Consider the following 57,671-nt stretch of genomic DNA (forward strand, 5'->3'; position numbering starts at 1 on the left):
GCTCCGCCCAGCGGACCCGGTCGCCGCGGACCACCGGGCCCTCCGTGCAGGCGCGGACCTCCCGGGCCACACCGTCCTCGCCGACCACCGGCAGCGGGCACCCGCGGCACAGCCCGGTCGCGCACGGCTGCGGGACGGCGACGGCCGTCTGGCTCCAGGCGCCCTGCCCCTCGGCCGCCGCGGCGACCGCGTGCAGGGTGTCGACCGGCCCGGCGGCGTACACGACCTCGGCCGCCGCGCGGGCGAAGGTGTCGACGAGGACGTCGGCCGCACGACCGCGGATGCCGACCGAGCCGTCGGCGGTGACGACGGTGACCGCCCGGGCCGAGCGCCGCGCCTCGAGCGCGGAGAGCAGGTGTGCCTCGTCGCGGGCGGCCACGACCAGCGTGACCGCGCACCCCCGCTCGCGCAGCCGCTCGGCCAGCGGGAACAGCGGCGCGGCGGCCCAGTCCTCCCCCACCAGCACGCAGCTGACCGGCTCCTTCGGGAGCGCGAACGGCCGTCCGAGCGGCCCGGTCAGCTCCAGCTTCGCGCCGACCGGGAGCCCGGCGAGCCAGGAGCCTCCGGTGCCCGCGGGCTCGACGACGAGCTGGAGGGCGGCGCCGTAGCCGCCCACCGTCCGGACCCGGTGGATCCAGTACGACCGGCGCGCCAGGTGGGCCGAGTCCGCCAGCGAGACGGCGACGAAGGTGCCCGGCCGGAACCGCTCGGGGACGCCGGGTGCCACGACGGTCAGGTGCCGGTAGGCCCCGACCCGCTTCGAGTCGAGCACCTCCCCCGTGACGTGCACCGTCATCCTCGGGCGTCCTGGACGCCGCGCACGATCCGTCGCGGCCACAGCGGGCCCTCGTAGACGAGGGCGGTGTAGCCCTGCAGGAGCGTCGCCCCCGCGTCGAGCCTGGCCCGGGCGTCCTCGACGGTCGTGATGCCGCCGACGCCGATCAGCGTGAGGTCCGGTCCGACCCGCTCGCGCAGCAGCCGCACCACCTCGAGTGCCCGCGCGGTCAGCGGCGCACCGGACAGGCCGCCGGCACCGACCTCCGCGACCCGGGCGGCGGGCGTGCGCAGGCCCTCGCGGGAGATCGTGGTGTTGGTGGCGATGATGCCGTCCAGGCCGACCGCGAGCGCGAGGTCCGCGACGCCGAGGACGTCGTCGTCGGCCAGGTCGGGGGCGATCTTCACGAGCAGGGGCACGCCCTCGGCCACCCGCTGGACGGCGGTCAGGATCGGCTCGAGCTTCTCGACGGCCTGGAGGTCGCGCAGGCCTGGCGTGTTCGGAGAGCTGACGTTGACCACCAGGTAGTCGGCGTACGGCGCCAGCAACCGCGCGGACTTCTCGTAGTCGCGGACCGCCTCCTCCTCGGGGACGACCTTGCTCTTGCCGATGTTGACACCCAGGACGGGCGCTCCGTCCGCCGTCGAGCGCCGGCCGCGGGCCCGGAGCCGGTCGGCCACCACCTCGGCCCCGTCGTTGTTGAAGCCCATCCGGTTGACGACCGCGCGGTCATCGGGGAGCCGGAACAGGCGCGGCTGCGGGTTGCCGGGCTGCGCCTCACCGGTGACGGTGCCGACCTCGACGTGCCCGAAGCCGAGCGCGGCGAGGCCGTCGATGCCGACCGCGTTCTTGTCGAACCCCGCCGCCAGCCCCAGGACGTTGGGGAAGGTCAGCCCCAGCGCCTGCACGGGGCGTCCCGGCACCCGCCGCCGGGCGGTCACCGGCCGAGCCGCCCGGATCGCCCGGAACGCGGAGTGGTGCGCCCGCTCCGGGTCGGTCCGGGTGAGGACGTGGTCGAAGAGGGCGCGGTAGATCACGTGGTGGTCTTCCGCGCCGTCTCCCGGTCCCGGGCCCAGTCCTGCAGGGACCGGACCCCGATGTCCCCGCGCTCGAGCGCCTCGATCCCCTGCACCGCGGCACCGAGCCCCTGCACGGTGGTGATGCACGGGATGTTCGCCATCACCGCGGCCGTGCGGATCTCGTAGCCGTCGACGCGCACCGAGCCGCCGGTGCCGGTGCCGTGCGGGGTGTTGATGACCAGGTCGATCTCGCCGTCGAGGATCAGCTGGACGGTCGTCTTCTCGCCGTTCGGCCCCTCGCCCTCCCAGTGCTTGCGGACCACCGTGGCGCGCACGCCGTTGCGCCGCAGCGCCTCGGCCGTGCCCTGGGTCGCGAGGATCTCGAAGCCGTGGTCGGCGAGCACCTTGATCGGGAAGATCATGGTGCGCTTGTCGCGGTTGGCCATCGACACGAACACCCGGCTGCCGCCCGGCTTGGTCGGCAGCGGGAGCGGGCCGAACGCGCCCGCCTGCGCCTTGGCGAAGGCGGTCCCGAAGTCGGCGTCGAGGCCCATCACCTCGCCGGTCGACTTCATCTCCGGGCCCAGCACGGTGTCGACCTGGCGGCCGTCGGGAGTGCGGAACCGGTTGAACGGCATCACCGCCTCCTTGACCGCGATCGGCTGGTCCGGCGGCAGCGTGCCGCCGTCGCCCTCGGCGGGCAGCAGGCCCTCCGCGCGCAGCGCGGCGACCGTCTCCCCCATCATCACCCGGGCGGCGGCCTTCGCCAGCGGCGTCGCCGTCGCCTTCGAGACGAAGGGGACCGTGCGGCTCGCCCGCGGGTTCGCCTCGAGCACGTAGAGGACGTCGGACCCGAGCGCGAACTGGATGTTGAGCAGGCCCCGGACACCCACCCCCCGGGCAATCGCCTCGGTGGCGTCACGGATCCGCTCGATCTCGGCGTCGCCGAGCGTGATCGGCGGGAGCGCGCACGAGGAGTCACCGGAGTGGATGCCGGCCTCCTCGATGTGCTCCATCACGCCGCCGAGGAAGAGCTCCTCGCCGTCGTACAGGGCGTCGACGTCGATCTCGACGGCGTCGTCGATGAACCGGTCGACCAGCACCGGGTGCTCCGGGCTGATCTCGGTGGCCCGCTCGATGTAGCCCTCCAGCGCCTCGTCGTCGTAGACGATCTCCATCCCGCGGCCGCCCAGCACGTAGGACGGCCGCACCAGCACGGGGTAGCCGATCTCGGCGGCGATCTCCTGGGCGTCCGCGAACGAGGTGGCCGTGCCGTGCTTGGGCGCCGGCAGCCCCGCCTCGTGCAGCAGCCGGCCGAACGCACCGCGCTCCTCGGCGAGGTGGATCGCCTCGGGCGAGGTGCCGACGATCGGCACGCCGTTGTCCTTCAGCGCCTGGGCCAGGCCCAGCGGGGTCTGCCCGCCGAGCTGGCAGATGACGCCTGCGACCGGTCCGGCCCGCCGCTCGGCGTCGACCACCTCGAGCACATCCTCGAGCGTCAGCGGCTCGAAGTAGAGGCGGTCGGAGGTGTCGTAGTCGGTCGAGACGGTCTCCGGGTTGCAGTTGACCATCACGGTCTCGTAGCCGGCCTCGGAGAGCGCGAGCGAGGCGTGCACGCACGAGTAGTCGAACTCGATGCCCTGACCGATCCGGTTCGGACCCGAGCCGAGGATGATGACCGCCGTCCGCTCCCGGGGCTCCACCTCGGTCTCCTCGTCGTAGGACGAGTAGTGGTAGGGCGTGGCCGCCGCGAACTCAGCCGCACACGTGTCGACGGTCTTGTAGACCGGCCGGATCCCCAGGGCGTGCCGGACGCCGCGGACGACGTCGGCGGTCATGCCCCGGATCTTGCCGATCTGGGCGTCGGAGAAGCCGTGCCGCTTGGCCTTCCGCAGCAGGCCGGGCGTGAGCTCCGGGGCTGCGGTCACCTCGGCCGCCACCTCGTTGATCAGCATCAGCTGGTCGACGAACCACGGATCGATGCCGGTGGCCTCGAAGACCTCCTCGGGCGTGGCGCCGGCGCGGATCGCGTCCATGACCTTCTTCAGCCGGCCGTCGTGGGGCGTCCGGATCTCGCCGAGCAGCGCGTCCTTGTCGAGGTCGACCCAGTGCTTCTCCCAGTCGAAGACCGCGTCCTTCTTCTCGAGGGACCGCAGGGCCTTCTGGAGCGCCTCGGTGAAGCTGCGGCCGATCGCCATCGCCTCGCCGACCGACTTCATGTGCGTGGTCAGGGTCGGGTCGGCGCCGGGGAACTTCTCGAAGGCGAACCGCGGCACCTTGACGACCACGTAGTCGAGCGTCGGCTCGAACGCGGCCGGGGTGCTGGACCCGTCGGCGCGCACGGTGATGTCGTTGGGGATCTCGTCGAGGGTGTAGCCGATCGCGACCTTGGCGGCGATCTTCGCGATCGGGAAGCCCGTGGCCTTCGACGCGAGCGCCGAGCTGCGGGACACCCGGGGGTTCATCTCGATGACGATGACGCGCCCGTCGGCCGGGTTGACGGCGTACTGGATGTTGCAGCCGCCGGTGTCGACGCCGACCTCGCGGATGATGCCGATGGCCAGGTCGCGCAGGCGCTGGTACTCGCGGTCGGTCAGCGTCATCGCCGGGGCGACGGTGATCGAGTCGCCGGTGTGCACGCCCATCGGGTCGAAGTTCTCGATCGAGCAGATGATGACGACGTTGTCGGCCTGGTCGCGCATCACCTCCAGCTCGTACTCCTTCCAGCCGATGATCGACTCCTCGATGAGGACCTCGGTCGTCGGGCTGGCGGCCAGGCCGGCGCCCGCGATGCGGGCCAGGTCGGTCTCGCTGTAGGCGATGCCGGACCCGGTGCCGCCCATCGTGAACGACGGCCGCACCACGACCGGGTAGCCGAGCTCGGCCACGGCCTTCTCGCAGTCGTCCAGGGAGTGGCAGACGAAGCTGCGGGCGACCTCGCCGCCGACCTTCTCGACGATCGCGTTGAAGAGCTCGCGGTTCTCGCCGCGGTGGATCGCCTCGAAGCTGGCGCCGATCATCTCGACGCCGTACTTCTCGAGCACGCCGTTCTCGTGGAGCGCGATCGCCGCGTTGAGCGCGGTCTGGCCGCCCAGCGTCGGCAGCAGCGCGTCCGGCCGCTCCTTGGCGATCACCTTCTCGACGAAGTCCGGCGTGATCGGCTCGACGTACGTCGCGTCGGCGAACTCCGGGTCGGTCATGATCGTGGCGGGGTTGGAGTTGACCAGGATCACCCGCAGGCCCTCGGCCTTGAGCACCCGGCACGCCTGGGTCCCGGAGTAGTCGAACTCGCAGGCCTGGCCGATGATGATCGGCCCCGAGCCGATCACCATGACGGACCTGATGTCCTCGCGCTTCGGCATCAGGCGTCCTCTCCTGGCGTGCTGTTTCCGTTCAATTGCTCGGTCTGGCCCGCATCCGGGCCCGAATCTGCGTCACTTCCCAGCAATTGAACGGAATCGACGCCACCGCCCATCAGCTGGACGAACCGGTCGAAGAGGTACGCCGCGTCGTGCGGGCCGGCGGCGGCCTCGGGGTGGTACTGGACGGAGAATCCCCGCAGCCTGCCGGCCGCGTCGCGGAGCTCGAGGCCCTCCACGACGTCGTCGTTGAGGCACACGTGGCTCACGGTCGCCTCCCCGTACGGCGTGGTGGTGCTGCCCTCGAGCGGCGCGTCGACCGCGAACCCGTGGTTGTGGGCGGTGACCTCGACCTTGCCGGTGGTGCGGTCCATCACGGGCTGGTTGATGCCGCGGTGGCCGTACTTCAGCTTGTAGGTGCCGAACCCGAGGGCCCGGCCGAAGAGCTGGTTGCCGAAGCAGATCCCGAAGTAGGGGATCCCCGCGGCGAGCGCGCCCTGGAGCACCTCGACCTGCTGGGTCGTCGCCGCCGGGTCGCCGGGGCCGTTGGAGTAGAACAGGCCGTCCGGCCCCACGGCGCGGATGTCGGCGAGGGTCGCGGTGGCCGGCAGCACGTGCACCTCGATCCCGCGCTCGGCCATCCGGTGCGGCGTCATCGACTTGATGCCGAGGTCGAGCGCGGCCACCGTGAGGCGCTTGTCGCCGATCGCGGGGACGACGTACGCGGCCTGGGTCGAGACCTCGGACGCGAGCTCGGCGCCGGCCATCTCGCCGGACTGCCGGACCCGGGCCAGCAACGCGGCCGGGTCGGTCTCGGTCGAGGAGATGCCGACGCGCATCGCGCCCCGCTCGCGCAGGTGGCGGGTCAGGGCGCGGGTGTCGATGCCGGAGATGCCCACCACGCCCTGGGCTCGCAGCTCGTCGTCCAGCGACCGCTGGGAGCGCCAGCTGGACGCGCGCCGGGCGGGGTCGCGGACGACGTAGCCGGCCACCCAGATCCGCGCGGACTCCGGGTCCTCGTCGTTGACCCCGGTGTTGCCGATGTGCGGCGCGGTCATCACGACGACCTGGCGGTGGTACGACGGGTCGGTCAGCGTCTCCTGGTAGCCGGTCATGCCGGTGTTGAAGACCGCCTCGCCGAACGTCTCCCCCTCGGCGCCGTAGGTCTCGCCGCGGAAGGTGCGTCCGTCCTCGAGGACCAAGATCGCGGTCACTGCGCCTCCTCCGGCTCGGTGCGGCCCTCCAGCTCGGTGAGGAAGGCGGTGAGGCCGGCGACGTAGGTGTCGTGGTCGTCGGCCAACGCGAGGTGGGAACCCTGCGGGCTGTGGTGGTAGCGACCCCGGGGCAGCTGGTCGGCCATCCACCGCAGGTGGGCGGGGTCCATCGTGTCGTGCTCGGCGCCCATGACCAGGGTCGGCACGTCGATCCGGGCCAGGTCGCGGCTGCGGTCCCAGTCCCGGAACGAGCCGACCGCGCCGAGCTCGCTCGGGCCGTTCAGCAGGTCGTAGACCTCGTGGTTGATGTGGGCGAACGAGGTGACGACCACCTCCGGCCACTCCTCGAGCGGCAGCCGGCAGACGTGGTCGACGTAGTAGTGCTCCATGAGGAGCGCCTCGTACGCCGGGTCGCCGGTCTCGCCCGCTGCCTCCATCCGCTTGATCTCGGCGAGCGCGTCCTGGTCCATCGCCGGCATCAGCACCTGCTCGGCGTACGCGTTGTAGGCCGGGATGCTCGACATCATGTTGGAGACGACCAGCCCCTGGAGCGCGTCGGGGTGGGCCAGGGCGTACTCGATCCCGAGCATCCCGCCCCACGACTGCCCGTAGAGCACGAACCGGTCCAGGCCGAGGGCGGTGCGCACCTGCTCGACCTCGTCGACGAACCGGTCGACCTGCCACAGCGACTCGTCGTGGGGCTGGTCGGAGAGGAACGACCCGAGCTGGTCGTAGAAGTACAGCTCGAACCCAGCGGCGGCGAGCGGCTCCTCCAGCGGGAGGAGGTACTCGTGGGTGGCGCCGGGGCCGCCGTGCAGCATCAGCACCTTCAGGCGCGGGTTGTCGCCGACCTGGCGGGTCCAGACCTCGAAGGTCCCGGCGTGCGTCTCGACCGGGATCCTCCGCTCACCGCTCACTGCAGCTTCCCGTCGAGGACGGTGGGCGTGCCGCGCAGGAACGTCGCGACCACGCGACCGGGCAGCTCCATCCCGCGGTACGGCGTGTTGCGGCTCAGGCTCGCCGACTCGGCCGCGTCGACCGTGCGGCGCGCGGCGGGGTCGTAGAGCACGACGTTCGCCGGCTCGCCGGCCTCGAGGGGCCGGCCGTGCCGGTCGGCGACCCGGCCGATCCGCGCCGGCGCGTAGGACATCCGGTCCGCCACGCCGGCCCAGTCCAGGAGGCCGGTGTCGACCATCGTCTCCTGCACGATCGAGAGCGCGGTCTCGAGACCGAGCATCCCGAACGCCGCGGCGGCCCACTCGCAGTCCTTGTCCTCGTGGGGGTGCGGCGCGTGGTCGGTGGCGACGACGTCGATCGTCCCGTCGGCCAGGCCGGCCCGGAGCGCCTCGGCGTCGGCGGCCGTGCGCAGCGGCGGGTTGACCTTGTAGATGGGGTCGTAGGTCGCGGCCAGCTCGTCGGTGAGCAGGAGGTGGTGGGGGCACGCCTCGGCGGTGACCTGGACCCCCTTGCCCTTGGCCCAGCGGACCAGCTCGACGGAGCCGGCGGTCGAGACGTGGCAGACGTGCAGCCGGGAGCCGACGTGCTCGGCGAGCAGCACGTCGCGGGCGATGATCGCCTCCTCGGCGACGGCCGGCCAGCCGGCCAGCCCGAGGCGGCCGGAGAGCTCGCCCTCGTTCATCTGGGCGCCCTCGGTCAGCCGCGGCTCCTGGGCGTGCTGGGCGACGACCCCGTCGAAGGCCTTGACGTACTCCAGCGCCCGGCGCATCAGCACCGCGTCGCTCACGCACCGGCCGTCGTCGGAGAAGACCCGGACCCGGGCGGCCGAGTCGGCCATCGCGCCGAGCTCGGCGAGCCGCTCGCCCTGGAGGCCGACGGTCACCGCGCCGACCGGGAACACGTCGCAGTAGCCGGCCTCGCGGCCCAGCCGCCAGACCTGCTCCACGACGCCGGCGGTGTCGGCGACCGGTTCGGTGTTGGCCATCGCGTGGACGGCGGTGAAGCCACCCATCGCGGCGGCCTGCGTGCCGGTCTCGACGGTCTCGGCGTCCTCGCGGCCCGGCTCGCGCAGGTGGGTGTGGAGGTCGACGAGGCCCGGGAGCGCGATGAGCCCGGTGCCGTCGACCACCTCGGCGTCCGCCGGCGCGCCGGCCGCGTCGGCGATGACGCCGTCGCGCAGCAGCAGGTCGGTCGGCTCTCCGCCGAGGATGCTGACGTTCTTGATCCAGTACGTGGTCACTCTTCTCCTCCGACGGCGGGCTCGGAGCCGCCCAGCAACAGGTACAGGACGGCCATCCGGACGGCGACGCCGTTGGTGACCTGCTCGACGATCACGGACCGGTCGCTGTCGGCGACGTCCGCGGTGATCTCCATGCCGCGGACCATCGGCCCGGGGTGCATGACGATCGTGTGGTCCTGGAGGGTCGCCATCCGGCGGCCGTCGAGGCCGTAGCGGCGCGAGTACTCCCGCGCCGTCGGGAAGAACCCGCCGTTCATCCGCTCGGCCTGGACGCGCAGCATCATCACGGCGTCGGCCTTCGGGATCACGGCGTCGAGGTCGTAGGACGTCTCGACCGGCCAGGTCTCGATCCCGACCGGCAGGAGCGTCGGCGGCGCGACCAGCGTGACCTCGGCGCCGAGGGTCTTCAGCAAGAGCGCGTTGGACCGGGCCACCCGGCTGTGCAGCACGTCGCCGACGATCGCGACGCGGCGGCCCTCGAGGCCGCCCGGCTTGGACTGCCCGAGGTGGCGCCACATCGTGAACGCGTCCAGCAGCGCCTGGGTGGGGTGCTCGTGGGTGCCGTCCCCGGCGTTGACCACGCTGGAGCGGACCCAGCCCGAGTGGGCCAGCCGGTGTGGCGCACCGCTGGCGCCGTGGCGGACCACGACCGCGTCGGCGCCCATCGCCTCGAGGGTGAGGGCGGTGTCCTTGAGGCTCTCGCCCTTGGAGAGGCTGGAGCCCTTGGCCGCGAAGTTGATCACCTCGGCCGAGAGCCGCATCGCCGCCCCCTCGAACGAGATGCGGGAGCGGGAGGAGTCCTCGAAGAACAGGTTCACCACGGTGCGCCCGCGCAGCGCGGGCAGCTTCTTGATCGGCCGGTCCGCGAGCTCGCGCAGCTCGGCCGCGGTCGTCAGGACCAGCTCGGCGTCGTCGCGGCTCAGGTCGGCCGCGCTGAGCAGGTGGCGCTTCACCGGACCCCTCCTTCCGGGCCGAGGCCCTGGATCGTCACGGCGTCCGCGTCGTCGACCCCGGCCAGCGTCACCCCGACCCGCTCCACCAGCGAGGTCGGGAGGTTCTTGCCGACGAAGTCGGCGCGGATCGGCAGCTCGCGGTGGCCGCGGTCGACGAGGACTGCCAGCTGGACCGCCCGGGGCCGCCCGATGTCGTTGAGGGCGTCGAGCGCCGCCCGGATGGTGCGGCCGGAGAACAGCACGTCGTCGACCAGGACGACCGTGCGGCCGTCGATCCCGCCCGGCGGGATCTCGGTCGGCAGCAGCGCGCGGGCCGGCTTCATGCGCAGGTCGTCGCGGTACATCGTGACGTCGAGCGAGCCCACCGGCACGGCGAAGCCCTCGACGGCCTCGATCCGGTCGGCGATCCGCCTCGCGAGCGGCACGCCCCGGCTGGGGATCCCGAGGAGGACGAGGTCTCCGGCGCCCTTGTTGCGCTCGAGGATCTCGTGGGAGATGCGGGTCAGCGCGCGGGAGATGTCCCGTTCGTCGAGGACGACGCGCTGCCGGTCGGTGCCGCTGGGGGCGCCGCTGCCGGTGCTGGTGTCAGGGTGCGCAGGCACGAGCCTGGGACCTCCTTCTCCGCCTCACGGGACGGCTCGTTAAAGGATGTCGATCGGCGACGACACTACCTCCGTCCCGGCCGCGCCGGTCAACCGGCACCCCGGATTCTCACCCGGTGGACGGCTCAGCCCTCGACCTCGTCCGCCCAGGCCGCGTGCTCCCGCCTGGCCCACCGCGCGGACACCGCGCCGACCCGCATCCCCCGCCGCGCCTCGGGGTCGCGGATCGCGAACGCGACGTGCCCCAGCACCAGGAGTCCCAGCCCGAGGGCAGCCCAGTCGTGCACGAAGGTCGCCCCGGAGCGCCACGACAGCCGCACCAGCCCGGTCCAGAACATGATCGCGCCGGTCCCCAGGAGGACGCCGGTGGACCCGGCGACCAGCCAGGCGTTCACCTTCTGCCCCGCGTTGAACTTGCCGACCCGGATCCGCCCGTCGCGTCGGGTCCGGGTCACCAGCCACCGCCAGTCGGACGGGGTCAGCCGGTCGAGCCGCCGCAGGTCGGAGCGGTACGCCGCCGACAGCGCACCGAGCAGCATCGGGACGGGCAGCGCCAGCCCGGCCACCACGTGCACCATCTCGACGGTGTGCCGGTGCCCGACCACCAGCATCACCGAGCCGTTGTAGAGGACCGCGGCGGTGACGAGGCACGTGCCCATGAGGATCGCGACGGCCCGGTGCACGGCGCGCTCGGCCGGCGTGAAGCGCGCGAGGGTGTCACTCACCGATGAGCCCGTCGAGGGGATAGCCGCGCTGCTCCCAGTAGCCCGGGCGGTTGGCGGTCACCAGCTCGATCCCGGAGAGCCACTTGGTGCTCTTGTAGCCGTACATGGGCGCGGCGTAGACCCGGACAGGGCCGCCGTGGTCGTGGGTGACCGGTCGGCCGTACATCGTCAGCGCGACGAGCACGTCGTCCGCCCGCGCCTGGTCGAGGGTCATGTTCTCGGTGTAGGCGCCGTCGAAGGAGGTGAACCGCACGGCGGTCGCGTCGGGCGTGGGCGCCGCCCGCTCGACCAGGTCGGCGAGCCGGACGCCGCTCCAGGGGACGTCGTCGACCTGCCAGCCGGTCACGCAGTGGAAGTCGCGGGTCAGGTGCACCTGCGGCAGCTCCTGGAGGTCGGCGAGCGTGTACGTCGTCGGTTCGGCCACCTCGCCGGACACCGTGAGCCGGTAGGTCGTCGCGTCGCGCGGCTCCACCGGACCGGTGACGGAGTAGTAGCGGAAGGTGTTGCCGAGCGGGACCAGGCTCGTCAGACCGGTCGGGTCGTGCGCGAGCAGCCGGCTCAGCCGGTCCTGGACGGCGGCCCCGGTCAGCACCCCCACCGCACCGAGCCCGAGCAGGCCGAGGACGACGCGACGCCCGACCGGCGTCCCCTCGAGCTCGGAGCGCTCGTCCGGCATCGGCTCAGGGCTTCCGACCGCGCACGCCGAGCACCACGAGGACGACCCCGGCGACCAGCACGACGGGCCCGATCACCGACCACGTCGTCGTACCGCTCATCGGGCTGCCCTGGACGACGTCGAACCCCTGCAGGGTCCAGAGCAGGCCGAGCAGCGCGAGCACGGCGCCGACGACGACCCACAGGGGCTTGGCCATGCCTCAACTCAAGCACGGACCACCTGAGCGCCGGCCACCTCGAGGAGGACCGAGGCGACCGGGACCCTCAGCGCCCGGCGGCGGCCGCAGCCGGCGCCGGCTCGACGCGCGTGCCGGCCCGGCCGGCGACCACGTCGACGATGTCGTGCAGGGCGCCCACGCCGGCGGGACGACCGGTGGCGGTGACGAAGCCGCACACCGCCTCGACCTTCGGCCCCATCGATCCTGCCGGGAAGTCCATCGCGCGCAGCTCGTCCGGCGTCGTCCGGCCGAGGAGCCGCTGCTGCGGCGTGCCCCAGTCCGCGTACACGCCGTCCACGTCGGTGACGATGACGAGCAGGTCGGCCTCCAGCTCCCGGGCCAGCAGGGACGCCGCCAGGTCCTTGTCGACGACCGCCTCGACCCCGTGCAGGATCCCGTCGGCGTCGAGCACGGTGGGGATGCCACCGCCGCCGGTGCAGACCACGACGGTGCCGGCCTCGACCAGGGTCCGGATCGACGGCACCTCGTAGATGTGCTGCGGAGCCGGCGAGGGCACCACCCGGCGGTACGACGACCCGTCCTGCCGGATCGTCCACCCGTTGTCGGCGGCGAGCTCCTCGGCGTCCTCGCGGAGGTAGACCGGGCCGATGAACTTGGTCGGGTCCTGGAACGCCGGGTCGTCGGGGTCGACGCGGACCATGGTCAGGAGCGTGGCGATGTGCTGGTCGGTCGGCAGCACGTTCCCGAGCTCCTGCTCGATCACGTACCCGATCATCGCCTCCGTCTGGGCTCCCAGGACGTCGAGCGGGTAGGGACGCACGTCCTGGTAGGCCGCGGCCTGGAGGGCCAGCAGCCCGACCTGGGGCCCGTTGCCGTGGGCGACCACGACCTCGTTCCCGGGCACGACCTCGGCGATCCGCTCCGCCGCGACCTTGATGTTCGCCCGCTGGTTCTCGGCGGTGAGCGGCTCTCCCCGCCGCAGGAGGGCGTTGCCGCCGAGGGCGATCACGATGCGCATCAGGTCCTCCTCACGCCAACGACGCCACGAGGAGCGCCTTGACGGTGTGCATGCGGTTCTCCGCCTGGTCGAAGGCGATGTTGGCGTCGGACTCGAAGACCGCGTCGGTCACCTCGATGCCGTGCGCCAGCTGCGGGTACTGCCCGACGACGCGGGCGCCCACGGCGGTCTCGGTGTCGTGGAAGGCCGGCAGGCAGTGGAGCACCTCGACCCGGGGGTTGCCGGTCGCCCGCAAGAGCTCGTCGTTGACCTGGAACGGCAGGCACCGGTCGACCCGCTCGCCCCAGGACTCCACGGGCTCCCCCATCGAGACCCACACGTCGGTGTAGACGAAGTCGACGCCAGCGACGGCGGTCCGGGGGTCGTCGGTGACGGTGATCCGGGCGCCGGAGGTCTCCGCGAGCTCGTGACAGAGCTTGAGCAGGCCCTCGGCCGGCCACAGCTCCTCCGGCGCGCCGATGCGCACGTCCATGCCCAGCTTCGCCGCCACCAGCACCAGCGAGTTCGCCACGTTGTTGCGCCCGTCGCCGACGAACGCGAACGCGATCTCGTGCAGCGGCTTGTCGGTGTGCTCGCGCATCGTCATGACGTCGGCGAGCATCTGGGTCGGGTGGAACTCGTCGGTGAGCCCGTTGAAGACCGGGACCCCGGCGTACCGGGCGAGGGTCTCGACGACCTCCTGCGAGAAGCCGCGGTACTCGATCGCGTCGTACATCCGCCCGAGCACGCGGGCGGTGTCCTTGACCGACTCCTTGTGCCCGAGCTGGGAGGAGCTCGGGTCGATGTAGGTGACGTGCGCACCCTGGTCGTAGGCGGCGACCTCGAAGGCGCACCGGGTGCGCGTGGAGGTCTTCTCGAAGATCAGGGCGATGTTGCGGCCGCCGAGCAGCGGCCGCTCGGTCCCGGCGTACTTGGCGCGCTTGAGGTCCCGGGCGAGGTCGAGCAGGTGACGGATCTCGTCGGGTGTGTGGTGGCGCAGGCTGAGCAGGTGCCGCCCGCGGAGGTTGACCGGCATGGTGATTCCTCTCTGTCCCGGACGGGATCAGTAGTCGACGGGGTCGCGCAGGATCGGGCAGGTCATGCACCGGCCGCCGCCCCGGCCCCGGCCGAGCTCGCTGGCGTCGATGGTGATGACCTCGATGCCGGCCTTGCGCAGCTGGGTGTTGGTGTGGGTGTTGCGGTCGTAGCCGACGACGACGCCCGGTTCGAGGGCGAGGACGTTGTTGCCGTCGTCCCACTGCTCGCGCGCGGAGCCGTAGCGGTCACCACCGGTCGGGACCACCCGCAGGCGGACGCCGAGCGCCTCGCCGACGACGTCGACGAAGGGTCGGTCCTCCCGGCGGGCGTCGAGCCCGGAGGGGGCCGAGTCGTCGGGACGCAGCGAGAACGCGTCGATGGCGTCGACGACCGGGTGGTAGGCCGTCACGACGTCCCGGTCGCAGAAGGTGAAGACGGTGTCGAGGTGCATCGCCGACCGGGCGCGGGGCAGCTCGGCCGCGATCACGCGGGTCGCCGCGCCCGCGGCGAACAGCGCGCGCGCCACCTGGGTGATCGCCTGCTGGGAGGTCCGCTCGCCCATGCCGATCAGCACGACGCCGTTCCCGGCCGGCATCACGTCGCCGCCCTCGATCGTCGCCTGCCCCCGGTCCAGGGGCTGTTGGTCCGGATCACCGAACCACACCGTGAACGGCTGGTCGGCGAAGTCGGGGTGGAAGCGGTAGATCGCCGTGGTGAGCAGGGTCTCCTGCCGGCGGGCCGGCCAGTACATGCTGTTGAGGGTCACGCCCTGGTAGATCCACGAGCTGTTGTCGCGCGCGAACAGGGTGTTGGGCAGCGGCGGCAGCACGAACTGGGTGACGCCGGTGTCCCGGAAGGCCCGGACGAACGGCCCTCCGAGGTCGGCCGGCACGTCGGCGAGGACGACCCCTCCGACCAGGTGCTCGGCCAGCTTCTCGGCGGGCAGGCTCTCGAGCCAGGCCCGCACCTCGTGCACGAGGCCGGGGCCGACCTGGTCGTCGGTGACCTTGCGGTCGAGGATCCAGGCCCGGCCGTCGGGGAGCCGCACGACGTCGGTGAGCAGGTCGAGCATCTCGAGGACCTCGACGCCGCGGTCGCGCATCTTCGCCATGAAGTCGAAGTGGTCCCGCTTGGCCTGGCTGACCCAGATGGGGTCGTCGTAGAGGAGCTCGTCGCAGTTGTCCGGGGTCAGCCGGAGGTGGGCCAGCCCGGGAGAGCAGACCAGCACGCGTCGCAGGCGGCCGGCCTCGGACCAGACGCCGACGCGGGCGCTCCTCGGGTCGCTCGTCGGGCCGCTGCTCGGGGGGCTGCCGGGCGACGTCTGCGTCAGGTGTCCGGTGGTCATGGTGAGCCTTCCTCGCTGGTGTCGTCCCGGACGCCTGACCGGGACCGATGGGCGTGACCACCCGTGCGGAGCGGCCTCCGGCCACCCCGCACGGGTCGGGTCCGTCAGACGGAGACGAAGCCCTGGAACAGGCCGATCACGCCGGCCACGGCGAGCGCCGCGACGACAGCCACGACGAACCGCTCGGCCAGGGTGAACACCTGCTGGCGCGACTGCTTGCGCGCCCAGACGTAGAACGCCGTGCCGATCAGGTAGAACAGCCCAGCCACGAGGACGTACTCCCAGCCACCCGCGTAGACGAGCCACACGGCGTACGCCAGGGCGACGGTCCCGACGGCGAGCTCCCACGGTCGGTGCTCGTGCGGGCCGTAGCCCTCGCCGGTCACCGCCAGCTTGATCTGGTAGGCGGCCGACCACAGGTAGGGCAGCAGGATCAGCGAGGTCGCCAGGTAGATCAGGTCGGTGTAGGTGTTCTCGTTCACGAGCGTCCACAGCAGCATCAGCTGCACGCAGCCGTTCGTCAGCCAGAGGGCGGTCGCCGGGGAGCCGTGCCGGTTCTCCCGGGCCAGCTGCGTCGGCAGCACCCCCTCGAGAGCGGGCAGGCGCAGGATCTCGACGCACAGCAGCACCCAGGAGATCAGGGCACCGAGCAGCGAGATGGCCAGGCCGAGCGAGATGAAGCCCGTGCCCCAGCTGCCGACCTCGTGCCTCATCAGGCCCGCCATCGACGGGTCCTCGAGCCCGGCGATCTTCGCCTGGGCCATCAGGCCGTACGCGAGCAGGTTGACCGCGAGCAGCAGGGCCAGCACCCCGAGGAAGCCGATGATCGTCGCCCGGCCGACGTCGCTGCGCTTGCCGGCCCGACGCGAGTAGACCGACGCGCCCTCGACACCGATGAACACCCAGACCGTCACCAGCATCATGTTCTTGACCTGGTCCAGCGTCGTGCCGAGCCCGGCGTCGTTCCCCCAGATGTCCGCGGTGAAGATGCCGGCCTTGAAGCCGACGGCCGCGATCGCGATGAAGGTCAGGATCGGGACGACCTTGGCGACCGTCACGATCGTGTTGACGAAGGCGGCGCTGTGCACCCCGCGCAGGGCGAGGGCGTGCACGACCCAGAGGACGATCGACGCGCCGACGATGGCCGTCACCGTGTTGCCGCCCTCGAACCCGTCGAAGAAGTAGCCCAGGGTCGACATCAGCAGGACCAGGTAGCCGACGTTGCCGATCCAGGCGCTGATCCAGTACCCCCAGGCGGAGGTGAAGCCGATGTAGTTGCCGAAGCCCGCACGGGCGTACCCGTAGACCCCGCCGTCGACGTCCGGCTTGCGGGTGGCGAGCGCCTGGAAGACCAGGGCCAGCATGAGCATGCCGACACCCGTGATCGTCCATCCGATGAGCAACGGACCAGGAGCGGCGCTCCCGGCCATCTGCGACGGCAGGGCGAAGATGCCGCTACCGATCATCGAGCCCACGACCAGCGCGATCAGGGCGGGAAGAGCAAGTGCGGCACCAGGGCCCCTCGTGTGCCTCGCAGGCGAGTCCGGCGACTGCCGGATGAGCTGCTGAGTCATGTCTCGGGCCTCCTCGAGGGCGGCCGACGGGGTGTCACCCGCCCTCTCTGGACGCTAGGAGACGACCGTCCCGCCCGGCAGAGGCGAACGGCACCTCCTTGCACGCCCGGACCGTGACGACGGCCACGCCCGTCGGGGTCAGCCTCCGGACACGTCCAGCAGCACCTTGCCGACCGCGCCGGCCTCGACCGCGTCGTGGGCGGCCGCGGCCTGGTCGAGCGGGTAGTGGTGCACCGGCAGGCCGGCCTCCTCGCCGACGCGGAGCGCCCCGGCGGCGATCGCCGCGTTGACGTCCTCGACGGCCGCCCGCACCAGCCCCGGGTCGAGCGTGTAGAGGATGAGGAACTGGAACCGCAGGTTCTTCCCGAACGCCGCCCGCAGCGGCATCGTCATCTCGTCGCCGCCGTTGTTGGCGTAGATCGAGACCAGGCCGTGCACCTTGACGACCTCGAGGTCGATGCCGACGTTCTGCGCCGGCGCCACCTCGACCGCGATGTCCACGCCGTCCGGGCAGAGCGCCCGGACCTCCTCGACCACGTCGGAGCTGTGGTAGTCGATCGTGTGGTGCGCGCCGGCGGCGGTCGCGAGGGCCGCCTTCCCCGGGCTGCTGACCGTGGCGACGACCGTCGCTCCCGACCACCGGGCCAGCTGGATCGCGGCGTTGCCGACGGCCCCCGCTCCCCCGGCGACCAGCACCGTGCGGCCGGCGAGCGCGCCCGGTCCGAGCCGGGCCGGACCGAGCTCGGAGGCGGTCAGCGCGCGGTGCGCGGTCACGGCCGGCACGCCGACGCTGGCACCGAGGTCGAAGTCGGCACCCTCGGGCAGGTGCACGACCTTGGCGACCGGCTGCACCGTGTGCTCGGCAGCGGTCCCGTGGGCGCGCCCGTGCTGCGCCAGCACCAGCCACACCCGGTCCCCGACCGCGAACCCCTCGACGCCCTCACCCAGCGCGTCGACCACACCGGCCCCGTCCTGGCCGGGCGTCACCTCGTCGTACCCGCTCATCATGCCGGCGCGGAACTTCCAGTCCGTCGGGTTCACCCCCGACCTCACCAGCCGGACCCGGACCTCGCCCGGGCCGGGCTCGGGCAGGTCGCGCTCGACGACCTGGAGGACGGAGGACGGACCGGTCTCGCGGTAGACGACGGCGCGCATGGCGTGGCTCCTCGGTGTAGGGGTACGGCCTGGTGGCTACGGTCACCGGGTAGGTAACCGTCCGCCAGGAGGATCCATGCCCGAGCTGCCGTTCCCCGACCACGTCCGCGACCTGCTCGCGAAGCCGAACCCGGCCGTCGTCGCGACCCTGCGGTCCGACGGCGCGCCCGTGTCGGTGGCGACGTGGTACCTGCTCGACGGGGACCGGGTGCTGCTCAACATGGACCACTCCCGGGTGCGGCTGGCGCACCTGCGGCGCGACCCCCGGCTCTCGCTCACCGTGCTCGACGAGGCCGGGTGGTACACCCACGTCTCCCTCGTGGGCCGGGTCATCGAGCTGTACGACGACGCGGGGCTCGCCGACATCGACCGGCTGAGCACCCACTACCGCGGCCAGCCGTACCCGAACCGCAAGAGCCCGCGCGTCTCCGCCTGGATGAGCATCGACCGGTGGCACGGCTGGGGCGCCGTCAGCGACTGAGCCCGAGCGGTGCCGGCTACAGCGCGGCGGCCATCCCCGCGCAGGCCTTGAGCCACTGCATCCGGGTGTGCTGGGACAGCTGGGCGTACGGCACGACCGACCCGGCGACCAGGGCCGGGTCGTAGGGGACGCGGTAGACCCCGCGGGTGCGCTGCTGGTAGACCTCGACGAGGTCGTCGGCGAGCTTGCCGTCGACCTGCGCGGACGGGTCCGAGAGCACCGTGACCGCCTTGTACTTGAGGTTCTGGTAGCCGGCGTCCTGGAGCGCGTCGAGCATCCACAGGCCGCTGTAGCCGGTGTCCTCGCGCACCGTCGACGTGACGACCAGCAGGTCGGCCGCCCCGGCCGCGGCGAGCCAGTTCTCGGCGCGCATGTTGTTGCCGGTGTCGATGAGGATCACCCGGTAGAACCGCTCGAGCAGCTTGTGGACCGCGTCGAAGTCCTGGGCCCGGATCGTCCCAGTGACGTCGGGGCGCTCGTCGGAGGCGAGGACGTCGAAGTGCGCGTCGCCCTGTGACCGCACGAACGCGCCGAGGTCGCCGATGCGGGACTGGTAGACGTCGGTGAACCGCTCGAGGTCCTCCAGCAGCTCGCGCGTCGTGTTGCGGTGGGTGCTGCGGGTGCCGCGGATGCCGAGGGTGCCGCGGGTCTCGTTGTTGTCGCACGCGACGACGCCGCCGCCACGCACGGTGCCGAACGTGTAGCCCGCCGCCAGCACGCCGGTGGTCTTGGCTGCGCCGCCCTTGGGGTTGATGAACGCGATCGTGCGCGGTCCGTCGAAGTCCCGCTGGATCATCCGGCGGTCGTCCTCGTAGGCGCGCTCGGCCGGCCCCATCTTCGGGGTGACCAGGCCGCCGGTCCAGCGGCGCAGCTGGCCCCGCCAGCCCCAGGTCGCCGGGCCGTGCTCCTGCGAGGCGTCGCGGCGGTCGAGGAAGTCGGTCGCGGTCATGAACCGGCGGACCTCGCCCTCCGGGGCGGTGGCCTCGCCCGCGTCCTCGGCGGCCGGTACGGCGGGCGGACGGGTCTCTCCCGGCAGCGGGGCCGGCAGCGGGGCCGAGGAGGCGTCCGGCCGCGGGGCGGCCGCCGGCGGCGCTGCCGGGGGCGCCGTCGTCGTCGGCGGCCGGTGGGCCGGTGGCGGCGTGGTCGGCATCGGGCCGAGCGGCGCGGACAGCGGTGCACCGGGTGCCTGCTGACCCGGGTACGGCGCCGGCGGGGCCGCCGGCGGGGCGGCGGGCGCGCCCTCGGGCGGCGGGCCGAGGGGGTCGCGCAGCGGGTCACCGACGGGACCACCCAGCGGGTCGCCCAGCGGGTCGTTCAGCGGGTCGGGCCGGGAGCCGGCCGAGCCGACCGCACGGTTGCTGCGGCGCACGGCGTACTCGGTCAGGTCCTCCGGCTGGTAGAGCCGGTCGCTGGTGTCGTCGTCGACGGCCCGGCCGTCGTCCCTCGACCCGGCCGAGCTCCATGCCTCCGACATCGGTGCCTCCCTCGAGAAGTGCGCTCGTCGTGCTGTGCAGGGTCCTTCCCCGAACGTCAGCGCCTCACACGCTCCGGAGCCGGTCCGAGCCGTCGAGGGCCCGGTCCAGGGTCTCGTCGAAGGCGCCGTCCAGGGCGAGGGCGATCAGGACGCGGAGCTTGAGCAGCATGGTCACGGCGACCTAGGTCCCCGGCGCCGGTGGCGCCCAAACCTCCGTGCCGGCCGGGCTCAGAGGTCGTCGAGCGCCGCGGCGATGGCGCGGTGGAAGGTCGGGTAGGCGTAGTGCACGCCCCGCAGGGTCTCCACCGGCACCGCGGCGTGCACCGCCACCGAGAGCAGCCCCAGCACCTCGCCGCCGTACGGCGCCACGACGGTCGCCCCGACGAGCACCCCACGGTCCGCGTCGGCGACCACCTTGACGACCCCTTCGGCCTCGGCGATCCAGCCGCGGCTCGAGCGTGGCACGTCGGCGTGCCCGACCGCGACGCGCAGTCCGGCGGACCGCGCCTGCTCCTCGGTCATGCCGACCGCCCCGACCTCCGGGTCGGTGAAGGTCACCCGGCTCACGGCGTGGTGGTCGGCCCAGGGTCCGTCCTCGCCGAGCAGGTCGCGGACGGCCACCTGCGCCTGGTAGAGCGCCAGGTGGGTGTGGTCGCCGTGCCCGGTGATGTCGCCGACCGCCCACAGCCGGTCCCCGGCCCGCATCCGCTCGTCGGTCGCGAGGTGGTCGGCACCGGGGTCGAGGCCCACGGTCTCGAGGCCGACGTCGCCGAGGTTGGTCCGGCGCCCGGTGGCGACGAGCAGGTGCTCGGCCGCGATCGTCGCGCCGGCGAGGTCGACCTCGAAGCCGTCGCTGTGGCGGACGGCGACGGGCGCGCTCCCGAGGTGCACCTCGACCCCCTCGGCGGCGAGGACCCGGGCGACGACCTCGCTCGCCTCCGGCTCCTCGTTCCCGAGCAGCCGGTCGGTCGGCTCGACGACGCGCACCCGACTGCCCAGCCGCGCGGCCGCCTGGGCCAGCTCGCAGCCGATCGGCCCGCCGCCGAGCACGACCAGCGAGGCGGGCGCGTCGGTCTGCCGCACGACGTCGCGGTTGGTCCAGTACGGCGTGCCGGCCAGCCCGGGGAGGTCGGGGACCGCGGGATCGGTGCCGGTGTCGAGGAGCACGCCGAGCCGCGCGTCGTACGTCGTCCCGTCGACCTCGACGCGGCCCGGGCCCGCGAGCCGGCCGGTGCCGCGCACCAGGCGGACACCGGCCTCCTCGAGCGGCTGTGCGTGGGTGTGGTCGCTCCAGTCATGGTTGGCCTCGCGGATCCGCGCCGCGGCGCTCGGCCAGCCCCGCCGCTCGTGGGCGGCGTGGACGAGCAGCTTCGACGGCGTGCAGCCCCAGAACGGGCACTCGCCGCCGACCAGGTCCCGCTCGACACCGACCACGTCGAGCCCGGCCTGCGCCAGCTTGCGGGCGGCGTGCTCGCCGCCGGCCCCGAGCCCGAGGACGACGACGTCGGTCCCGAGCACCGGGTGGCCGGACAACGGCTACTTCGAGAGGTGCCGGGCGCGGGCGAGGGTGAACAGCCCGTAGCAGGCCAGGCCGACGCCGATCAGGCCGAGCAGCACCGGGCCGAACGGCTGCTGGAGGACGGCGAGGAGCGCCTCGTCGAGGCCGCCGGACTTCTTCGCGTCGTGCGTCAGCGCGGCGTAGCAGAACAGGCCACCGACGACGCCGATCGCGATCCCCTTGGCGGTGTAGCCGGCCTTGCCGAAGGCGATGTAGGCCTGGCCGCTCTGGCCGCTGCGGCCCTCGGCGTCCAGCTTCTCGGCGAACTTCTCGGTCCAGGCGGTCCACACCTGGTAGGCGCCGTAGCCGATGATCGCGAGGCCCGCGGCACCGACGAGCAGCTGACCGCCCGGCCAGTTCATCACCGTCGCGGTCCAGGTCGTCTGCGAGCTCTTGCCGCCGCCGCTGCTGCTGGACTGCGTCGCGACGCTGAAGCCGCTGATCGCGACCGCGGCGTACAGGACGGCCTTGAACGCCGACATCACCCGCTTGCGGGTGCGCTTGCTCTCGTCCTGCTCGTCGCGGTGCCCCACTGCTGCCTCGAGGCCCTTCCAGACGACCAGGAAGACCATCCCGACGGTGACGGCCCACACGAGGGCGTCGCGGAAGGGCTGCTGGGTCAGCTCGCGGAGGGCGCCGGTGCTGGACGGGCGGCCCTCGTGGTCGCCGAGCGCCAGCTGCACGGCGAGCCAGCCGACGAGCAGGTAGATGAGGGCGTAGGCGACCAGGCCGACACGGGCGGCCTTGTCCATCCAGTCGCTGTCCTGGGCCTGCCGGCCGGCGTCCTTGGCCTGGTCGGCGGCGTTGCCGGCGGAGTTCTTGGCGGCGTTGCCGGTGGGGCTGCCGGTGGGGCTGCCGGTGGGGCTGGTGGTCATGTCAGCTCGTTTCGAGACCTCCCAGCGCCGTCTCGATGGCGCGGTGGAAGGTGGGGTAGGCGAAGATCATGCTCTTCAGGGTCCGGACAGGGACCGCCGCGTGCACCGCGACGGCGAGGAAGCCGAGGATCTCGCCGCCCGCGGGCCCCATGGCCGATGCACCCACCAGCACACCGCGGTCGGCGTCCTCGACGACCTTGATCAGTCCGTGCCCGCCCGGGCCGTGCGTGAAACCACGGGAGGACTGCTCGAGCGGGGTCGAGCCGGTCCGGACCCGCAGCCCCGCCTCCCGGGCCGCCTGCTCGGTCAGGCCGACGCCGCCGACCTCCGGGTCGGTGAAGGTGACGTGCGGGACCGCGTGGTAGCTCGCCGGATCCCCGTCCTCCCCCAGGACGTCGCGCAGCGCCACCGCCTGCTGGTACATCGAGACGTGGGTGAAGGCCCCGTGGCCGGTCACGTCGCCGATCGCCCACAGCCGCTCCCCCGCCCGCAGGTGCTCGTCGACCTCGATCGTCCGGGCCGCCGGGTCGAGGCCGACGGTCTCGAGCCCGAGGTCGTCGAGGTTCGGGACCCGGCCGGCGGCGACCAGCAGCTTGTCGGCCACCAGCTCCTCGCCGGTGTCCAGGCCGAGGGTGAACGCGCCGTCGGCGTACGCCGCCCGCTGCAGCTCGACGCCGGTGAGGACGCGGATGCCCTCCTGGGCGAACACCTCGGCCAGCAGCTCGCCCGCCTCGGGCTCGTCGGCCGGCAGCAGCCGCGGCCCGTGCTGGAGCACGGTCACCCGGACCCCGAACCGGGAGAACACCTGGGCCAGCTCGCAGCCGATCGGGCCGCCCCCGACCACGACGAGGGAGGCGGGCAGCTCGGTGACCCGCACGGCGTCGCGGTTGGTCCAGTACGGCGTGCCCGCGAGCCCCTCGACCGGCGGCACGGCCGGCCGGGTTCCCGGGTTGACGACGACCCCGCGGCGGGCGGTGTAGGTCACCGTCGCACCGTCCGCGGTCTCGACCGTGACGCGCCCGGTGCCGGCGAGCCGGCCGACCCCGTGGTGGACCGTGGCGCCGGCGTCACGCAGCCGGTCGACCGCGATCGTGTCGTCCCAGCCGGCCGTGGCCTGCTCGTCGACGCGGCGGGTGACCACGGACCACGCGGGGGTGATCGTCGCCTCGCCGGCGACCTCCGCCGCCCGGCGTACCTCGGCGACGACGTCGCTGCCGCGCACCATCATCTTGGTCGGGATGCACCCGTAGTAGGGACACTCGCCCCCGACCAGGTGCTTGTCGACGGCCACGACCTCGAGGCCCGCCTGGGCGGCGCCGGTCGCGAGTGCCTCGCCGCCGGGGCCGGTGCCGATGACGACCAGGTCCACCTCGTGCTCAGTCATGCGCCCCAGCATGGCGGGAGCGGACAAGCGGGGCGAGGGCGGACCGGGCGTCAGACCGGCGTCAGACCAGGGAGGCCTTGTCGCGCAGGATGCTGCCGAGCACGCCGTTGACGAACTGCGGCGACTCGTCGGTGGACAGCTCGCCGACCAGCGTCATCGCCTCGGAGACGGCGACCGCGCCGGGCACGTCGTCGGACCAGAGCAGCTCCCAGACGGCGATGCGCAGCACGTTGCGGTCGACGGCCGGCATCCGCGCCAGCGTCCACCCCTCGGCGTACGACGACAGCACCTCGTCGATGCGGTCGCGGTGCTCCTCGACGCCCCGGACCAGGACGGCGGTGTACTCGTTCGTGGGCCCCTCACCCTCGGCGACCGCGCGGTCGAGCGCCTCGAGGGCGGGCTCGCGGCGCAGCTCGGAGGCGTAGAGGAGGTCCAGCGCTCGCTTGCGGGCCTTGGAACGGGCAGCCACGGACTAGGACTTCACACGGCCGAGGTAGGAGGAGTCGCGGGTGTCGACCTTGACCTTCTCGCCCTGGTTGATGAACAGCGGCACCTGAATCTCGTGGCCGGTCTCGAGGGTGGCCGGCTTGGTGCGGCCCGTGGCGCTGTCGCCGGCGAGGCCGGGCTCGGTGAAGGTGATGACGAGCTCGACCGAGGCCGGGAGCTCGATGAAGAGCACGCGGCCCTCGTTGGTGGCGATGATGACGTCCTGGTTCTCCAGGAGGAAGTTCTTCGCGTTGCCGACGATCTCCGGCGGGACCTCGAGCTGCTCGTAGCTCTGCACGTCCATGAAGACGTAGGAGGAGCCGTCGTTGTAGAGGTACTGCATCGTGCGGCGGTCGACCGTGGCGGTCTCGACCTTGGTGCCGGCGTTGAAGGTCTTGTCGACGGTCTTGTTGGACTCGACGTTCTTCAGCTTGGTGCGCACGAAGGCGGGGCCCTTGCCCGGCTTCACGTGCTGGAACTCCACGACGGCCCAGAGCTGGCCGTCGATGTTGAGAACCATGCCGTTCTTGAGGTCGTTCGTCGATGCCATGCGCGCGTGTCAGCCTTCGTACGTCGGTGGGTCGTGCGGCCACCCGGACCGCCGGGCACCAGCGGACGAGTCTATCGGGCCGGGCTGCTCGCCGAGGAATCGGCTACTCCAGCGCCCAGACCATGCGCACGGTCACCGCGGTGTGCTGCTTGCCGGCTCGGACCGGGACCGCCGCCAGAGCGCTGTCGGCCGTGGTCTCGCGGGCGAGCTGGGCGTACGGTGCCGTCGGCAACGGCGTGGTGTGCACCTCCCGCAGCGTGAGCACGTCGCCGAGCCGCTGGCCCGACGCCTCGGCGTACTGCTCCGCCTTGGCGCGGGCCTCGGCCACGGCGGCGTCCCGCGCCCGGCCGGTGACCGCCTCGGTGTCGCCCACCAGCAGGCGCAGGTCGGACACCCGCACCGCGTCGCCGCCGGCGGCCACCGCGCCCGAGACGGCGGCGCCGCCCTGAGCCAGGTCCCGGACCAGGACGGTCGCGCGCTGGGTGACCCGGTAGCCGGTGATCGTCGGCGGGTCGTAGGGGTGGTAGTCGTAGACCGGCGACATCGACAGCCCCGTCGTCTGCACGTCGGCCTTCGCCACGTCGTACTCCCGCAGGGCGGCCAGGACCCGCGCCATCGACGTGCTCGCGGCGTCGAGCGCCGAGCCCAGGTCGGGGCGGGTCAGGGTGACCCCGAGGTCGAAGGACAGCTCGTCGGGCACCGCGGTCGCGTCTCCGGTCCCGGTCATCGTCAGCACCCGGGCCCGCTCGGGTGCGGCCGTCGGTGCCGGGTCGTCGGCCGCCTGCGCCGGCGTACCGCCGCCGCCGCTGCTGCCGAGCAGGTAGGCCACCACCAGGGCCAGCGCCACCAGGCCGGCCAGGAGGAGGGTGCGCACACTCACGGTCACGTCGGCGTTCATGCGGGTCCGACGTGCGGCGCGCCCTCGTGGTTCCGGCGGACGGTCGAGTCGGGACTCGACCGTCAGCAGTCCCGACTCAACCGTGGGGGCGGGCGAGGTGCTCCAGGGCGAGGCGGTAGCCGTCGATCCCGTGGCCGGCGACCACCTCCGCGGCGTGCGGAGTGACGACCGAGGTGTGGCGGAACTCCTCGGGGCGCTGGAGCGGGTCGGAGATGTGCACCTCGACCAGCGGCGCGGTCAGCTGGGCGCAGGCGTCGTAGATCGCCCACGAGTAGTGGGTCCAGGCGGCGGCGTTGAGCACGACGGCGTCGCCGTCGTCGGCCGCGGCGTTCAGCCAGTCGAGCAGCTCGCCCTCGTGGTTGGTCTGCCGGACCTCGACCTCCAGGCCGAGCTCGCTCCCCCACGCCCGGCACATCCCGGCCAGCTCGGCGTGGGTCGTGTGCCCGTAGATCTCGGGCTGCCGGCGCCCGAGCCGGCCGAGGTTCGGCCCGTTGAGGACCAGCACCCTCACCGGGAGCCCCCGATCGCGGCGTAGGCGTTGCGCAGGTCGACCACGGACGGCCCGGCCAGCACGGTCGGCACCGCCAGGTCGGCGAGGACGACGAAGCGCAGCTGCGACCCGCGGGCCTTCTTGTCGACCTTCATGGCGGCGTGCAGGTCGTCGAAGGACGCCTTGGAGTACGACGTCGGCAGCCCGACCCGCGCGAACACCTCGTGGTGCCGGGCGACCACCTCGGGCGCCAGGGTGCCGGCCCGGGCGGCCAGCTCGGCGACGTACACGCAGCCGATCGCGACCGCCTCGCCGTGCCGGATCCGGTAGTTCTCGGTGCGCTCGATCGCGTGCGCGAGGGTGTGGCCATAGTTGAGCACCTCGCGGCCGGGGTGGCCCTCACCGCCGCCGGTCTCGCGCAGGTCCGAGGAGACGACCTCCGCCTTCACCCGCACGGCCCGCTCGACGAGCTCGCGGAGCACGGCCGAGTCGGCGGTGATCGATCCGGGGTCGCTCGCCTCGACCAGCTCCAGGATCGCCGGGTCGGCGATGAACCCGCACTTGATCACCTCGCCGAGGCCCGCGACCAGCTCGGTGCGCGGCAGCGAGCGCAGCAGCGTGAGGTCGCAGAGCACCCCGGCAGGCTCGTGGAAGGAGCCGACCAGGTTCTTGCCCCGACGGGTGTTGATGCCGGTCTTGCCGCCGACCGCCGCGTCGACCATGCCGAGCAGCGTGGTCGGCACGTGCACGACCTTGACCCCGCGCAGCCAGGTCGCGGCGACGAAGCCGCCGACGTCGGTGGTCGCGCCGCCGCCGAAGGTGACGATGGCGTCGGAGCGGGTGAACCCCGCCTCCCCCAGCGCCTCCCAGCACGACACGGCGACCGCCGCCTTCTTCGCCCGCTCGCCGTCGGGCACCGGCAGCACCATGACGTCGTACGCCGCCGCCAGCGAGTCGAGCACTGGGTTGACCAGCTCGGCCAGCACGTCGGAGAACACGACCGCGACCCGCTGCACCCCGACGCCGAGGAGCTGCGGCAGCCGGTCGGCGAGGTCGTGACCGACCACGACGTCGTACGGCGCCGGCCCCTCCACGCGCAGGACCGTGTCCCTCGCCCTCCTCGTGGTCACGAACCGTCCTTCCCCAGCGCCGTCACGATCTCCTCCGCGACATCCTCCGGGGTCCGCCCGTCGGTGTCCACGACCAGCGTCGCCACCGACTCGTAGACCGGCGTGCGCTCGTCGAGCAGGGCCTTGATGCGGCCGCGGACGTTGCCGAGCAGCATCGGCCGGGAGCTGCCGAGCCCGACCCGCTTCACCGCGTCGGCGAGGCCGACCCGCAGGAAGACCACGTCGTGCCCGGCGAGCAGGTCGCGGGTGCCGGGGTCGAGCACCGCTCCACCGCCGAGGGTGAGCACGCCGTCGTGGGTGGCGACCGCCTCGGCGACCGCGGCCCGCTCCAGCGCCCGGAAGGTCTCCTCGCCGTCGTCGACGAAGATGTCCGCGATCGTCTTGCCCGCGGTGGCCTCCACGTCGTGGTCGGTGTCGCGCACCGGCTGGCCGAGGCGCCGGCCCACCAGCGCGCCGAGCGTCGTCTTGCCCGCACCCATCGGGCCGACCAGCACGATCATCGGTAGCGCAGCGCGTCCAGGTAGGACTGCGCGTTGCGTCGGGTCTCGCCCACGGAGTCACCGCCGAACTTCTCGAGCACGGCGTCGGCGAGCACCAGCGCGACCATCGCCTCGGCGACGATCCCGGCGGCGGGCACGGCGCAGACGTCGGAGCGCTGGTGGTGGGCGACCGTCTCCTCGCCGGTGGTGACGTCGACGGTGCGCAGCGCCCGCGGGACCGTGGCGATCGGCTTCATCGCCGCTCGCGCTCGCAGCACCTCGCCGGTGGTCATGCCGCCCTCGGTGCCCCCCGAGCGCCCGCTGGTACGTCGCAGGCCCTCGTCGGTCGGCACGATCTCGTCGTGCGCCCGGGAGCCGGGGGTCGCGGCGGTCTCGAAGCCGTCACCGATCTCGACGCCCTTGATCGCCTGGATGCCCATCAGCGCCCCGGCGAGCCGGGAGTCGATGCGCCGGTCCCAGTGCACGTGCGAGCCCAGGCCCGGCGGCAGGCCGTGCACGACGACCTCGACCACGCCGCCGAGGGTGTCGCCGTCCTTGTGCGCCTGGTCGATCGCCTCCACCATCAGCTTGCTCGCGTGGGCGTCGAGGCAGCGGACCGGGTCGTCGTCGAGCCGGGCCACGTCGTCGGGCTGCGGCCACAGCCCGGCCGGGGCGCGGACGCCGCCGAGCTCGATCACGTGCGAGACGATCCGTGCGCCGACCGACTGCTCGAGGAAGCTCGAGGCCACGCGACCGAGCGCCACCCGGGCGGCGGTCTCGCGTGCCGAGGCCCGCTCGAGCACCGGACGGGCCTCGTCGAAGTCGTACTTCTGCATGCCCACCAGGTCGGCGTGGCCGGGCCGGGGCCGGGTCAGCGGGGCGTTGCGCGCCAGGTCGTCGAGCACGGCGGGGTCCACCGGGTCGGCCGACATCACCTGCTCCCACTTCGGCCACTCGGTGTTGCCGACCTGGATCGCGACCGGGCCGCCCTGGGTCTCGCCGTGGCGGACGCCGCCGACCAGGGTCACCTCGTCCTGCTCGAACTTCATCCGGGCGCCGCGTCCGTAGCCGAGGCGGCGCCGGGCGAGGGCGTCGGCGATGTCGTCCGACGTCACCCGGACGTGGGCGGGCAGCCCCTCGAGGATCGCGACCAGGGAGGGGCCGTGGGACTCACCCGCGGTCAGCCAGCGCAGCATGGCGCCAGTGTTCCACGAACCCCCTCGGTGGGATTCACCGTCACCCGGTGACGAGATGGGACCAGAGCGTCCCGCCCAGCACCACCCCGGCCAGTGCCCCGCCGAGGAGGAACGGTCCGAACGGGTACGCGACCTTCAGCACCCGCCGGTCCCAGCGCAGCAGCGCGACGACGAGTCCCGGGACCGAGAACGCGAGGAAGCCGCCGTACACCCCGATGAGGAGCTCGGGCCAGCCGAGGTAGGCGAGCGCGAACCCGACGACCGCGGAGAGCCGGACGTCGCCGAACCCCATCCCGGCGGGGTACACCCACCACAGCACGTAGAAGAACGCGAACACGCCGACGGCGCCGAGGAGGCCCCGGACCAGCGCGGCGGGGTCGTGGGAGAGCAGCGCGCTCACGGTGCCGAGCAGGACGACGGCCCCGAACAGCGGCCAGACCACCACCGTGGGCAGCAGCCGGGTGCGCAGGTCGATGACCGCGAGGGCGACGCCCACCGGGACCAGCGGCAGCAGGAAGAGCAGCGGCCAGGCGAGGCCGACCGAGGCGCCGACGAGCCCGCCGGCGACCGCGCTCGTCCCCGCCGCCAGCAGCGGCAGCCGCGGCTCGGCCGCGATCGCGGCGTACGGCGGCTTGGGGTCGGGCTCCGGACCGGGCCCGGACCCGGGGCCGGCGTCGGCCGCCGGGTCCGGCTCCGCCAGGGGCTCGGGCTCGGGCTCGGGCACCCGCCGGATCAGCGCCGGCACCAGCAGCCCGGCCGCGCCGCAGCCGACCACGCCGAGCGCGACCGCCGCCGGGTCGACGCTCACCCGGGCCGCCGGGACCCGAGCTCGCGCACCCCGGCCGCGCGCATCGCCTCGAGCGGCCCGGGCCGCCCGGTGAACATCTCGAACTGGAGCACCGCCTGGTGCACGAGCAGGTCCAGGCCCCCGACGAGCACCCGGTCGGCACCCACGGAGGCGGCCAGCGGCGTCGGCCACGGCTCGTAGAGCGCCTCGAAGACCACAGCGGTGTCGGCGCAGCGCGCGACCAGCCCCGCGTCCTGGGCGGCTGCCGGCACCGTCGACACCACGACCTCGCCCACGACGGTGCCCCCGGTCAGCGGCAGCACCTCGACGTGCGGGCCGGACGGGTGCGCGGCGATCGCCGCGGCCGTCGCTGCGGCCCGCTCGGGTGCCCGCGCGAGCAGCCGCACGGACGTCGCGCCGAGCTCGCAGAGCGCCAGGCCGGTCGACGCCGCGGTCGCTCCGCCGCCGAGCACGGTGCCGGTCGTCACCGGTCCGTCGTACCGCTCACGCACCGCGGCGACCGCGCCCGGGAGGTCGGTGTTGTCGGCGAGCACCACCACCCCGTCCTCGAGGAGCAGCGTGTTGGCCGCGCCGGCCAGCCGGGCCCGGTCGCTCACCGCCCGGGTCAGCAGCAGCGCCCGTCGCTTCAGGGGCATCGTCAGCGACAGCCCGCGCCACTCCGGCCCGAGGCCCGCGACGGCGTCGGTCAGCTCGTCCTCGCCGACCCGCAGCGCGTCGTAGCGCCAGTCGAGCCCGAGTTCGGCGTACCCGGCGTGGTGCAGGGCCGGTGACAGGGAGTGGGCGATCGGGTCACCCATGACGGCGCAGCGCATGGTCGGTCGCAGGGGTCAGCAGCGGTCGGACTGCGTCGCGCAGTACTGCTGGAGCTCGTCCTTGTAGGTGAGGAACTCGTCGTAGGAGTCGGTGAACTTGGTCTCGCCGGTGCGCAGGTTGGTCGTCACGTAGAAGAACCACGGACCGTCCGCCGGGTGAGCGGCCGCCGCGATCGCGTCGTCGCCGGGGGCCTCGATCGGCGTCGGGGGCAGGCCCTTCTGCTTGTAGGTGTTGTACGGCGAGTCCGCCACGGAGTCGATCTCGTCCTGGGTCAGCACCGCGACCGTCGGCCGGTCGAGGGCGTAGTTGACCGAGGCGTCGACCTGGAGGAAGCCGGCGCTGGGGTTGCCGTCGATCTCGAGCCGGTTGTAGATGACCCGGGCGATCTTCGGCATGTCGTCACCGCGCCCCTCGGCCTGGACCAGGCTCGCGACCGTCATCAGCTCCTGCGGCGTGTAGCCGAGGTCGGCGGCGGCCGACTCGAGGTCGGCGTCCTCGGCCGCCTGCTTCCAGCGGTCCACCATGTCGGTGAGCATCGAGGTCGGGGTCGCGTCCGGGCCGAAGTCGTAGGTGGCCGGGAACAGGTAGCCCTCGGGGTTGCCCTCGGCGTAGTCCGGCAGGCCGAGCTTGCTCGGGTCCTCCAGGACCTTCTCGAAGTCGGCCTCGGAGTACTTGGTCTTGTCCGCCAGGATGGCGACGGTGTCGACGACGCGGAGCCCCTCCGGGATCGTCACCGTGTCCTTCACCAGGTTGGACGGGTCGACCAGGATGTCGACGACGTCGTCGGAGGCCATCTCCTTCTTCAGCTGGAAGTAGCCGGCCTGGATGCTCGACGACTCCGGGTTGCTGTTCGCGGCGTCGATGAAGGACTCCACGGAGGCCACGACGCCGGCGGCCTTGAGGTTCCGGCCGATCTCCGACGCGGTGTCGCCCGAGTGGACCTGGAAGGTCACCTCGCCGTGCCCGGGGCCGGGGTAGTCGGGAGCGGAGGAGAACTGGTCCCCCACCTTGTCGATGCCCCAGGTCACCACGAAGTAGAACCCGCCGATGACCACGGCGAGCGCGACGAGGACCGCCAGGCACCCGGGCAGGCTGCGCCGCTTGCTGCCCCGACGTCGTCCCGTCTCGTACGTCGTCGTCTCGTCCTCGAGGTCGCCGCGGTCGTCGGGGTCGGTCACGTCGTCGGCACCGAGCAGCGGGTGGTTGCTCTCGTGCTCGTCGGTCATCAGGTCTCCTCCACGATCTCGCCCGGCGGGTTCCCCGTGGTGCGTTCTGCGTCCAGCGCGTGCTGGAGGATGAGCACGGCCGCCGCCTGGTCCACGACCGCGCGCCGCTTGGCCCCGGTGCGGCCTCGGTCGCGCAGCATAGCCTCCGCGGACACCGTGGTCATCCGCTCGTCGACGAGGCGCACCCCGATCGGGTGCACCCGGCGGGCCAGCGCGGCCGCGAACTCGCGCACCTTCACGGCCGCCGGGCCCTCCCGGCCCGACAGGGACCGGGGCAGGCCGACCACGAGCTCCACGGCCTCCTCCTCGGCCGCGATGGCCGCGATCCGGGCGAGGTCGCCCTTGCCGCGCCGCACGGTCTCGACCGGGGTCGCCAGGAACCCGGTCGGGTCGCTGCGCGCGACGCCGATCCGGGCGTCCCCGGGATCGATGCCGAGGCGGACGCCGTGGCGCATCAGGCCGGTGCCGTCATCCGCCGGCGACCCGCCCGACCTCGGTCTCGACGAGCGCCAGCGCCTCGTCGATCCGCGAGGCGTCGGTGCCGCCGCCCTGGGCGACGTCGTCCTTCCCGCCGCCCTTGCCGCCGACGAGCGGACCGACCGCGCGGACCAGCCCGTTCGCGCTCAGGCCACGCGCCCGGGCCTCGTCGTTCACCGCCGCGACCACGGACACCTTGCCGTCGAGGGCCCCGATGACGACCGCGACCCCGGGCTCCCCCTGGGGCAGCCGGCCGCGGACGTCCAGCGCCAGCGCGCGCACGTCGCCACCGCCCGCGCCGTCGGCGCGGTGGGCCACCAGCAGGACCGGACCGACCCGGGTCGCCCCCGCGGCCAGCTCGCCGGCCGCAGCCAGCAGGTGCTGGACCCGGACCTTCTCGATCTCCTTCTCGGCGGCGCGCAGCTTTTCGACGATGTCGCTGACCCGCTCGGGCAGCTGCTCCGGGCGCACCTTGAGGGTCTCGGAGAGCTGGTTGACGAGCACGTGCTCGCGGGCGAGGAAGCGGTAGGCGTCGCTGCCGACGAGCGCCTCGACCCGGCGCACGCCCGAGCCGATCGACGACTCCCCGAGCAGCTTGATGACGCCGAGCTTGCCCGAGCTGCCGGCGTGCGTGCCGCCGCACAGCTCCCGGGCCCAGTCGCCGACGCTGACGACCCGCACCCGGTCGCCGTACTTCTCGCCGAACAGCGCCATCGCTCCGGACGCCACGGCCTCCTTCTGGGTCATGATCTCGGCGTGCACGGCCAGGTCGTCGAGCACGACGTCGTTCACCCGCGCCTCGACGTCCGCCATCACCGAGGCCGGCACGGCGCCGGTGGCGGAGAAGTCGAAGCGGAAGCGGCCCGGTGCGTTCTCCGAGCCCGCCTGGGTCGCGGTCTCCCCCAGCGCCTCCCGGAACGCCTTGTGCACCATGTGGGTCGCGGTGTGGGCGCGGGAGATCGACCGCCGCCGCTCGACGTCGACGCGCAGCTGCGCCGCCAGCCCCGGCGTCACCTCGCCCTCGAGCACGCGCACGTGGTGGGCGACGACCCCGGTGACCGGCGACTGCACGTCGAGCACCTCGACGCGGGCCCCGTTCTCGAGCTCGATCACGCCCTGGTCGGCGAGCTGTCCGCCGCCCTCGGCGTAGAACGGCGTGCGGTCGAGCACCAGCTCGACCAGCTCGCCCGGCCCCGCCGCACGCACGACCCCGCCCGCGGCGACGATCCCACGCACCGAGCCCTCGTCCACGACGCTGTCGTAGCCGGTGAAGACCACCGGCGCGCCCATCGCGTCGGCGACCTCGCGGTAGGCCGACGCGTCGCGGTGCTGGCCCTTCTTCGACTTGGCGTCGTCCTTGGCCCGCTGCCGCTGCTCGTCCATCAGCCGGCGGAACCCGGCCTCATCCACGGCGAGCCCCTGCTCGGAGGCCATCTCGAGGGTCAGGTCGATCGGGAACCCGTAGGTGTCGTGGAGCGCGAAGGCCTGGTCGCCCGGGAGCGTCGTGCCACCGGTCTTCTTCAGCGCGGCGGTCGCCTGGTCGAAGATCGTGGTGCCGGCCCGCAGGGTCTGCCGGAACGCGTGCTCCTCGGCGTAGGCGACCGTCGAGATGCGCTCCCAGTCCTGGTGGAGCGCCGTGTAGGTCTCGCCCATCTTGTCCCGGCTCACCGGGAGCAGCTCGGGCAGCGCCGGGTCCTCGTAGCCGAGCAGCCGCATCGAGCGGACCACGCGGCGGAGCAGGCGGCGCAGCACGTAGCCGCGCGCCTCGTTGCCGGGCGTCACCCCGTCGGCGATGAGCATCATCGAGCTGCGGACGTGGTCGGTGACCACCCGGAACCGGACGTCGTCCTCGTGGTCGGCGCCGTAGCGACGCCCGGTGAGCGCCTCGGCCTTCTCGATCACCGGGTAGAGCACGTCGATCTCGTAGTTGTTCTCCTTGTCCTGCAGGAGGAACGCCACCCGCTCGAGGCCCATGCCGGTGTCGATGTTCTTCTTCGGCAGCGACCCCGCGATGTCGAAGTCCGACTTGGAGCGCACCGCGGAGAGCGAGTCCTGCATGAAGACCAGGTTCCAGATCTCCAGCAGGCGGTCCTCGAGGTCGACGGGCATGTCGGGTCCGAGGGCGGTCGGGTCGAAGTCGGGACCGTACGCCGGGCCCCGGTCGATGAGGATCTCCGAGCACGGCCCACCGGGTCCGGGCACGCCCATCGACCAGTAGTTCTCCTTCTTGCCCAGCCGCAGGATGCGCTCGTCGGGCAGGCCGGTGACCTTCTTCCAGAGCTCGACCGCCTCCGGGTCCGCGTCGTACACGCTCGGGTAGAGCCGACCCTCGGGCAGACCGAACCCGCCGTCGGTGACCGGCTTGGTGACCAGCTCCCAGGCGAGCTCGATCGCGCCCTCCTTGAAGTAGTCGCCGAAGGAGAAGTTGCCGCACATCTCGAAGAACGTGTTGTGCCGGGTGGTCTTGCCGACGTCCTCGATGTCGGCGGTGCGCACGCACTTCTGCACGCTGGTGGCCCGCGCGTACGGCGGCGTCTCCTGCCCGAGGAAGTAGGGCTTGAACGGCACCATGCCGGCGTTCACGAACAGCAGGTTCGGGTCGTCCAACAGCAACGAGGCCGAGGGCACCGGCGTGTGGCCGTGCGACTCGAAGTGAGCCACGAACCGGCGGCGGATCTCCGCGGTGTCCATCAGATGCTGCCTTCCTCGGATGTCTCGGTGGGTGGGTCGGAGGTGGTCGGGCCGGCCGGGACCGCCTTGTGGCGGCCGCCGGTGAGCGCGGGTGTCCCATGAGGCACGAGACCGAGGCGGTCGCGCAACTCCGATTCCTTCTCGGCGCTCGCCTGGGCGACCTCATCGCGGAAGACCCGAGCGCCGACCTCGAAGGCGCCGAGCCGGTCCTTGAGGCCGTCCACGGTGAAGACCTCGGCCGCGCGCCGGCCCCGGACCATCACGTAGACGGCGGTCCCGGCTCCGGCGGCGAACCAGAGCCCGCGCCTCATGCGGCCGTGTCTTCCTCGTCGAGGGCGGCGCGGTCCGCGGCACGCGCCTTCCGCAGCAGCTCCTTCTGCAACCGGAGCCGCCGCCGACGCGAGGTCCGGACCTCCCTGCGCATCTCGAAGCGGATCCGGTTGCGGGTCTCGGCGTCGAGCGCCCGCCGGACGCCGTGCGCCAGCGACGCGGCCTTGACGACCGTCTCGCGCAGCACCAGGTCGGCGAACAGCGCACCGCCGACCTGCGGGGCGGCACCCGGCTCGGGCCCGGGCTCGGTCGCTGCCTGTCCGAGGTCGGTGATGAGGAACTCGGCGTCGGCCGCGGGTCGCGGGTCGGCCCGGTCCACCCGGCGCTCGAGCTCCTCGAGCTGCGCCTGGAGCGCCGCGGTCTCGGCACGGGCGCGGTCCAGCTCCTGGGCGGTGCGGGACCGGGCGCGCACGAGCACCACGCCGAGCCCCAGCGCGACGGCCGCGAGCCCGATCGCCAGCACGGGCACGATCCAGTCCTGCATGGTGACCGACCCTATCGCGGGGTCATCGGCCGAGCCCGCCGAGACCCCGCACGCTCACGCGTCCCCGCCTCGGATGATGCGACGGACCCGCTCCCACCGCTCCTTGATGGCGGCCTCGGCGCCCAACGAGGTCGGCTGGTAGTACGCGCGGTCGAGCACGACGTCCGGGGCGTACTGCTGCTCGGCGATGCCGTAGGGCTCGTCGTGGCTGTAGGTGTAGGTGCTGCCGTGCCCGATCTTCTTCGCACCCGCGTAGTGGGCGTCACGCAGGTGTGGCGGCACCTGACCGATCTTCCCGGCCCGGACGTCGGCGAGGGCTGCTCCGATCGCCGTGGTGACGGCGTTCGACTTCGGCGCCACCGCGAGGGCGATCGTCGCGTGGGCCAGGGTCAGCTGGGCCTCGGGCATCCCGATCAGCTGCACCGTCTGCGCAGCCGCGACCGCGGTCGCGAGCGCGGTCGGGTCCGCCAGGCCGATGTCCTCGGAGGCGAGGATCATCAACCGGCGGGTGATGAAGCGGGGATCCTCCCCCGCCTCGATCATCCGGGCCAGGTAGTGCAGCGCGGCGTCCGCGTCGGAGCCGCGCACCGACTTGATGAACGCGCTGACGACGTCGTAGTGCTGGTCCCCCTGGCGGTCGTAGCGGACCGCAGCCCGGTCGACGGCGGTCTCGGCGGTCGCCAGGTCGACGGTGGCGAGCCCCTGGGACGTGGCCGCGCCCGCGGCCGCCTCGAGGTAGGTCAGGGAGCGACGGGCGTCACCGCCGGCGAGCCGGACGAGGTGGTCGAGCGCCACGTCCTCGACGGTGACCGCACCCGCGAGGCCCCGCTCGTCGACGATCGCCTGCTCCAGCACCGCGCGGACGTCGTCGTCCGAGAGCGACTCGAGCCGGAGCAGCAGGCTGCGCGAGAGCAGCGGCGAGATCACGCTGAAGAACGGGTTCTCGGTGGTAGCGGCAACCAGCGTCACCCACCGGTTCTCCACCCCGGGCAGCAGGGCGTCCTGTTGCGCCTTGCTGAACCGGTGCACCTCGTCGACGAAGAGCACGGTCTCCCGGCCGCCGGCGACCAGCTCCGCGCGCGCGGCGTCGATCGCTGCACGCACCTCCTTGACGCCGGCCGAGACCGCGGACACCTCGACGAAGCGGCGGTCGGTCTGCTGGCTCACGATCGCCGCGATCGTGGTCTTGCCGGTGCCGGGCGGCCCCCACAGCAGCAGCGACATCGGCTGGTCGCCCTCGACCAGCCGGCGCAGGGGCGAGCCCGGGGCGCGCAGCTGCTCCTGCCCCACGAGCTCGTCGAGGGTGCGCGGCCGCATCCGCACCGCCAGCGGCGCCGACGCGTGGGTGTTCGCGTTCAGCGAGCCGCCCCCGGACCGGGGACCGGTGCCGGGGGCGTCGAAGAGTCCGTCGTCCACCATCGGAGGGGAGGCGTCGGCTGCTAGGCGCTCGCCATCGTCTTCCGCTCCAGGTCGAACCAGGTGTCCGAGAAGCCGGGCTCGTTGCCGACCTCGCTGCTCGGCGTGGCACCGGGGTTCGGCGTGCCGCTGTCGTCGACCCCCAGGAGCGAGGCCGTCACCGGGCGGTCCGGGTGGTGCCCGAGCTCGCCCGCGAAGTGGCAGGCGACCTTGTGCCGCTTGCCGACCTGGAGCAGCGGCGGCTCGACCCGGGCACAGATCTCCTGCGCGAGCGGGCAGCGGGTCCGGAACCGGCACCCGGACGGCGGGTTGATCGGGCTGGGCACGTCGCCCTGCAGCCGGATCCGCTCGCGCCGACCGCCGATGGCGGCCTGCTTCACGTCCGGCACGGCCGAGAGGAGCGCCTGCGTGTAGGGGTGGTTCGGGCGGTTGTAGAGCGTCTCGCGGTCGGCGATCTCGACGATCTTGCCGAGGTACATCACCGCGACCTCGGGGCAGAAGTGCCGCACGACCGCCAGGTCGTGCGCGACGAACAGGAACGAGATCCCGAACTCCTTCTGCACGTCCTGCAGCAGGTTGATGACCTGCGCCTGGATGGAGACGTCCAGGGCCGAGACCGGCTCGTCGGCCACCAGCACCTTCGGCTGGAGCGTGAGCGCCCTGGCGATGCCGATGCGCTGGCGCTGGCCACCGGAGAACTCGTGCGGGTAGCGGTTGTAGTGCTCCGGGTTCAGGCCGACGATCTCGAGCAGCTCCTGCACGCGCGGCAGGATCTTGTCCTTCGGCACCACGTTGTGGATCGCCAGGGGCGCCCCCACGATCGCACCGACCGTGTGCCGCGGGTTCAGCGACGTGTAGGGGTCCTGGAAGATCATCTGGATCTCACGCCGCAGCGGCTTGAGGCCGCGCGCCGAGGTCTTCGTGATGTCCTTGCCGTCGAAGACGATCGACCCACCGGTCGGCTCGTAGAGCCGGGTGATCAGCCGGCCGGTCGTCGACTTGCCGCAGCCGGACTCGCCGACCAGGCCGAGCGCGCCGCCCGCGGGGAGCTGGAAGGAGATCCCGTCGACGGCCTGGACGTGGCCGATCGTGCGCCGGACGATGCCCGCCGACTTCACCGGGAAGTACATCCGCAGGTCGCGGACCTCCAGGATCGTCTTGGCGTCGACGGGGGCGACCGACGGCGCGTGCGGCACCTCCTTCTCGACGAAGGTCGCCGCGTCGTCGGTGGGGTCCTCGCTGTGGCTCGCCATGTTCTCGCCGGGCATGCCGGCGAAGGTCGGCAGCTCCTCGGAGTTCGGGTCCCCGAATCCGATCGGGCCTTGGTTGCTCATCGCTCCTCCACCAGGTCCGGCGCGATCGCCGGCAGGACCTCTTGCTCGAACACGAGATAGGAATCGGGGATGTGGCACCGCTTCAGGTGCGTCTCCGAACGGCTGCCCGGGACCAGCTCGGGCAGGGTCGTCGCGCACAGGTCGCCCTCGACCTTGTCCTGGAAGGTGCACCGCGGGTGGAACATGCATCCCGGCGGCGGGCTCAGCAGGCTGGGCGGGTTGCCCGGGATCGGGATCAGCGCCGCGTTGGGGTCACCACCCACCTCCGGGATGCTGGAGAGGAGCCCCCACGTGTAGGGCATCTCGGGGTGGGTGAGGATCTCCTTCGTCGTGCCGTACTCGACGGCCCGGCCGGCGTACATCACCAGCACGTCGTCGGCCATCTCGGCGACGACACCCAGGTCGTGGGTGATGATGATGACGGCGGAGTCGAACTCGCGCTGCAGGTCCTGGAGGAGGTCGAGGATCTGCGCCTGGACGGTCACGTCGAGCGCGGTGGTCGGCTCGTCGGCGATCAGCAGGCCCGGGTTGTTGATGAGGCCCATCGCGATCATCGCGCGCTGCCGCATGCCGCCGGAGAACTGGTGCGGGTAGTCGTCCACCCGCCGGTCCGGCTGCGGGATGCCGACCCGGTCGAGCATCTCGATCGCGCGGGCCTTGGCGGCCTTCTTGCTGACGTCGTGGTGGACGCGGTACGCCTCACCGATCTGGTTGCCGACGGTGTAGTAGGGGTGCATCGCCGAGAGCGGGTCCTGGAAGATCATCGAGACCTCCTTGCCCCGGCGACGACGCATGTCCTCGTCGCTGATCTTGAGCAGGTCGACGCCGTCGAGCAGGATCTCGCCGCTGACGATCGCGCTGGTCTTGCGGTGCAGGCCCAGGATCGCCGAGCTCGAGACCGACTTGCCGGAGCCGGACTCGCCCACGATCCCGAGCGTCTTGCCCCTCTCGAGGTCGAAGGAGAGCCCGTCGGTCGCCTTGACGACCCCGTCGACCGTCGGGAAGTGGACCTTCAGGTCCCGGACGGAAAGAAAGCTGGACAAGGTTCTCCCCTCAGCCGACGCGGACGCGCGGGTCGATGACGGCGTACAGGACGTCGACGATGATGTTGGCGACGATCACGAACGCTCCCAGGAGGAGCACCAGGCCCACGATCGTGGGCAGGTCGTAGGTCAAGTTCGACTGCACGGCCAGCTTTCCGAGTCCGTTGTAGTTGAAGACTGTCTCGGTGATGATCGCACCACCCATCAAACCGGCGAAGTCCAGGCCGATCAGGGTGACCAGGGGGGTGAGCGCCGCACGCATGCTGTGCTTCACCAGGACCCGGCGGCTCTTGAGGCCCTTGGCCCGCGCGGTCCGGATGTAGTCCTCGGTCATGGACTCCAGCACGAAGGCGCGGGTCATCCGCACGTAGCCCGCCATGTAGAGCAGGGCGAGCGTGAGGCCGGGCAGCAGCAGGCCCTGGAGCCAGAGTCCGACCCCTCCCTCCGCTATCGGGGTGTACTCGGGGATCGGCACCCACTCCCACTTGATCGCGACGAACTTGAGGAGGAACAGGCCGATGAAGAACGCCGGGAAGGCGTAGAAGACGAGGGAGAACGCGACGATGCCGCGGTCCATGATCGTGCCCTTCTTGACCGCGGCGATGGTCCCGAAGATCACCCCGCCCGACACCCACATCACGAGGGCGGCGAGGGCGAGGGAGAGCGAGACCGGGAAGGCCTCCTTGATCTCGCTGTTGACGGTGGCACTGTTGACGACGGAGTAGCCCATGCAGGGGGCCGGGCAGCTGCTGACCAGCTGCGGCGCCTTCTCCCGCAGCGCGGGGTCGTTGGGGTACTCACGGCCGGCGACCACGCCGCGCATGAAGTCGGTCCACTGGACCACGACGGGCTGATCGTAGCCGAGCGCCTTGTTGGTCTGCTCGATCAGGGCCGGCGAGCAGTTCTTGCCGCAGGCGTAGCGGCCGGGGTCGACCGGCGAGGCGAAGAAGAGCACGAACGTCACGAAGCTCATCAGGATCAGCAGGATCACGCCGATGAACAAGCGGCGGACGACGTAGGCGAACATCGGGGGACCACCTCGGGGATTCTCGAGCGCTGGGCTGGGCCTGCAGGTTGTGCTGGCTACAGCATGCACCCTGGACGGAGGTGAGGGTGAGGGCCTCGCGACGAGACCCTCACCCCCGCACGTCGGGGGGGCGGGCCTTGCACGGCCAGGCGGCCGCCCGCGGCGACCGCCCGACGCAGGTGTTGCGGATGCTGATGTGATCAGCTGGAGACGCCGATGGCACCCAGGTCCGGGTAGCCGTTCGACGACGGGGTCGTCGTGTAGTTGGTGACGTCCGAGCCGTACATCATGTAGAACTTCGTGATGCTGAGCGGGATGTAGGCCACGTCCTCGCCGAGCTGGATGTCAGCCTGCTGCAGGGCAGCGGTCTGGGCGTCCAGGTCGGACGCGTTCTGCGCCTCGTCCACGATCTTGTTGAAGGCGTCGCTGTCGTAGGCGCCGTAGTCCTGGCCGTCGCTGGCGGCGGTCAGGTTCGGGCGGCTGTCGAACAGCGGCGGCGTCACGGTGATGGCGGACGGCCAGTCGGCACCCCAGCCACCCCACATCACGTCGGAGTCCTTGTCCGGCTTCTGGATCACGGTGTAGTAGGTGTCACCGAGGCCGTCGAGCGTGACGTCGAAGCCAGCCTTGTCCCAGGTGTCCTTCAGCGCAGCGGCCCACTTGTCGGCGGTGTCGCTGGTCGGGTAGGTGAACTTGATCGGAACCGGGGTCTGGACGCCGGCGTCCTTGAGGATCTGCAGCGCCTGGTCCGGGTCACCCTCGTTGGGGCCGGCGAACGCCGGGTTCTCCTTGTAGCCGACCACGGCCGGGCTCACGATCGACTCGGCCGGGGAACCGGCCTTGTCGCCACCGAGCGCCACGTTGTAGGCGTCGGAGTTCGTGGAGACGGCGAGGGCCTTGCGGACCGCCGGGTTCGACATGGTCTCGGACCGGAAGTTCGGGACCAGGTAGTAGACGTACGGCGAGTCGACGAGGACGGAGCGGTCAGCAACCGCACCCTCGACCTGCGAGTAGTACGCCGGCGGGATGCTCGTGCCGGTGACGGCGTTCGCGTCCGTGTCCGCGATCAGGCGGTCGTACTGGGTCTCCGGGGTCAGACCGATCTGGAACTCGATCGAGTCGGGCAGCGCCTTGCGCAGCTCCGGGTCGTCGGTGGAGGCGTCGTACTGGTCGTTGCGGACCAGCGTGCCGCCCTTGTTCTTGCTCCAGGTGCCGTCCAGCTTGTACGGGCCGTTGGAGAAGATCTGGTAGTTCGACTTCTCGCCCTGGTCCTTGTCCTTGCGGTACGGGTCCATCATGTGGAGACCCGCGATCGCCAGCGGGAAGTCCGGCCACGGCTTGTTGAAGTGGTACGTGATGGTGTTGCCGTCACAGGTGACGGCCTTGTCGTACAGGTCCTGGCCCTCGCCGGTGTAGGGACCCTTGTACGCCGGGAGCCCGTCCTTGTCGGTGGGGATGTCCAGGTAGCTCAGGATGTAGTTCGGACCGCCGGTGATGACGTCGGTCGCGAACGCCCGCGAGGCGCCGTAGGCGAAGTCCTCACAGGTGACGGGCTGGCCGTCCTCCCACTTCACGCCGTCCTTGACGGTGAAGGACCAGACCTTGCCGCCCTCGGTCGAGGTGCCGGTGTCGGTGGCGAGGTCCGGGACCGGCGTGTTGGCGGTGTCGGGGTCGTCGGAGATCGGGAAGGCCACCAGCGTGCGGTAGACCGTCCGGCTCAGGTTGGTGATGTCGCGACCGACGTACACGCGCTGCGGGTCGAGGTGCTCGATCGGCGTGTACAGGTAGTAGAGGAGGTCGCCGCCCGTGGCGTCCGAGGTGGGCGCCCCACTGCCGCTGCCGCCGTCCGAGCTGCTGCCGCCGCACGCGGCAAGACCGGCCGCGAGAGCGACCGCGGCGGTGGCCGCGAACACCCGCTTTCGATACTTGAACATTACTTCTCCTTGAGTGTGTGACGCGCCTGGAGCGGCGGCACATTCGACGACTCGGTGTCGCCGAAGACTGGTGGTGGTGCTGGTTGTTGCTGGTGCCTCAACGCCCTGACTTCGGGTCCAGCGCGTCCCGGAGCCCGTCTCCGAGCAGGTTGAAGCTGACCACGATGATCATGATCAGGAAGGCCGGCGCGAAGAAGAACAGGAAGTCGGCCGTCGAGTAGTTGATGGAGCTGCGCAGCACGTTGCCGAGCGTCGGGGTCGGCGGGTGGATGCCGACGTTGAGGTACGCCAGCGCCGCCTCGGCCGACACGTAGACGGGCATCGTCAGCGTGAAGGTGACCAGCAGCGGGGCCCACAGGTTGGGCAGGATCTCCTTGAAGTAGATCCGCCGGCGCGGGGCGCCGAGCAGGACCGCGGCGTCGACGAACTCGCGCTCGCGCACGGTCAGCACCTGGCCACGGATGATGCGGGCGATGCCCGGCCAGCCGAACAGTCCGAGGACGAGCACGACGTAGAAGCCGTTGGGGATGTCGTCGGAGGGCCCGCCCGGCATGAAGCTGGCGACGAAGGCGACACCGAGGCTGGAGAGCGCCAGCAGCATCAGGGTCTGGGGGAAGGAGAGCGTCAGGTCGACGGCCCGGCCGATGATCGAGTCGGTCCAGCCGCCGCTGAAGCCGGAGATGATGCCGAGGACGGTGCCGAGGCCGATCGCGATGAAGGTCGCCGACAGCGCGATCGCGAGCGAGAAGGTGATGCCGTACCAGACCCGCGACAGGACGTCGCGACCGGTGCCCGGCTCGACGCCGAGCGGGTGGTCCCAGCTGACGCCGCCGAACTTCCCGATGGCCAGGCCGCCGGTGTTCCCGTCGATGAGGTCCTCGTGGTAGCTCGTCGGGTCCAGGACCCCGAAGTGCACGAGGAACGGCGCGGAGATCGCGGCCAGGAGGTAGAGGAAGACGACCACGAACGCGATCATCGACAGCTTGTCGCGACGGAACCGCCCGATCGCGAGCTTCGTCGGCGACTGGCCGGCGACCTTGCTGCGGTCAGCGACGGCGACCCCCGTCGGGTCGGGAAGCTGCTCACTCTCCAGGTTCGAAGCCTGAACTGACATGGCACCTCTGTCGTGTCGGATGTGCTGGTCGTCGGTCCGGGAGCCGGATCACGGATGCCGGGGGACGGCGACCGCTGCGACTCTATGTGACGCCTTCGCATCATCGGGTCATCTGCGTGTAACGATCTGGTCTCGACGCGTTCTTGTTACCTGCTCTTGATCTGAGCGAGATCTGCGGATCACGGGGCGTCCGCCGGTTCAGCCCTCGGGCGGGACCTCCTTCGCCGGGACGGCGTCCACACCGGCCTCCTTGCGCTGCTCGGGCGCGATCGGTGCAGGAGCTCCGGTCAGCGGATCGAAGCCTCCCCCGGACTTCGGGAACGCGATGACGTCCCGGATCGAGTCGCTGCCGGCGAGCAGCGCGACGATCCGGTCCCACCCGAACGCGATGCCGCCGTGGGGCGGCGCGCCGTACTTGAAGGCCTCGAGGAGGAAGCCGAACTTCTCCTCCGCCTCCGCCTCGCCGAGGCCCATGACCGCGAACACCCGCTTCTGGACGTCCTCGCGGTGGATACGGATGGAGCCGCCGCCGATCTCGTTGCCGTTGCAGACGATGTCGTAGGCCCAGGCGAGCGCATCGCCGGGCTCGGAGTCGAACGACTCGAGGTCCTGGGGGGAGGTGAACGCGTGGTGGACCGCGGTCCACGCACCGCTGCCGACGGCGACGTCGCCGGCCGCCGTCGCGTCGTCGGCGGGCTCGAAGAGCGGCGCGTCGACGATCCAGGTGAACGCCCACGCGGACTCGTCGATCAGGCCGCACCGGCGCCCGATCTCGAGGCGGGCGGCCCCGAGCAGACCACGGCTGGTCTTGACCGGTCCGGCGGCGAAGAAGATGCAGTCGCCCGGCTGCGCACCGACGTGTGCGGCGAGCCCGGTGCGCTCCTCGTCCGAGATGTTCTTGGCGACCGGACCGGTGAGCTCCCCGTCCTCCTGCACCAGGGCGTAGGCCAGCCCGCGGGCGCCGCGCTGCTTGGCCCACTCCTGCCACGCGTCGAGCTGCTTGCGCGGCTGGCTCGCTCCCCCGGGCATCACCACGGCGCCGACGTACGGCGCCTGGAAGACGCGGAAGGGGGTGTCCGCGAAGAAGTCCGTGCAGTCGACGAGCTCCTGGCCCAGGCGCAGGTCCGGCTTGTCGGACCCGAACCGGGCCATGGCCTCGGCGTAGGTCATCCGCGGCAGCGGGGTCGGGACCTCGTGCCCGATGAGACGCCAGAGCGCGACCAGGACCTCCTCGGCGACGGCGATCACGTCGTCCTGCTCGACGAAGCTCATCTCGATGTCGAGCTGGGTGAACTCCGGCTGCCGGTCGGCGCGGAAGTCCTCGTCGCGGTAGCAGCGCGCGATCTGGTAGTAGCGCTCCATGCCGGCGACCATCAGCAGCTGCTTGAACAGCTGGGGGCTCTGCGGCAGGGCGTACCAGCTGCCCGGCTGGAGCCGGGCGGGCACGAGGAAGTCGCGCGCGCCCTCGGGGGTCGACCGGGTCAGGGTGGGCGTCTCGATCTCGACGAAGTCGCGCGCGTCGAGGACGTCGCGGGCGGCCTTGTTGACCTTGCTGCGCAGGCGCAGCGCGTGGTTGGGGCCGCTGCGGCGCAGGTCGAGGTAGCGGTGCCGGAGCCGCGCCTCCTCGCCGACGTCGACGTGCTCGTCGATCGGGAACGGCAGCGGGGCTGCGGCGCTGAGGACCTCGAGGTCGGCGACGATCACCTCGACCTCGCCGGTCGGCAGGTTCGGGTTGGCGTTGCCGTCCGGGCGCTTGCTCACCTCGCCGGTGACCTTGATGCAGTACTCGGACCGCAGCGCGTGCGCGACCTCCTCGTCACGCACGACGACCTGCACGACGCCGCTGGCCTCGCGCAGGTCGAGGAAGGCGACCCCTCCGTGGTCGCGCCGTCGCGCCACCCATCCCGCGAGGGTGACGGTCTGGCCGACGTGTTCGGCGCGCAGCGCGCCGGCGTCCTGGGTGCGGATCACTACTTCTGCTCCTCGTCGTTGCTCGTGGCGACGACCTGCGGTCGCAGGTCCTCGCTCGGCGGCGCCCAGCTGGCGGGATCGGCCGCCACCTGGTCACCGGACCGGATGTCCTTGACCTGGTCACCGTCGGCGCCGGGGAACCACACGTAGGGGATGCCCCGCCTCTCGGCGTACCGGATCTGCTTGCCGAACTTCTGTGCGGCCGCGGCGACCTCGCAGGGGATCCCCCGGGCTCGCAGCGCGGACGCGATCGCGTCGCTGGCGGACCGGGAGTCCTCGTCGACGAGCGCGACGAGCACCACGCTGGGCACCTTGCGGTCCGCGGCGAGCAGGCCGCGGCTCATCAGCGGCACCAGGGTGCGGCTGATCCCGAAGGAGATCCCGACGCCGGGGTAGGTGCTGCGACCGTCGGAGGCGAGCGCGTCGTACCGCCCTCCCCCGCCGACGGACTTGAGGAACTCGAAGCCGACCATGTGGATCTCGAAGACCGTGCCGGTGTAGTAGTCCAGGCCGCGCGCCAGGCTCAGGCTGGCCTCCACCTCGAACCGGTCGCTGCGGACGTCGGCGCAGCCGTCGACGACCGCGGCCAGCTCGGCGAGGCCGGTGTCGAGCAGCTCGTGCTCGACCCCCAGCTCGCGGACCCGCTCGACGAAGGAGCTGTCGGTCGTCGTGATCCGCGCCAGGGCCAGGCACTGCCGGACCTGGTCGCCGTCGAGGCCGGCGTCGCTGCCGAGCAGGGCCGCGACCTGCTCCTCGGGCAGCTTGTCGAGCTTGTCGATGATCGTGATGACCGCCTGCGGGTCCGCGGCGCCCAGGCCGCGGTAGAAGCCCTCGATCAGCTTGCGGTTGTTGACGCGCAGCCGCAGCGGCGGCAACGGCAGTGCCGACAGGGCCTCGGCCATCACCCGGGCCACCTCGACGTCGAAGTGGAAGGGCAGCTCGTCCTTCATCACGACGTCGATGTCGGCCTGCGTGAACTCGCGGTAGCGCCCCTCCTGGGGCCGCTCGCCGCGCCATGCTTTCTGTACCTGGTAGCGCCGGAACGGGAACTCCAGCTTGCCGGCGTTCTCGAGGACGTAGCGCGCGAAGGGCACGGTCAGGTCGAAGTGCAGGCCGATCCCGGAGTCGGTGCCGGAGTCGGCCTCCTGCAGCCGCCGCAGGACGTAGACCTCCTTGGAGGTCTCCCCCTTGCGCAGCAGCTGGTCCATCGGCTCCACGGCCCGGGTCTCGATGCCCGCGAAGCCGTGCAGCTCGAAGGTGCGGCGCAGGGAGTCGATGACCTGCTGCTCGACGAAGCGCTGCTCGGGCAGCAGCTCGGGGAACCCGCTGAGCGGGGTCGGCTTGGTGCTCATTTGTGTCAGAGACCTCGGGTGACGCGACCCGCCGTGCCGGCGGACGGGCCGTCCGACTGCAGGTCGAGGAGGAAGGGGTTGGTGGCGCGCTCGCGGCCGATCGACGTCTGCTCCCCGTGACCCGGCAGGACCACGACGTCGTCGGGCAGGGTCAGCACCTTCTCGCGCAGGCTGCGGAGCATGGTCGCGTGGTCCCCGCCGGGCAGGTCGGTGCGGCCGATGGAGCCCGCGAACAGGAGGTCGCCGGACAGCATGACCTCGGAGATCCCGTCGGCGTCGTACGGCGTCCGGAACGCGACCGAGCCCGCGGTGTGGCCGGGGGCGTGGTCGACGACGAACCGCAGGCCCGCCAGCTCGAGCTCCTGGAGGTCGGTGAGCTCGCGGACGTCGTCGGGCTCGGCGAACTCGTACCTGCCGCCGAGCATCATGGCGCTCGTCTCCGGCGACATGCCGGCCATTGGGTCCGCGAGCAGGTGCCGGTCCGCGGGGTGGATCCACGCGGTGGCGTCGTAGGTCCCGGCGACCGGGGCGACGCACCACATGTGGTCGACGTGGCCGTGGGTGACCAGCACCGCGACCGGCTTGAGCCGGTGCTCGCGGACCACGGCGGCGACGCCCTCGGCGGCGTCCTTGCCGGGGTCGACGACCACGCACTCGCTGCCCGGCCCGGTGGCGGCCACGTAGCAGTTGGTGCCCCACGGTCCCGCGGGGAATCCGGCGATCAGCACCTCGGCAGCCTACCCAGCGCCCGACCGGCGTGCGGCACCCGGTGGCGGGGGCCGCACGCCCGCGTCAGGCGAGGGCGTGCCCGCAGTTGCTGCAGAACTTCGTGCCCGGCTCGACCGGGTCACCGCAGTTCGGGCAGAAGTGCGCAGGGTGGCGCGGGTTGTCGGCCCCCGACTCGGCCGCCGGCTCGGCCTCGGCCGTCGGCGCCGGCTCGGGCGCCGGCGGTGTGGGTGCCGGCGCGGCAGCCGGCGGCGGAGCAGCAGCCGGCGGCGGCGGCGGCCTGGGGCGGCGTGGCAGCCGGCGGCGGCGTGGCAGCCGGCGGCGGCGCAGCCGGCGGCGGCGTGCGGCGCAGGCGGCGGCGCCGCGCCGCCGGCAGGTGCCGGCGGCGTGGCCGGGGCCGCGGGTGCCGCGGCGCCCGGGGCGAAGCCGACCGGAGCGGCCGGCGCCGGAGTCGCCGGGGCGACCGGCGGGGTGGCTGCCGGACCGGCCGGCGGGGTCGCCGTGGCGACGGGGGCCACGGGGGCGACCGGGGTCGGCGCGGCGGTCATCGGGGCGCCGTACGACGGCGCAGGTGCGCCGCCGGGAGCGACCGGCACCGGCGCGACCCCTCCGGGACCCGCGGGAGCCGCCGGGGACTTGCCCTTCCGGCGCATCAGCAGGACGACGAGCAGCGCGATCAGACCCAGGACCACGACGGCGACCACGACGATGATCGCCACCATCGCCAGGTTCGAGCCGCCGCTGTCCTCCTCGGCCGGCGGGTCGGGCAGGTCCTCGGCCTTGGCCAGGTAGTCGGCGGCGAGCTTGTTGGTCGGCTGGTCGTCCGCGACCGTGCCGAGCTTGTCGACGGCCGTCGCCTTGTCCCCGGCCCAGTACGCCTCGAGACCGTCGCGGTAGGCCTGCGTGGCGTCGCTGAGCTCGTTGGTCACGCCGGCGCCGGCCATCAGCTCGGAGAGCTGCGAGGACGGGCGCAGGAAGTTGAACGCCTGGGGCTCGCCGAGGATGCCGAAGCTGTTGACCCCGATGACCTGGCCGTCGAGGTCGACGGACGGACCGCCGCTCATCCCGCCGGACACGGCCGCCGAGATCTCGTAGACCGGCAGGACGCCGCCCTGCACCGTCTTGACCGAGCTGATCGTCCCGTCCTTGAACGACGGGGTGAGGTTCGGGTCGGTCACGGAGTCCACGGAGGCCGGGAACCCGATCGACACCACGTCGGTGCCCACCTCGACCTCGTCGGCGGAGATCGGCAGCGCGTTCATGTCGGTCTGCTCGATCTTGAGCAGCGCGACGTCGCCCTTGGCCTGGGGCTCGAAGTCGATGACCCGGGCCTTCTTCACCGTCGAGGTGTCGATGCCCGAGACCGACGCGCCCGAGGCGACCTGGATCTCGAGGTCCGCGGCGTTCTTGCGGTCCTGGGACTCGACGCGGTAGTCACCGAACCCGATCACGTCGTCGAGCGTCAGCGAGGTGTTGCTGTAGTAGCCGTTGTCGATCGCCCACTGGGCCGCGGTCTCGACGAAGCTGCTCTGGACCTCCTTGAAGTCCACGCAGTGGCCGGCGGTCGCGATGTACCCGTTGGGGTTGACCACGAAGCCGGTGCACTGGAACTGCAGCTCGAACGGGTTGCCCTGGTTCAGGTACTGCTTGTTGAACGTGTCGTAGACGTACCCGTCCCACGTCTGGAGCAGGAACACGACGCTGGGCTCCACCAGCGCGTTGACCTTCTCCAACGGTGTGACCGTCGCGCTCGGGCTCGGGCTCCCGGATCCGTCGGCGGCTGACGCCGCCCCGCCGAGAGGGAGCAGGAGCGCCGTGACGCTCGCTGCGATCACTGCAACTGCTCGTCTGGCACCACTGGTCGCGCGCATGTCAGCCTCCGGTTCGGTCCCCCTGCCTGCTGGGGAAGGTAGACCCGTGCGCGGCCCCGTGGCCCGTCCCCAAGGACAAATGGCCCGGATGGGCCCGGGTCGCATGGCCCGCACGGGTGGTGGGGTGGCCGCCAGTGGTCCAGCACCGCCACCGAGCGCGGGTCCCGGCAGCGCCCACTAGCATGGGCACCTGCGCACCGCGTGGCGGGCGCCCAGCGCACATCGAGCGAACCAGGACAACGTGGTGACGAGTCATGAGTGGGGCCGCGTCGACGACGACGGCACCGTCTACGTGAAGACCGCCGACGGGGAGCGCTCCGTCGGTCAGTACCCCGAGGGCACGCCCGACGAGGCGCTGAAGTTCTTCACCGAACGGTACGACGCGCTGGCGTTCGAGGTCGGGCTGCTCGAGCAGCGGATCACCTCGGGCGTGATGTCCCCCGACGAGGCGGCCGCATCCGTGCGCACCGTCCGCACCCAGGTCGCCGAGGCCAACGCCGTCGGTGACCTGGCCGCGCTGACCGCCCGGCTGGACGCCCTCGCCCCGGTGCTCGAGAGCCAGCGCGAGGCCCGCAAGGTCGAGCGGGCCCGCCGCTCCGCCGAGGCCCGCACCGGCAAGGAGCGGATCGTCTCGGAGGCCGAGACGCTCGCCGAGGGGTCCGACTGGCGCAACGGGGCGAACCGGATGCGCGAGCTCCTCGACGAGTGGAAGGCGCTCCCCCGCATCGACCGGGCTTCCGACGACGCGCTCTGGCGTCGCTTCTCGAGCGCGCGCACGGCGTACACGCGGCGCCGCAAGGCGCACTTCGCCGAGCAGCACGAGAAGCGCGACCAGGCCCGCGTCGTCAAGGAACGCCTCGCCGTGGAGGCCGAAGGGCTCGCGACGTCGACCGACTGGGGACCGACGGCGGGCCGCTACCGCGACCTGATGCGGCAGTGGAAGGCCGCCGGGCCGGCTCCGCGCGAGGTCGACGACGCGCTGTGGAAGCGGTTCCGGGGCGCGCAGGACGCCTTCTTCGGCGCCCGCGACGCCGCAGCCGCCGAGCAGGACCAGGAGTTCGCGGCGAACGCCGTCGTCAAGGAGCAGCTCCTGACCGAGGCCGAGGCGCTGCTGCCGGTCACCGACGTCGACGCCGCCAAGCGGGCGTTCCGGGACATCGCCGAGCGGTGGGACGCCGCCGGCAAGGTGCCGCGCGACCGGATCCGCGACCTCGAGGCCCGGATCCGCCGCGTCGAGCAGGAGATCCGCAGCGTCGAGGACGAGAAGTGGCGCCGCTCCGACCCGGAGAAGTCCGCTCGCGCCGACGACATGGTGTCCAAGCTCGAGGCCGCGATCGCCCAGGTCGAGGCCGACCTCGACGCGGCGCGGGCCGCGGGCAACGAGAAGAAGATCCGCGAGCTCGAGGAGAACCTGGCCTCCCGGCAGACCTTCCTCGAGACCGCGAGGCGCGCGAGCGCCGACTTCTCCTGATCACGTGGCCTGATCACTCAGTCGCGCTACGTGTGCGGCCGCAAGGCGCCGGCGCGAAGGCGACCTTCGAGCGAAGCGGGTCGTCGAGCGCCGGCAACGCCGCGGACGCTCCGTGGCGCTACTGGGTGACGCGGTAGGCGTCGAAGACGCCGGGAACGGAGCGGACCGCCTTGAGGACGGTGTCGAGGTGCTTGGCCTCGGCCATCTCGAAGGTGAACCGGCTCTTGGCGACCCGGTCCCGGCTGGTCGACAGGTTCGCGCTGAGGATGTCGACGTGGGCGTCGGAGAGCGCCATCGTGATGTCCGACAGGAGCCGGGCCCGGTCGAGCGCCTCGACCTGGATGTTGACCAGGAAGCTCGACTGCCCGGTCGGCGCCCACTCGACCTCGATGAGGCGCTCCGGGTGCGTCTGCAGGCTGGCCGCGTTCGTGCAGTTCTTGCGGTGCACCGACACCCCGCCGCCCTTGGTCACGAAGCCCAGGATCGGGTCCGGCGGCACCGGCGTGCAGCACTTGGCGAGCTTGACCCAGACGTCCGGAGCGCCCTTGACGATGACGCCGGCGTCGCCGCCCGGCTGGACCTTGGAGCGTCCCCGCCGGCCGGTGATGGTGACCGCCTCGGCGAGGTCCTCCGCCGCACCGTCGTCCCCGCCGTGCAGGTCGATCACCCGGCGGACGACGGCCTGGGCCGAGAGGTTCCCTTCGCCGACCGAGGCGTAGAGGGCCGAGACGTCGGCGAGCTTGAAGTGCGCGGCGACCAGCATCAGCGTCTCGTGGGTCATCACCCGCTTGAGGGGCAGCCCCTCCTTGCGCATCAGCTTGGCGATCTGCTCCTTGCCCTGCTCGATCGCCTCCTCGCGCCGCTCCTTGGTGAACCACTGGCGGATCTTCGAGCGGGCCCGCGGCGACTTCACGAACCCCAGCCAGTCGCGCGAGGGGGCCGCGGTCGGCGACTTGGAGGTGAACACCTCGACCACGTCGCCGTTCTCCAGCGCGGACTCCAGCGGCACCAGCCGCCCGTTCACCCGGGCACCGATGGTGCGGTGCCCGACCTCGGTGTGCACGGCGTAGGCGAAGTCGACCGCCGTCGCCCCGGTGGGCAGGGCGATCACGTCCCCGCGCGGGGTGAAGACGTAGACCTCGGCGCGGTTGATCTCGAAGCGCAGCGACTCGAGGAACTCCCCCGGGTCCTCGACCTCGTTCTGCCAGTCGAGCAGCTGCCGCACCCACGTCATGTCGTCGAGGTCGGCGGCCCGCTCGGTGTCGACGCCGTTGCGGCCGTCCTCCTTGTACTTCCAGTGCGCCGCGACGCCGTACTCCGCTCGCCGGTGCATCGCGAAGGTGCGGATCTGCAGCTCGACCGGCTTGCCCTGGGGGCCGATCACGGTGGTGTGCAACGACTGGTACATGTTGAACTTCGGCATCGCGATGTAGTCCTTGAACCGGCCGAGCACCGGGTTCCACCGCGCGTGCAGGACGCCGAGGACGGAGTAGCAGTCGCGGTCGTTCTCGACGAGCACGCGGATGCCGACCAGGTCGTAGATGTCGGAGAACTCCCGACCGCCGACGATCATCTTCTGGTAGATCGAGTAGTAGTGCTTCGGCCGCCCGGTGACGGTCGCCTTGACCTTCGCCTCGCGCAGGTCGGCCTCGACCTGGGCGATCACCTCGGCAAGGAACTGGTCGCGTGAGGGGGCGCGCTCGGCCACCATCCGGACGATCTCGTCGTAGATCTTCGGGTGCAGGGTCGCGAACGCGAGGTCCTCGAGCTCCCACTTGATGGTGTTCATGCCGAGCCGGTGGGCCAGCGGCGCGTAGATGTCGAGCGTCTCGCGGGCGACCCGCTCCTGGGTCTCCTGCCGGACGTAGCGCAGCGTGCGCATGTTGTGGAGCCGGTCGGCGAGCTTGATGACGAGCACCCGGATGTCGCGCGACATCGCGACGATCATCTTGCGGATGGTCTCCGCCTGCGCGGAGTCGCCGTACTTGACCTTGTCGAGCTTGGTGACCCCGTCGACGAGCTGGGCGATCTCGTCGCCGAAGTCCTCGCGCACCTGCTCCAGGGTGTACGGCGTGTCCTCGACCGTGTCGTGGAGCAGCGCCGCAGCCAGGGTGGGCTCGGTCATCCCGATGTCGGCGAGGATCGTCGTCACCGCGAGCGGGTGGGTGATGTAGGGGTCACCGCTCTTGCGGGTCTGGGTGCCGTGCATCCGCTCGGCCGTGACGTAGGCCCGCTCGAGCAGCGCCAGGTCCGCCTTGGGGTGGTTGGCCCGGACCGACTTGAACAGCGGCTCCAGGACCGGGTTGGCCGACTGGTTGCGGGTCCCCATCCGCGCCAGGCGCGCCCGCATGCTGCGGGTCGAGGACGCCGTCTCCGGTGCGCGCCGCTCCCGCTGGGAAGGGGGTGCGGTGCTCTCCTCGGTCACGTGGCCAGTCTACGGGCCGGGAGGCGGGCCGGTCCGCGGGTCGGCGACCGGGCTCAGACGGTCAGCAGGGTGGTCACGGGCAGGTCGCCGAGCTGCTCCCGGCCGGGGAGGAACCCGAGCTCCATGAGGACCGCGACGCCGTGCACCGAGGCGCCGCACTGCTCGACCAGGTCGACCGTCGCCCGGGCGGTGCCTCCGGTCGCCAGCACGTCGTCGACGAGCAGCACCCGGTCCCCCGGCCGGAGGGCGTCGCGGTGCACCTCGAGGGTCGCCTCGCCGTACTCCAGCGTGTAGGAGACCTCGAAGGTCTCGCGGGGCAGCTTCCCACCCTTGCGGACCGGGACGAACCCGACGCCGAGGGCGAGCGCGACGGGGGCGCCGAGGATGAAGCCCCGCGACTCCATGCCGAGCACCTTGTCGACGACGGGAGCGCCACCGCTGTCCCTGGCCGGGGCGGCCAGCGCGTCGACGACCTCCCGCAGCGCGGTGTGGTCGGCGAGCAGCGGGGTGATGTCCTTGAAGAGGATCCCGGGCGAGGGGAAGTCGGGTACGTCGGCGATGAGCTCGAGCGCCCCGGCCAACCCTGGCCCGGGTCCCGTCACTTCTTGCCCCGCTTGGACCGCGGCTGGCGGGTCGGCTGCTGACGGCCCGAGGACGGGCTGGCCTGGACGGGCCGGGTCGGCGCGGGGGCGATCCGGCCCCGGCCCATCGCCTCCGGTGACCTCGGCCGGTCGGCGGCGCCACCGGACACCGGGGCACCCTCCACCAGCTCGTCGTCGTCGCCCGGCTCGTCGTGGACCGGCAGGTCGTCGGTGAACGTCGGCACGGCGGCGTAGCGGTCGGCCTCCATCTGCTTGCGCCGCTGCTGCGCGCGGCGCTCGGCCTGCTGGACGCCGGTCTCGTTGGCCTTCAGCTGCACCAGGAGCGGCGTCGCGATGAAGATCGAGGAGTACGCGCCGGCCGCCATGCCGACGAACAGCGCGAGCGCGAGGTCCTTGAGGGTGCTCGCACCGAGCTGGACGGCGCCGACGTAGAGGATCGCGCCGACCGGGATGAGCGCGACGATCGAGGTGTTGATCGAGCGCACGAGGGTCTGGTTGACCGCGAGGTTGGCAGCCTCGCCGTACGACATCCGGCTCTCACGCAGGTTCTTGGTGTTCTCCCGGACCTTGTCGAAGACGACGACGGTGTCGTAGAGGGAGAACCCGAGGATGGTCAGGATGCCGGTGACGGTCGCCGGCGTGACCTCGAACCCGGAGATCGCGTAGACGCCGATCGTGATGATGATGTCGTGGATGAGCGCGACGATCGCGGCGACGGACATCTTCCACTCGCGGAAGTACGCCCAGATGAAGAGCACGACCAGGACCAGGAACACCGCGAGACCGATCGCCGAGCGCTTGGCGATCTCCTTGCCCCAGCTGGGACCGATGTCCTGGGTGGTGATGTCCTGTCCCGGGTCGACACCGGTGGTCTCGACGATCGTGTCCTTGATCTGCCGGTTCTCCGCGGTGGTGACCGGCTTGACCTGCACGAGGATCGCCTTGTCGCCGCTGGTCGTGACGACCGGCTGCTGGGCGGCCGGGATGCCGGTGTCGGCCACCGCGTTGCGGATCTCGTCCGCGGTCGACTGGGTGACCTGGTCGCTGGGCAGCGACACCTTGTACTCCGCACCGCCGACGAACTCGATGCCCATGTCGAGGCCCTTGACCGACAGGCCCAGGACGGCGCCGACGATGATCAGGCCCGAGATGGCGTACCAGAGCCACTTGCGTCCGACGAAGTCGATGGACTTGCGACCCGTGTAGAGGTCGTTGCCCATCCGCGAGAACTTGCCCATCAGGCCCGACCCCCTGCAGTCGCGACGCGGTCGACGCCGAGCGTCTCGGCACTGAGGCCGGAGAGCTTGTGACCGCTGTTGAAGAATCGGAACCGAGCCAGCCACGTCACCATCGGGTGCGTGAACCAGAAGAACACCGCGAGGTCGATCAGCGTGGACAGGCCGAGCGCGAACGCGAAGCCCTTCACCACGCCGGCGGCGAAGATGTAGAGCACGACCGCCGCCAGCAGCGACACCGTGTCGGCCGCCAGACAGGTGTTCCGCGCCCGCTTCCAGCCGGCCTGGACGGCGACCCGCATCGACTTGCCGTCGCGCATCTCGTCACGGATCCGCTCGAAGTAGACGATGAACGAGTCCGCGGTGATGCCGACCGCGACGATCAGTCCGGCGATGCCGGGCAGGGTCAGCGTGAAGTTGGCGGTGTGGCCGAGCAGCAGCACCATCGCGTACGTCACGGCACCGGCGACGATCAGCGAGGCGATCACCACGATGCCGAGGCCGCGGTAGTAGAGCAGGCAGTAGATCATCACCAGCAGCAGGCCCAGCAGGCCGGCGGTGATGCCGGCGGTGAGCTGGTCGCCCGCGAGCGAGGCGCCGATCTGCTCCACCGAGATGCCGTCCTTCTCGAACGCGATCGGCAGGGCGCCGTACTTGAGGCTGGTCGCCAGGCTCTTCGCCGAGGTCTCGGTGAAGTTGCCGCTGATCTGCGCGTCACCGCTGGTGATCACGCCGTTGAACGTCGGCGCGGAGATCACCAGGCCGTCGAGCACGATCGCGAACTGCTTCTCGGTGCCGACCATGTTCTGCGACAGGTCGGCGAAGACCTGCTTGCCCTGGCCGCCGATCGACAGGTCGACCTGCCAGGCGACCTGGTTCTGCGGGACGCCCGCGCTCGCGCTCGTGAGATCGGTGCCCTCGACCGCCGCCGGCGAGAGGAGGTACTTGATCGCCGCGTCCTCGCCGGCGCCGCAGGTCACCAGCCAGGTGTCGGCCTGGTCCTGGACCGGCTTGTCGGTCGGGCAGGTGTAGGCGTTGAAGGCGTCGATGGCCTCCTGCGGCGGGTTGTTCTGGAACGCCAGCGCCGACTTGGCCGGGTCGCGGTCGCTCGAGGACCCCGACGAGGGGGAGGCGGAGGGCGAGGCGCTGGAGGAGGAGCCGGCCGAGGCCGTCGCCGACGAGCTGGCCGACGGCTTGCCCGTCGCCGAGGGGCTGGCCGAGGACGACGGCTTCTTCGGGGCCGCGTACGCCGGGCGGTTCTTGGGGCTGGCGCTCGGGGAGGCCTTCGAGGAGGGCTTGCTCGAGCTGGTGCCGGAGGGGCTGCTGGTGGCCGACGGGTCCGAGCTCGGCAGCTGCGGGGTGGCGGTCGCGCACGGGCCCGGGCTCTGGTTCGTGCAGGCGACCGTGCGGAACCGCAGCTGCGCGGTGCGGGTGACCGTGTCGACCAGGGAGCTGGAGGTGTCGCCCGGGATCTCGACGACGATGTACTTGTTGCCCTGCGTCGTCACCTCGGCCTCGGTCACGCCGGAGCCGTTGACGCGCTGGTCGATGATGTTGGCGGCCTCGGTGAGGTTCTCCTTGGTGGGACTCCCCTCCGCGATCATCGTGATCCGGGTGCCGCCCTTGAGGTCCAGGCCCAGGGCAGGCTTCCAGCTGCCGCCGATGGCCACCAGACCGTAGGCGATCGCCACCGCGAGGAAGAACACCACGAGGGTGCGCCCCGGGCGGGCGGTCTTGCGTGCCATCTCAGCTCTCCTCAGGTCCGGCGGCGGAGCCGGACTCGTCGTTCGTCTCGAGGTCCTCGTCGGGCTCGTCGACCTTCGTCACCACGGTGCCGACCGCACCCCGGGCGACCTTGATGTCCACCCCGTCAGCGACCTGCAGCTGGACGTGGTCGTCGCCCAGCGCCGTGATCGATCCGTAGACGCCGGAGGTGAGCACGACCTCGTCCCCTAGGGACAACGACGACTGCATGCGGCCGAGTTCCTTCTGCCGTCGACTGGCTGGCCGGATGATGAAGAGCCAGAAGAGGAGGGCGATGCCGACGAGCGGCAGCAACCTAAGCACGAAACAACCTCACGAGCAGACGGGGAACATCGGCCCAGAGCGGACCGGTCGACACGGAAGTCTAACCGGGCGAGTGGTGCAGGCCACGAATCCGGGTCCCCCGCGAGCCTCGACGCAGCCCGGTCAGTCCTCGAAGAGCGTGACGTCGCCGGGCGGGAGGACGGGAGCCGCGGGTGGTTCGAGCCGGAGGTGACGCCAGGCGGCGGCCGTGGCGACCCGCCCCCGGGGGGTCCGGGCGAGGAAGCCGTTGCGCACCAGGAAGGGCTCGGCGACCTCCTCGACGGTCTCGCGCTCCTCCCCCACCGCGACCGCGAGGGTGGAGACCCCCACCGGGCCGCCTCCGAAGCGCCGGCAGAGGACGTCGATCACGGCGCGGTCGAGCCGGTCCAGGCCCAGCTGGTCCACCTCGTAGAGGTCGAGCGCCGCGTGCGCGACCGGCAGCGTCA

Annotated in this window: 52 protein-coding genes and 1 pseudogene (2 of these 53 cut by a window edge); 2 read left to right on the forward strand and 51 right to left on the reverse strand. The window is 72.1% G+C overall.

The genetic code is table 11. The features are described from left to right. The 16 genes from ACILQ5_RS14475 to ACILQ5_RS14550 all read right to left on the reverse strand — a co-directional run. Positions 1-796: the 5' portion of a hypothetical protein gene (locus ACILQ5_RS14475; RefSeq protein ID WP_395658721.1), read on the reverse strand. Its footprint begins 8 nt before the window's first position; the window shows 796 of its 804 coding nt (coding positions 1-796); the start codon lies at positions 794-796; its stop codon lies beyond the left edge, outside the window. After that, positions 793-1,812: a quinone-dependent dihydroorotate dehydrogenase gene (locus tag ACILQ5_RS14480; protein WP_395658722.1), complete on the reverse strand. Its 1,020-nt coding sequence runs from the start codon at positions 1,810-1,812 to the stop codon at positions 793-795. Before ACILQ5_RS14480 ends, ACILQ5_RS14475 begins: the two co-directional genes overlap by 4 nt. Then, the gene (carB, locus tag ACILQ5_RS14485; protein ID WP_395658723.1) at positions 1,809-5,156 is read right to left on the reverse strand and encodes a carbamoyl-phosphate synthase large subunit; all 3,348 of its coding nucleotides are present in this window, start codon (positions 5,154-5,156) and stop codon (positions 1,809-1,811) included. The genes ACILQ5_RS14480 and carB overlap by 4 nt, the downstream gene beginning before the upstream one ends. Next, entirely contained in the window at positions 5,156-6,367 is a 1,212-nt protein-coding gene (gene carA, locus ACILQ5_RS14490) for a glutamine-hydrolyzing carbamoyl-phosphate synthase small subunit (RefSeq protein WP_395658724.1), read from the reverse strand. Before carA ends, carB begins: the two co-directional genes overlap by 1 nt. After that, positions 6,364-7,284: a proline iminopeptidase-family hydrolase gene (locus ACILQ5_RS14495; RefSeq protein WP_395658725.1), complete on the reverse strand. Its 921-nt coding sequence runs from the start codon at positions 7,282-7,284 to the stop codon at positions 6,364-6,366. Before ACILQ5_RS14495 ends, carA begins: the two co-directional genes overlap by 4 nt. Further along, positions 7,281-8,564 carry a dihydroorotase gene (locus ACILQ5_RS14500; protein WP_395658726.1) on the reverse strand — a complete coding sequence of 428 codons (1,284 nt, stop codon included), beginning with the start codon at positions 8,562-8,564 and terminating at the stop codon, positions 7,281-7,283. Before ACILQ5_RS14500 ends, ACILQ5_RS14495 begins: the two co-directional genes overlap by 4 nt. Beyond that, on the reverse strand, positions 8,561-9,517 hold the full coding sequence (locus ACILQ5_RS14505; RefSeq protein ID WP_395658727.1) for an aspartate carbamoyltransferase catalytic subunit: 957 nt from the start codon (positions 9,515-9,517) through the stop codon (positions 8,561-8,563). The genes ACILQ5_RS14500 and ACILQ5_RS14505 overlap by 4 nt, the downstream gene beginning before the upstream one ends. Next, positions 9,514-10,119: a bifunctional pyr operon transcriptional regulator/uracil phosphoribosyltransferase PyrR gene (gene pyrR / locus ACILQ5_RS14510; protein WP_395658728.1), complete on the reverse strand. Its 606-nt coding sequence runs from the start codon at positions 10,117-10,119 to the stop codon at positions 9,514-9,516. The genes ACILQ5_RS14505 and pyrR overlap by 4 nt, the downstream gene beginning before the upstream one ends. A 125-nt stretch (positions 10,120-10,244) precedes the next feature. Next, on the reverse strand, positions 10,245-10,844 hold the full coding sequence (locus ACILQ5_RS14515; protein ID WP_395658729.1) for a cytochrome b/b6 domain-containing protein: 600 nt from the start codon (positions 10,842-10,844) through the stop codon (positions 10,245-10,247). Beyond that, on the reverse strand, positions 10,837-11,520 hold the full coding sequence (locus tag ACILQ5_RS14520) for a molybdopterin-dependent oxidoreductase (protein WP_395658730.1): 684 nt from the start codon (positions 11,518-11,520) through the stop codon (positions 10,837-10,839). Before ACILQ5_RS14520 ends, ACILQ5_RS14515 begins: the two co-directional genes overlap by 8 nt. Positions 11,521-11,524: 4 nt before the next feature. Next, on the reverse strand, positions 11,525-11,716 hold the full coding sequence (locus ACILQ5_RS14525; protein ID WP_395658731.1) for a hypothetical protein: 192 nt from the start codon (positions 11,714-11,716) through the stop codon (positions 11,525-11,527). Between the two features lie 67 nt (positions 11,717-11,783). Continuing rightward, positions 11,784-12,716: a carbamate kinase gene (gene arcC / locus ACILQ5_RS14530; RefSeq protein WP_395658732.1), complete on the reverse strand. Its 933-nt coding sequence runs from the start codon at positions 12,714-12,716 to the stop codon at positions 11,784-11,786. Between the two features lie 10 nt (positions 12,717-12,726). Further along, the gene (locus ACILQ5_RS14535; protein ID WP_395658733.1) at positions 12,727-13,731 is read right to left on the reverse strand and encodes an ornithine carbamoyltransferase; all 1,005 of its coding nucleotides are present in this window, start codon (positions 13,729-13,731) and stop codon (positions 12,727-12,729) included. 27 nt (positions 13,732-13,758) lie between these two features. Continuing rightward, positions 13,759-15,078, reverse strand: a complete 1,320-nt coding sequence (gene arcA, locus ACILQ5_RS14540; protein WP_395658734.1) for an arginine deiminase — start codon at positions 15,076-15,078, stop codon at positions 13,759-13,761. A gap of 104 nt (positions 15,079-15,182) precedes the next feature. Next, on the reverse strand, positions 15,183-16,652 hold the full coding sequence (arcD, locus tag ACILQ5_RS14545; RefSeq protein ID WP_395658735.1) for an arginine-ornithine antiporter: 1,470 nt from the start codon (positions 16,650-16,652) through the stop codon (positions 15,183-15,185). Positions 16,653-16,790: 138 nt separating this feature from the next. After that, positions 16,791-17,807, reverse strand: coding sequence for an NADPH:quinone reductase (locus ACILQ5_RS14550; protein WP_395658736.1), 1,017 nt, complete (start codon positions 17,805-17,807; stop codon positions 16,791-16,793). Between the two features lie 76 nt (positions 17,808-17,883). Between ACILQ5_RS14550 and ACILQ5_RS14555 the strand changes: the two genes are divergently transcribed. Next, entirely contained in the window at positions 17,884-18,288 is a 405-nt protein-coding gene (locus ACILQ5_RS14555; protein ID WP_395658737.1) for a PPOX class F420-dependent oxidoreductase, read from the forward strand. A gap of 16 nt (positions 18,289-18,304) precedes the next feature. On the opposite strand, the gene ACILQ5_RS14560 is transcribed toward ACILQ5_RS14555, so the two are convergent. The 29 genes and pseudogenes from ACILQ5_RS14560 to ACILQ5_RS14700 all read right to left on the reverse strand — a co-directional run. Beyond that, the gene (locus tag ACILQ5_RS14560) at positions 18,305-19,762 is read right to left on the reverse strand and encodes a MinD/ParA family protein (protein ID WP_395658738.1); all 1,458 of its coding nucleotides are present in this window, start codon (positions 19,760-19,762) and stop codon (positions 18,305-18,307) included. A 228-nt stretch (positions 19,763-19,990) separates the two neighbouring features. Continuing rightward, complete coding sequence (locus tag ACILQ5_RS14565; protein WP_395658739.1) at positions 19,991-21,295, reverse strand: dihydrolipoyl dehydrogenase family protein; 1,305 nt, start codon at positions 21,293-21,295, stop codon at positions 19,991-19,993. 3 nt (positions 21,296-21,298) lie between these two features. Then, positions 21,299-22,195 (reverse strand): DUF1206 domain-containing protein, encoded by an 897-nt coding sequence (locus ACILQ5_RS14570; RefSeq protein WP_395658740.1) that lies wholly within the window; start codon positions 22,193-22,195, stop codon positions 21,299-21,301. A gap of 1 nt (position 22,196) precedes the next feature. Further along, the gene (locus ACILQ5_RS14575) at positions 22,197-23,579 is read right to left on the reverse strand and encodes a dihydrolipoyl dehydrogenase family protein (protein WP_395658741.1); all 1,383 of its coding nucleotides are present in this window, start codon (positions 23,577-23,579) and stop codon (positions 22,197-22,199) included. 61 nt (positions 23,580-23,640) lie between these two features. Beyond that, positions 23,641-24,048, reverse strand: a complete 408-nt coding sequence (nusB, locus tag ACILQ5_RS14580) for a transcription antitermination factor NusB (protein ID WP_395658742.1) — start codon at positions 24,046-24,048, stop codon at positions 23,641-23,643. Between the two features lie 3 nt (positions 24,049-24,051). Continuing rightward, positions 24,052-24,615: an elongation factor P gene (gene efp / locus ACILQ5_RS14585; RefSeq protein ID WP_395658743.1), complete on the reverse strand. Its 564-nt coding sequence runs from the start codon at positions 24,613-24,615 to the stop codon at positions 24,052-24,054. Between the two features lie 103 nt (positions 24,616-24,718). After that, positions 24,719-25,501 (reverse strand): SIMPL domain-containing protein, encoded by a 783-nt coding sequence (locus tag ACILQ5_RS14590; RefSeq protein WP_395658744.1) that lies wholly within the window; start codon positions 25,499-25,501, stop codon positions 24,719-24,721. 88 nt (positions 25,502-25,589) lie between these two features. Then, positions 25,590-26,024 carry a type II 3-dehydroquinate dehydratase gene (locus tag ACILQ5_RS14595; RefSeq protein WP_395658745.1) on the reverse strand — a complete coding sequence of 145 codons (435 nt, stop codon included), beginning with the start codon at positions 26,022-26,024 and terminating at the stop codon, positions 25,590-25,592. Further along, entirely contained in the window at positions 26,021-27,133 is a 1,113-nt protein-coding gene (aroB, locus tag ACILQ5_RS14600; RefSeq protein WP_395658746.1) for a 3-dehydroquinate synthase, read from the reverse strand. Before aroB ends, ACILQ5_RS14595 begins: the two co-directional genes overlap by 4 nt. Continuing rightward, positions 27,130-27,633, reverse strand: a complete 504-nt coding sequence (locus ACILQ5_RS14605) for a shikimate kinase (protein WP_395658747.1) — start codon at positions 27,631-27,633, stop codon at positions 27,130-27,132. Before ACILQ5_RS14605 ends, aroB begins: the two co-directional genes overlap by 4 nt. Beyond that, entirely contained in the window at positions 27,630-28,808 is a 1,179-nt protein-coding gene (gene aroC, locus ACILQ5_RS14610; protein WP_395658748.1) for a chorismate synthase, read from the reverse strand. Before aroC ends, ACILQ5_RS14605 begins: the two co-directional genes overlap by 4 nt. Positions 28,809-28,848: 40 nt before the next feature. Then, on the reverse strand, positions 28,849-29,616 hold the full coding sequence (locus ACILQ5_RS14615) for a prepilin peptidase (protein ID WP_395658749.1): 768 nt from the start codon (positions 29,614-29,616) through the stop codon (positions 28,849-28,851). Beyond that, positions 29,613-30,428 (reverse strand): shikimate dehydrogenase, encoded by an 816-nt coding sequence (locus tag ACILQ5_RS14620; RefSeq protein ID WP_395658750.1) that lies wholly within the window; start codon positions 30,426-30,428, stop codon positions 29,613-29,615. The genes ACILQ5_RS14615 and ACILQ5_RS14620 overlap by 4 nt, the downstream gene beginning before the upstream one ends. Before the next feature lie 15 nt (positions 30,429-30,443). After that, complete coding sequence (gene mltG, locus ACILQ5_RS14625) at positions 30,444-31,655, reverse strand: endolytic transglycosylase MltG (RefSeq protein WP_395658751.1); 1,212 nt, start codon at positions 31,653-31,655, stop codon at positions 30,444-30,446. Then, positions 31,655-32,110 (reverse strand): Holliday junction resolvase RuvX, encoded by a 456-nt coding sequence (gene ruvX, locus ACILQ5_RS14630; RefSeq protein ID WP_395658752.1) that lies wholly within the window; start codon positions 32,108-32,110, stop codon positions 31,655-31,657. Before ruvX ends, mltG begins: the two co-directional genes overlap by 1 nt. Positions 32,111-32,123: 13 nt before the next feature. Then, positions 32,124-34,823 carry an alanine--tRNA ligase gene (alaS, locus tag ACILQ5_RS14635; protein ID WP_395658753.1) on the reverse strand — a complete coding sequence of 900 codons (2,700 nt, stop codon included), beginning with the start codon at positions 34,821-34,823 and terminating at the stop codon, positions 32,124-32,126. Further along, positions 34,823-35,134, reverse strand: coding sequence for a DUF6167 family protein (locus ACILQ5_RS14640; RefSeq protein ID WP_395658754.1), 312 nt, complete (start codon positions 35,132-35,134; stop codon positions 34,823-34,825). The genes alaS and ACILQ5_RS14640 overlap by 1 nt, the downstream gene beginning before the upstream one ends. Continuing rightward, positions 35,131-35,637: a hypothetical protein gene (locus ACILQ5_RS14645; protein WP_395658755.1), complete on the reverse strand. Its 507-nt coding sequence runs from the start codon at positions 35,635-35,637 to the stop codon at positions 35,131-35,133. The genes ACILQ5_RS14640 and ACILQ5_RS14645 overlap by 4 nt, the downstream gene beginning before the upstream one ends. A 54-nt stretch (positions 35,638-35,691) precedes the next feature. Continuing rightward, positions 35,692-37,056, reverse strand: coding sequence for a replication-associated recombination protein A (locus tag ACILQ5_RS14650; RefSeq protein WP_395658756.1), 1,365 nt, complete (start codon positions 37,054-37,056; stop codon positions 35,692-35,694). Positions 37,057-37,076: 20 nt separating this feature from the next. Then, positions 37,077-38,387: an ABC transporter ATP-binding protein gene (locus ACILQ5_RS14655; protein ID WP_395658757.1), complete on the reverse strand. Its 1,311-nt coding sequence runs from the start codon at positions 38,385-38,387 to the stop codon at positions 37,077-37,079. Then, complete coding sequence (locus ACILQ5_RS14660; protein ID WP_395658758.1) at positions 38,384-39,430, reverse strand: ABC transporter ATP-binding protein; 1,047 nt, start codon at positions 39,428-39,430, stop codon at positions 38,384-38,386. Before ACILQ5_RS14660 ends, ACILQ5_RS14655 begins: the two co-directional genes overlap by 4 nt. A gap of 10 nt (positions 39,431-39,440) precedes the next feature. Beyond that, the gene (locus ACILQ5_RS14665) at positions 39,441-40,457 is read right to left on the reverse strand and encodes an ABC transporter permease (protein WP_395658759.1); all 1,017 of its coding nucleotides are present in this window, start codon (positions 40,455-40,457) and stop codon (positions 39,441-39,443) included. A 200-nt stretch (positions 40,458-40,657) separates the two neighbouring features. Further along, a complete protein-coding gene (locus ACILQ5_RS14670; RefSeq protein WP_395658760.1) occupies positions 40,658-42,391 on the reverse strand; it encodes an ABC transporter substrate-binding protein in 1,734 nt (577 codons plus the stop codon). Between the two features lie 97 nt (positions 42,392-42,488). Continuing rightward, on the reverse strand, positions 42,489-43,505 hold the full coding sequence (locus ACILQ5_RS14675) for an ABC transporter permease (protein ID WP_395658761.1): 1,017 nt from the start codon (positions 43,503-43,505) through the stop codon (positions 42,489-42,491). Between the two features lie 198 nt (positions 43,506-43,703). After that, positions 43,704-45,476, reverse strand: coding sequence for an aspartate--tRNA ligase (gene aspS, locus ACILQ5_RS14680; RefSeq protein ID WP_395658762.1), 1,773 nt, complete (start codon positions 45,474-45,476; stop codon positions 43,704-43,706). Continuing rightward, entirely contained in the window at positions 45,476-46,828 is a 1,353-nt protein-coding gene (gene hisS, locus ACILQ5_RS14685; RefSeq protein WP_395658763.1) for a histidine--tRNA ligase, read from the reverse strand. Before hisS ends, aspS begins: the two co-directional genes overlap by 1 nt. Before the next feature lie 5 nt (positions 46,829-46,833). Further along, a complete protein-coding gene (locus ACILQ5_RS14690) occupies positions 46,834-47,556 on the reverse strand; it encodes an MBL fold metallo-hydrolase (RefSeq protein ID WP_395658764.1) in 723 nt (240 codons plus the stop codon). A gap of 64 nt (positions 47,557-47,620) precedes the next feature. After that, positions 47,621-48,427 carry a zinc ribbon domain-containing protein gene (locus ACILQ5_RS14695; RefSeq protein ID WP_395658780.1) on the reverse strand — a complete coding sequence of 269 codons (807 nt, stop codon included), beginning with the start codon at positions 48,425-48,427 and terminating at the stop codon, positions 47,621-47,623. 122 nt (positions 48,428-48,549) lie between these two features. Continuing rightward, a pseudogene (locus tag ACILQ5_RS14700) lies at positions 48,550-49,530 on the reverse strand (serine protease); the annotation flags it as partial. 139 nt (positions 49,531-49,669) lie between these two features. Between ACILQ5_RS14700 and ACILQ5_RS14705 the strand changes: the two are divergent. Beyond that, on the forward strand, positions 49,670-50,896 hold the full coding sequence (locus ACILQ5_RS14705) for a DUF349 domain-containing protein (RefSeq protein ID WP_395658781.1): 1,227 nt from the start codon (positions 49,670-49,672) through the stop codon (positions 50,894-50,896). A gap of 118 nt (positions 50,897-51,014) precedes the next feature. Here ACILQ5_RS14705 and ACILQ5_RS14710 read toward each other — a convergent pair whose 3' ends face one another. The 6 genes from ACILQ5_RS14710 to ruvB form a co-directional block, all read right to left on the reverse strand. Further along, positions 51,015-53,246, reverse strand: a complete 2,232-nt coding sequence (locus ACILQ5_RS14710; protein ID WP_395658782.1) for a RelA/SpoT family protein — start codon at positions 53,244-53,246, stop codon at positions 51,015-51,017. A gap of 128 nt (positions 53,247-53,374) precedes the next feature. After that, entirely contained in the window at positions 53,375-53,923 is a 549-nt protein-coding gene (locus tag ACILQ5_RS14715) for an adenine phosphoribosyltransferase (RefSeq protein ID WP_395658765.1), read from the reverse strand. Beyond that, complete coding sequence (gene secF / locus ACILQ5_RS14720; RefSeq protein WP_395658766.1) at positions 53,920-55,161, reverse strand: protein translocase subunit SecF; 1,242 nt, start codon at positions 55,159-55,161, stop codon at positions 53,920-53,922. Before secF ends, ACILQ5_RS14715 begins: the two co-directional genes overlap by 4 nt. Continuing rightward, positions 55,161-56,903 carry a protein translocase subunit SecD gene (gene secD / locus ACILQ5_RS14725; protein ID WP_395658767.1) on the reverse strand — a complete coding sequence of 581 codons (1,743 nt, stop codon included), beginning with the start codon at positions 56,901-56,903 and terminating at the stop codon, positions 55,161-55,163. The genes secF and secD overlap by 1 nt, the downstream gene beginning before the upstream one ends. A gap of 1 nt (position 56,904) precedes the next feature. Beyond that, complete coding sequence (gene yajC, locus ACILQ5_RS14730) at positions 56,905-57,225, reverse strand: preprotein translocase subunit YajC (RefSeq protein ID WP_395658768.1); 321 nt, start codon at positions 57,223-57,225, stop codon at positions 56,905-56,907. 123 nt (positions 57,226-57,348) lie between these two features. Next, on the reverse strand, positions 57,349-57,671 hold the 3' portion of the coding sequence (gene ruvB / locus ACILQ5_RS14735) for a Holliday junction branch migration DNA helicase RuvB (protein WP_395658769.1). The gene runs 760 nt beyond the window's last position; 323 of the gene's 1,083 nt are visible here — the last part of the coding sequence; its start codon lies off the right edge, out of view — the gene reads right to left on this strand; the stop codon is at positions 57,349-57,351.

The organism is Nocardioides sp. (genome assembly GCF_044226305.1).
Lineage (GTDB): Bacteria > Actinomycetota > Actinomycetes > Propionibacteriales > Nocardioidaceae > Nocardioides.

Coding starts and splice junctions, on each gene's coding strand:
- carB (WP_395658723.1), bottom strand. CDS start 5,156: ATGCCGAAGCGCGAGGACATCAGGTCCGTCATGGTGATCGGCTCGGGG.
- ACILQ5_RS14520 (WP_395658730.1), bottom strand. CDS start 11,520: ATGCCGGACGAGCGCTCCGAGCTCGAGGGGACGCCGGTCGGGCGTCGC.
- ACILQ5_RS14525 (WP_395658731.1), bottom strand. CDS start 11,716: ATGGCCAAGCCCCTGTGGGTCGTCGTCGGCGCCGTGCTCGCGCTGCTC.
- arcC (WP_395658732.1), bottom strand. CDS start 12,716: ATGCGCATCGTGATCGCCCTCGGCGGCAACGCCCTCCTGCGGCGGGGA.
- ACILQ5_RS14535 (WP_395658733.1), bottom strand. CDS start 13,731: ATGCCGGTCAACCTCCGCGGGCGGCACCTGCTCAGCCTGCGCCACCAC.
- arcA (WP_395658734.1), bottom strand. CDS start 15,078: ATGACCACCGGACACCTGACGCAGACGTCGCCCGGCAGCCCCCCGAGC.
- arcD (WP_395658735.1), bottom strand. CDS start 16,652: ATGACTCAGCAGCTCATCCGGCAGTCGCCGGACTCGCCTGCGAGGCAC.
- ACILQ5_RS14550 (WP_395658736.1), bottom strand. CDS start 17,807: ATGCGCGCCGTCGTCTACCGCGAGACCGGTCCGTCCTCCGTCCTCCAG.
- ACILQ5_RS14555 (WP_395658737.1), top strand. CDS start 17,884: ATGCCCGAGCTGCCGTTCCCCGACCACGTCCGCGACCTGCTCGCGAAG.
- ACILQ5_RS14560 (WP_395658738.1), bottom strand. CDS start 19,762: ATGTCGGAGGCATGGAGCTCGGCCGGGTCGAGGGACGACGGCCGGGCC.
- ACILQ5_RS14570 (WP_395658740.1), bottom strand. CDS start 22,195: ATGACCACCAGCCCCACCGGCAGCCCCACCGGCAGCCCCACCGGCAAC.
- ACILQ5_RS14575 (WP_395658741.1), bottom strand. CDS start 23,579: ATGACTGAGCACGAGGTGGACCTGGTCGTCATCGGCACCGGCCCCGGC.
- efp (WP_395658743.1), bottom strand. CDS start 24,615: ATGGCATCGACGAACGACCTCAAGAACGGCATGGTTCTCAACATCGAC.
- ACILQ5_RS14605 (WP_395658747.1), bottom strand. CDS start 27,633: ATGATCGTGCTGGTCGGCCCGATGGGTGCGGGCAAGACGACGCTCGGC.
- aroC (WP_395658748.1), bottom strand. CDS start 28,808: ATGCTGCGCTGGCTGACCGCGGGTGAGTCCCACGGCCCCTCCCTGGTC.
- ACILQ5_RS14620 (WP_395658750.1), bottom strand. CDS start 30,428: ATGCGCTGCGCCGTCATGGGTGACCCGATCGCCCACTCCCTGTCACCG.
- mltG (WP_395658751.1), bottom strand. CDS start 31,655: ATGACCGACGAGCACGAGAGCAACCACCCGCTGCTCGGTGCCGACGAC.
- ruvX (WP_395658752.1), bottom strand. CDS start 32,110: ATGCGCCACGGCGTCCGCCTCGGCATCGATCCCGGGGACGCCCGGATC.
- alaS (WP_395658753.1), bottom strand. CDS start 34,823: ATGGACACCGCGGAGATCCGCCGCCGGTTCGTGGCTCACTTCGAGTCG.
- ACILQ5_RS14640 (WP_395658754.1), bottom strand. CDS start 35,134: ATGAGGCGCGGGCTCTGGTTCGCCGCCGGAGCCGGGACCGCCGTCTAC.
- ACILQ5_RS14645 (WP_395658755.1), bottom strand. CDS start 35,637: ATGCAGGACTGGATCGTGCCCGTGCTGGCGATCGGGCTCGCGGCCGTC.
- ACILQ5_RS14650 (WP_395658756.1), bottom strand. CDS start 37,056: ATGGTGGACGACGGACTCTTCGACGCCCCCGGCACCGGTCCCCGGTCC.
- ACILQ5_RS14655 (WP_395658757.1), bottom strand. CDS start 38,387: ATGAGCAACCAAGGCCCGATCGGATTCGGGGACCCGAACTCCGAGGAG.
- ACILQ5_RS14665 (WP_395658759.1), bottom strand. CDS start 40,457: ATGTTCGCCTACGTCGTCCGCCGCTTGTTCATCGGCGTGATCCTGCTG.
- ACILQ5_RS14670 (WP_395658760.1), bottom strand. CDS start 42,391: ATGTTCAAGTATCGAAAGCGGGTGTTCGCGGCCACCGCCGCGGTCGCT.
- ACILQ5_RS14675 (WP_395658761.1), bottom strand. CDS start 43,505: ATGTCAGTTCAGGCTTCGAACCTGGAGAGTGAGCAGCTTCCCGACCCG.
- hisS (WP_395658763.1), bottom strand. CDS start 46,828: ATGAGCACCAAGCCGACCCCGCTCAGCGGGTTCCCCGAGCTGCTGCCC.
- ACILQ5_RS14710 (WP_395658782.1), bottom strand. CDS start 53,246: ATGCGGGCGCGCCTGGCGCGGATGGGGACCCGCAACCAGTCGGCCAAC.
- secF (WP_395658766.1), bottom strand. CDS start 55,161: ATGGGCAAGTTCTCGCGGATGGGCAACGACCTCTACACGGGTCGCAAG.
- secD (WP_395658767.1), bottom strand. CDS start 56,903: ATGGCACGCAAGACCGCCCGCCCGGGGCGCACCCTCGTGGTGTTCTTC.